A 54,919-nucleotide genomic window follows, 5' to 3' on the forward strand; every position below is an offset into this window, starting at 1 on the left:
CAGCCTTGCCGGAACGTGAATACATCGAGGCCGTGATGTCCCACGTTCTCCTCATGCCGAGACCAGCCAAGCACCTCGTAGAAACGTCGTTTGGCCGGTAGCGCGCAGAGGTAAACCGTATCGGCCCCCGTTGCGAGTGCCGCGTGCGCGGCGTCGCGGACGATTGCGCCACCAATTCCGGGCCGGCGGAACGGCGGGTCGATCCAGACGGCAGCCACCCAGGGCGTGAAATGCGGGCGCTCCTCGAGATCCGAAACGATGGCCGATGCGGTGCCGACAAAGGTCGAGCCGTAATGGGCTACGAGCGCGAATGGCAGCGGCTTGCCGGTGAGATTCTCCCGAACACGCTCGCTGATGTGCTCCAAAGGAAATCCCGCGGGCTTCCACCAGGCCCGCCACACGCGGTCAGCCACGTCCACTGCGAGATGAGGCACCGCGCGCAGGTTGGAAATCGTGATGTTTTCCACCGTCACCGGCCCTCGCGGTACCATGTGGCGGAGATAAGGAAGAGCAGTGCGGCCAGACCGAAAAGGCCTGCGAAAAGCGACAGGGAATCGATGCCTTTAAGGACCGTCTCGTCGGTCATGCGCAATGACAGGCGCTGATCGTCTGCGACGCGGACGGCACCGCGGACCGGAAGGACCGGCGGGAGGTCGACGGGCCCGTCCGCGTCCGCGAGACGACGTACGAGTCCCTTGGTCTTCTCAGCCCATGGCTGGATTTTTTCTTTCGTGGAAATCGCTGCCTTGAACTCGGGCGCATCGACATTGCCGACATGGACGAGCGTGGTCAATTCGTCGTTTGACACTTCGAAAAGGCCGATTTCATCGGTCTCGACCTCAGCCTTGTAGAGGCCGGGATCGCGTTGCGTGAGTGTGACTTCCTGCGTTCGGCCGGAAGGGTAGGTGAGCGTCGCCTGCCCGGGGTCGCCTTCGATCGTCTGGCGCGTGATCTCGAGCGTGCGCCCGATTGCACGGGCCGTCAGCGCCTCCTCTTCAAGCGCGGGTTCCTGCATCAGCCAATGTGCAGTGCGTCGATAGAGCGAGACATGGGGCCCGCCGCCTTCGAAACCGCGTGCCCACAACCAGCCCTGGTCGGACAGCAGCATGGCGACACGTCCTTTGCCGACCCGGTTGAGGACGAGCAGCGGCTTGCCGTCCGCCGCCTCCATCACCGTCTGGCCGAGCGGTCTGTCGACGTCGACGGTACGGAACCAGCGGCCCCAGGCCGGCGGCTCGTCCGCGGCCCCCTCGAGCCCGCGGGTGACCGGGTGCATTTTCCCTTCCTCCGAAAGCCGTGGGAAGAACGCTTTCTCGTTCATGACACCGGTCGGGGTGGCCGGCAACACTGCCGCTAGCGGGGTCGCGGCGATCGAATCGTCGCCGGCATGCTCCGGCCCGGCCGCGATCAGCAATGCGCCGCCGTTCTCGACGTATTGAGCGATATTGTCATAGTAGAGGATCGGCAGCACGCCGCGGTGCTGGTAGCGATCGAAGATGATGAGATCGAACTCGCCGATCTTGTCGACGAAAAGCTCCCGTGTCGGGAAGGCGATGAGCGAGAGTTCGTTGATCGGCGTGCCATCCTGCTTCTCCGGCGGCCGAAGAATGGTGAAATGAACGAGGTCGACGGCTGCATCGGATTTCAGCAGGTTGCGCCAGGCACGCTCACCCGCGTGGGGTTCGCCGGAAACGAGGAGGACGCGGAGATTTTCGCGGATGCCATCGAGCACATGGACGGCGCGGTTGTTCGTCTCCGTCACTTCTCCGGCGACCGGGCCGACGGCGAATTCGAGGATGTTGTTGCCGCCACGCGGGACGGTGAAGCTGAATGGTACGTCCGTGCCTGGTTCCGCCTGTTCGGTGGCGATTTCGTTGCCGTTGAGGCGGATCGTCACCTCGGCGCTGCCGCCCGGCGCTGCGCCGTCATCGACCACCCGGAAGGTCATCTTCTGCTGTTCGCCGACGATTCCAAAGCGGGGGGCACTGACGATTTCGATGCGTCGGTCGAATTCGTCCGGCTCGCCGCTGATCAGTGCGTGGACGGGGGCCTCGAAGCCGAGCTTCTGGTTGACGTCCGGCACGTCGTGGATCTGGCCATCGGTGATGAAGATCGCACCGCCAACGCGGGCGGGAGGCACATCGGCAAGTGCCGTCGCGAGCGCGCCGAAGAGCTTGGTCGAGGGTGCCTCGGTCTCCTCGCCGTCGGCAGCTTCAACGATGCGCGCCTCGATCTGGGGAAAGCGCGCAAGGCGTTCCTTGAGACCCTCGAGCGCCTGGTCCGTCTGTGCGCGGCGATCTCCGTTCTCCTGGCTCTGGCTGCGGTCGACAACGACTGCGACAATGGTTGAGAGCGGCTCGCGCTCCTCCTGGAAGAGGACGGGATTTGCGATGGCAAGGCAGAATGCAGCCAGCGCCGCGGCTCTGAGCCAGGCTCCCCGAACGCCGCGCCAGACGCCGAGCGCTGCGAGAACAGCCGCGGCAAGCGTCAGTGCCGCGAAATAGGGCCAGGCAATAAGTGGCGAGAAATCGACTGTCATGGCCCGGTCCTCATTGTCCGAGCCGCTCGAGCAGCGCGGGCACGTGCACCTGATCGGCCTTGTAGTTGCCGGTCAGCATATACATCATGATGTTGACGCCGGAGCGGAAGGCGTATTCACGCTGCATTTCGTCCGGCGGCACGGTCGGCAGCAGAGCGACTCCGTTCGAGTCGACCGCCCATGCGCCGGCAAGGTCGTTGCCGGTGATCATGATGGGCGTCACACCGTCGCCAGGCCGCGCCGGCCGGTTGCTCGTCTCCTCGCCATTGTCCAGCTGCGCCTCGATCCAGAGTGGGCTGCCTGTATAGCGGCCGGGAAAGTTCGTCAGCAGATAAAAGGCCTTGGTCAGGACATGATCGGCTGGAACCGGCTCCAGCGGCGGTATGTCGAGATTGCCGAGGATAGCCTGGAGGCGTTCGGTGTTCTGGCTGGTGCCGTTCGATGAGGAGCCGAGCGAGGAAAACTGATCTCGCGTGTCGAACAGAACCGTGCCGCCCGCGCGCATATAGGCGTCGACGCGGCTGACGGCTTGCGGGGACGGCATTGGAGCAGTGGCGGAAATCGGCCAATAGATGATCGGGTACAGGCTCAACTCGTCCTTGGTTATATCGAGGCCGACGGGTGCCCCGGGCTCGAGCGTGGTGCGATAGGTCAGGAAATCGGTAAGCCCTCTCAATCCGCTTTCGGAGAGGCGGTCTACGTCCTCTTCGCCGGTGACGACATAAGCGAGATGTGTGGTGTCCAGCCGCTCGAGGATACGTTGATCGTCCGGGCGTGCGTCGTCGGCAAAGGCATGCGGCGGGGCGAGGACGAAGGCCCCGGCGAGAACGACGATGATTGCCGAAGCGGCCCTTGCTATCCGCGCGCGCGAAAAGACTCCGCCCATGAAGAGGACGATCAGTGCGTCCGCAAGCAACAGAAGCAGCGCGATCGTCATCAGGGCCGGCTTCAGCGACCAGCTTTCGACACCAGTCAAGCGCTCGGAGGTGTGAGGGCCGGCGGCGGTCATGTCGATCCGCTTGAGCTCCGCGTCGCGCGGCAGGAGGTTCAGTGCCGTAAAGCCGTCTTCCGAGCCGTAAAGCCCCGGAGGGTTATCGGCTGTTGCGACCGGTGGCTTCCCCGGCACGATCTCAAGCGGCCGGACATTGCCGGTCTCGGCGATGAGCACTCCGTCCGCGTTCAGCAGCCGGTAGGGCGGCAAGGTCTGGGCCTTTACGGCCTTCCCGTCGCTTGCAATGCCGCCGCCCCGCGAAAGCTGGACGCTGCGCCGGAGCATCTCAACGAAATGCCCTGATATCGGCAGGTTCGACCATGTGGCCTCGGCGCTGACGTGAAAGAGCACGATCCGGCCCGTGCCGCGCACCGCCGTCGTGACGAGCGGTGTGCCGTCGGCGAGATTTGCCCATGTGCGCTCGGCCAGATCGGCCGTAGGCTCGGCGAGAACCTGCCGCTTGACGAGAATGTCGGTCGGGCGTGCCATGCCGGCAAACGGGCTGTTGCCCGGATAATCCGCGAGCGGCTGCGGTTCTGACCAGGAGAGCGCGCCGCCGAGCGCACGCTCACCCTGCCGAAGCGTGACCGGGACGAGCGGATCGTCGGCTGGTGCGGCGGCGAGGCGCGGGCCGGCGAAGCGGATCAGCGTGCCGCCGTTTTCGATCCATTTTGCAAGCAGGGGATACGTCTCTTCCGGCAGCCTGCCAATGTCGGCCATGATCAGGACCGACGGGCGCTGCTCCAGGAGTTCCGGGATCGCAACGGCGAGGTCGTTCTGGCGGGGCTCGATCAGGTCCGCATAAGGGGCGAGCGCCCGGTTGATATAGTAAAGCGGCGAGAGCAAGGGCTGCGACAGGTCGCGTGCCTCGCCGCTCAACAGCGCCACGCGCCGGCGTCGGAAGCCGTCATCGAGGAGATGCTGGGCGCCGGCCGTTGCTGCTCCTTCGATGCCGATTCGGGCGAAATCGTTGCGCAGTTCGAACGGGGCTTCGATCGTCCCCCTGGCCGTCGCCGCACCGGGTGCGAAGTCGATCGTTCCGCTGGCAATCGCGCGGCCACGCGTATCGAAGGCGACGATGGGCAGAGATCGGCCGTCGTCTGTCTTCAGCCGGCTCGCCGTCACAGCCATGCCGCCGGACTCGTTGCTCGTCGCGGTAAGCGCCACCGCCTCGCTGCCGTCCGCCTCGATCACCTTGAGATTGGACGCGCCCATCGCCGCCAGCCTCTCCATCGTTTTACCGTCGCCACTTGCGATGCCGTCTGTGATGAAGGCCAGGGTAGCTGGAGGGGCGTCCTCGAAGGCCGTTTGCAAGGCTGCGATCGCGGATGCCCGGTCGGCAGGCAGAGGCTCGGGCCTAGCCGCAGCAAGCCTGTTGCGCGCTGCGCTCGCCGAGCCGGGGGTCGCATCGTGCTGACGCTCTCCGGTGAAGACGACCGAAATCGCGACGTCCCTCGATTCGGCGTCGTCGATCAGCGCCGAGGCCGTTTCGACACGCCGCTTCCAGTCGGGCGCCGTCGCCCAACCGTTGTCGATCAGCAGTGCCAGAGGTCCGGAGGTTGCGAGCGTATTGCTGCGCGGATTGAAAACGGGGTCGGCTATCGCGAAAATGACGGCCGCCGCCATCAGCATTCTGAGAAGCGTCAGCCACCAGGGGCTTTTCGAGGGCGTCTCCTCCCGCTTCATCACCGAAGCAAGGATGCGCAGCGGCGGAAAGATCTCGGCGGCCGGCCGTGGCGGCGTCATGCGCAGCAGCCACCAGATCACCGGCAGTGCGATGAGTGCCGCCAATATTGCCGGGTTCGCAAAGATGAAGGAGAGGCTGCCGATCATGAGACCCCTCCATGTGTAACTCGGCCCGGCATGCCGGAAAGATACATATGCACCGCGACCAAAGCTTCCGATGCCGCCCGATCCGTCCTGTGCGGAATAAAGGTCCAGCCGAGATGGCGCAGGCTCGTGCCGAGACTTTCGCGGCGAGCGCGATAGGCGCGCTGGTAATCCTCGCGCAGGATTTCGGCGCGCCCGGCTGTCAGCTTCTCACCGGTTTCAGGGTCGGTGAACTCGGTCCTGCCGGCATAGGGGAAGACTTCCTCGGCAGGGTCGGCGATTTCCACGACGTGGCCGCGCAGGCCTCTGCGGGCGAGTGGTCCAAGTCGCTCCATTATCGTGTCCGCGGGATCAAGAAAATCGCCGATCAGGACCAGGTCGCTGGCACCGCGTACCATTCCCGTATCGGGCAAACCCTCCGACAGCGGGCTATGCATGATCGCGGTTGCCAGCCGCTCGGCGGCGTTGCGTGCCGAAACCGGCTCCATCACCCCCGGGCAGCCGATCCGTTCGCCGGAGCGGGCGAGAATTTCGGCGAGCGCCAGCATCAGGACCAGGGCGCGGCTCTCCTTCGAAACGGCACCCAGCGTTGACTTGTACATCATCGAGGGCGAGAGATCGGCCCAGAGCCAGATCGTATGCGCTGCCTCCCATTCGCGGTCGCGGACATAGGTGTGGTCGTCCTTGGCGGAACGGCGCCAGTCGATTCGCGACAGGCTCTCCCCATTGCTGTAGGGGCGGAACTGCCAGAAATTCTCGCCGATGCCGCGCTTGCGGCGGCCGTGCCAGCCGGTGATCACCGTATTGGCGATCCTTCGCGCTTCGACGAGACAGTCGGGCACGAGCATTGCGCGCTGCTGCGCGCGCGACAGCACCTCACCGGAAGGGGTACGCGCGACGATGTGCCCGATCGAGGCCATGCGTCAGCCCTTGGCCTGTTTCACGAGGTCGGCGATCACATCGCGCACCGACATGCCCTCCGCCCGGGCGGCGAAGGTCAGCGCCATGCGGTGCTGGAGAACCGGTTCGGCAAGCGCAAGGACATCGTCGATCGACGGAGCAAGCCGGCCATCGTAAAGAGCTCGGGCGCGGGCGCAAAGCATCAGTGCCTGCCCGGCGCGCGGACCCGGCCCCCAGGCGACGTTCTTGTCGGTAGCAGCATTGCCGTTGCCGGGGCGCGCGGAACGGACCAGGGCGAGAATGGCATCGACCACCTTCTCACCGACGGGCATCTGCCGGATCAGGCCTTGGACCTGCTGCAGGCGCCCTGCGTCGATCACGGGCCGCGCCTCGGTTTCGGCAAGGCCCGTCGTCTCCAGCAGGATCTGCCGTTCGGCGGCAAGCTCGGGATAGCCGACATCCACCTGCATCAGGAAGCGGTCGAGCTGGGCTTCCGGCAGCGGATAGGTGCCTTCCTGCTCCAGCGGATTCTGTGTTGCCAGCACGTGAAAGGGCTGCGGCAGGTCCTTGCGGTCGCCGGCGATCGTGATGTGATACTCCTGCATCGCCTGCAGAAGGGCCGACTGGGTGCGCGGCGAGGCGCGGTTGATCTCGTCGGCCATCAGGAGCTGCGTGAAGATCGGGCCTGGAATGAATCGGAAAGAGCGATGGCCGGAGACATCCTGGTCCATCACCTCGGAACCAAGGATATCCGAGGGCATCAGGTCGGGCGTGAATTGAATCCGGCTGTTGTCGAGCCCGAGAACGGTGCCGAGGGTGGCAACGAGCTTGGTCTTGGCAAGCCCCGGTACGCCGACAAGCAGCGCGTGCCCGCCGGAAAGCACCGCAAGCAGCGTCTGTTCCACGACGCTTTCCTGTCCGAAAATGACCTTGCCGATCTCGGCTCGGACGAGCGCGATCTCCCCGAGCGCCGCTTCGGCTGCTGCGACGATCGCCTTTTCGTCGGCAAGTTCGGTCGCGCCTCTCATCACACTCATCAGTCGTCTCCCGATCGTCGGCTTTTGGAGGAACCGCCGTCGCCGGCTGTCCAGTCCTGTTTTCAATTTAGACCCCGCGGGGCGGCTGACAAGCCGCCGCCGTCGCACTATCTCGTGAGCTTGACATCAAACTCCCGAAGCATTGCCTTCGAGGCGTGAATGCGGACATATGCGCCGACGTGCGTTTGTGGTGCATCGTCGACGTTACAGCGCCGCCGCGTCTTTATCAGACGCGCAACGCCCGCTGTAGCAGTTTTAACGGCTGCATATTTTTGTCCTTAATCGGCTGCGATTAAGGAAACATGCAGGAGGTGAAGGCGCCATTCTTCAGATGGAAGATCGAGATCAAACGGGACAGAACAATGGCAGAAGGCAAGATTCAGCAAACGGGCGACGCGGCGGGGCTTGCCGCGCTGATCGCGCGCGCTGCCGGGCAGACGGGCGGTGAGGGGAGAGGATTGCCCCCGGTGGAGCGTTGGAACCCGCCATTCTGCGGCGACATCGATATGGAAATCCGGAGCGACGGGACCTGGTTTTACATGGGTACCCCAATCGGCCGCGAGCCGCTGGTGAGGCTGTTCTCGACCGTGCTCCGCAAGGACGACGACGGAACGACCTACCTCGTCACGCCTGTGGAAAAGGTCGGTATCCGCGTCGCCGACGCGCCGTTCATTGCAGTGGAAATGAGTGCGATGAAGAAAGCTGGTGAGAACGTGCTGACCTTCCGCACCAATGTAGGCGATGTGATAGAGGCGGGGCCGGAGCATCCGTTGCGTTTCGTCACTCATGGCGACAATCGCGAACTCAAACCCTATCTACACGTGCGCGGACGGCTTGAGGCGCTCGTCTCGCGGCCGGTGATGTACGATCTCGTCGAACTCGGCCACACCGTCGCGGTCGGCGGCGTGGACATGTTCTGCATCAAATCGGCTGGAGCGGTCTTCCCGATCATGCCCGCGGCCGAGCTGGAAGCGCTGTCTCGATGAGCAGTCGCCCATATTCCGCCGACGAGTTCCGTCGCCGTGCGCTGCAGCAGGCGGGAGGACCAATCGAAACCGCCTGGCGCGATCACGGCGATTTCCTGCTGAACCCCGGGATCGTTCCCTATGTCGAGTCCCTGCATCTTAAGGATGCCGCGGTCCTCGTTCCTGTTGTCGACGACGGGGACGATGCCAGCGTGATCTTCACGCAACGCACCTCCAATTTGCGCAAACATTCCGGCCAGGTGGCTTTTCCGGGAGGCGCGGTGGATCCAGAGGACCTCTCTATCGAAGTGGCTGCGATCCGCGAGGCGGAGGAGGAGATCGGCCTCGACCCGCGGTTCGTCGAAACGGTCGCGCGGCTGCCGCATTACATGGCGATGTCCGGTTTTCGTATCACGCCGGTGCTTGCGGTGGTCCAGCCGGGTTTCGTGCTCGAACCGAATCCGCAGGAAGTGGAAAGCGTGTTCGACGTGCCGTTGTCCTTCCTCATGAATCCGCAAAATCACGAACGCGGAAGCAGTCACTGGCAGGGCGCGGAGCGCCATTTCTACCGTATGCCCTATGGCGAAAGAAACATCTGGGGGATCACCGCAGGGATCGTCCGCATGCTCTATGAAAGGCTCTATGCATGACTTCCATTGCCGCCGAGCCCTGGTTCCAGGCTCCTCAGCTTCGCCGCATATTCGACCTGTTGAATGCCGATGGCGGCGAGGTTCGGATCGTCGGAGGGGCAATCCGCAACAGTCTGATGGGGTTGCCGGCCGGTGACGTCGACCTGGCAACCACTTGGCATCCCGAGGATGTGATCCAGCGGGCGAGGGGCGCCGGTATCAAATCGGTGCCGACGGGGATCGACCATGGCACGGTGACACTCGTCATCGAAGGTATGCCCTATGAGGTGACGACATTGCGCCGCGATGTCGCAACGGACGGGCGTCGCGCCGAAGTGGCCTTCGGGGCCGACTGGAAGGCGGATGCGCAACGCCGCGACTTCACCATCAATGCTCTTTATGGAAATGCGGAAGGCGAGGTCCTAGACCACGTTGGCGGCCTCGATGACATCGCAACGCGCACGGTGCGTTTCATCGGCAGCGCGGCCGAGCGGGTCGCCGAGGATTATCTCCGCATCCTGCGCTTCTTTCGCTTCTTCGCGCATTACGGCAGCGGCCGTCCCGATGCGGAGGGCCTGAAGGCCTGTGCGCAGGCGCGCACGAAACTGGCGACGCTTTCCGCCGAACGCGTCTGGACGGAGACGAAGAAACTGCTTTCGGCCGTGGATCCGGGCCGTGCGCTTCTATGGATGCGGCAGGCAGGCGTGCTGGGCGAGGTTCTGCCGGAGACGGAGAAATGGGGGATCGACGCGATCCCGGCGTTGATTTCAGCGGAGAAGAGTTTCTCCTGGCATCCGGACCATCTCCTGAGGCTTGCTGCAATGGTCCCGCCCGACGTCGACCGGCTTGAGGCCATGGCGAAACGTCTGCGGTTGTCGAAAGCCGAGAGCGCTTACCTCGACCGTTTCGCCAAGGCGCCGGCAATTGCGCCGGCACTTGCGGATGCGGCGCTCGATCGCCAACTCTATCGCCATGGCTCCGAGGGCATCATCGTCCGGCTGAAGCTGGCGCTTGCTGCTGCGCGCCGGAAGGCCGAGACCGATCCCGCAATGCTAGCCGAGAGCGCTTCCTTTCAGCGGCTCCTTGCGCGGGCGGACAAATGGCAGCGGCCCGTATTTCCGTTGAGCGGGGCCGATGTGCTCGAAGCGGGGATACCCGCCGGTCCGAGAGTGGGAGAAGTGCTGGCCGAACTCGAAAATTTGTGGATCGAGCGCAACTTCAGCGTCGAACGGGCCAAACTCGTCGCCCGACTTGAGACGTTGGCGCGGCCAGGCTGACACGAGGTGCCGAGCCGGCCGCGATCCACCGGTCAGGCGACCTTGGTTTCGTCGACGATGCGAGCCTTGATGTTGTCGACCATGTTTTCGCGAATGATCGTCTCGCCATGGGTTTCGCGCATGTGCTCGATGGCACGGCGGATGACCTCCGCGTCATTGTCTGCGCGGGTGTGCCAGGCGCAACCCGGGACGAGCGAACCGCATTCGAATAGGCGCATGGTGTTCCTCCTTCTTACAATCAGCAAGGCCTCCCCCATGAAAAGCCTAGCATCAACCCGCGCTCGCGCCAAATTGTTCCCCCGGATCCCGTGCGAAGAAAATCCTGTAAACCGGTGCTTTGTTGGTGCTATGCCTGTGGCGATCGAAGATCCAGCAAAGGCCGCATTCAGATATGACCGCTCTTCAATCGGACCTGATTTCCGCCATTCGAAGCATTCCGGACTATCCGAAACCGGGCGTCATGTTCCGCGACATCACGACCCTGCTCGGCAACCCCAGGGCTTTCCGACGTGCCATTGACGAACTCGTCCACCCTTATGCCGGCACCAAGGTCGACAAGGTCGCGGGCATCGAGGCGCGAGGTTTTATCCTGGGCGGTGCGATCGCGCACCAGCTTTCAGCGGGTTTCATACCCATTCGCAAAAGAGGAAAGCTTCCGCACGACACGGTGCGTATCGCCTATAGCCTTGAGTACGGCGTGGACGAAATGGAAATGCACCGGGATGCGGTCGTTCCCGGTGACAAGGTGATCCTCGTCGATGACCTGATTGCCACCGGCGGCACTGCCGAAGGCGCCGCCAAGCTTCTGCAGCAGATGGGCGCGGAGATCGTCGCTGCCTGCTTCATCATCGACCTGCCTGAGCTCGGCGGACGCAGGAAGCTCGAGGCGCTGGGCGTCAATGTGCGTACGCTGATCGAATTCGAAGGGCATTGAACGCCTGCAGCGCCGTGCCTTTCAAGCAAATTCAATGACCTTGCTCTCGAAGCGGATAACCGGCTCGCCATGCTGGTTCTCGCCCTCGCAGAGGATAGTGTTGATCCGCCAGCCGGGGCGAGAGGCGACGATCCGGGCTTCCAGCAAAGTGACCGCGTAAGTGATCGTGTCGCCGGCATAGACCGGCTTCAGCCATCGGAGTTCCTTGAATCCGGGCGAGGGCCCGAGCTTCGGCGCGTGCAGTCCCTCCGCTGCGAGGCGGCGGGCCTCCTCCTTCCAGAACCTCAGGAAGCACTGCATCCAGCCGGCGCTGGTATGCCAGCCGGAGGCGCAAAGACGGCCGAAAAGCGAATGTCTCGCCTGCTCCTCGTCGACGTGGAAGGGCTGCGGGTCGAAATTGCGGGCAAAGCGAATGATGTCCTCGGCGGTGAAGGTCAGGCTGCCGGTGACGACCTTGCGCCCGGTCTGGTAGAGTTCCTCCAGCGTCATCATGAGCGCGCCTCGCCATTGCGGCGCCTGAACATGACGGAACATTCCGAAGCCGCCACGGTCTCGCCGCTCTGGTTCTCGATCTCGTTGCGAAATTTGACGAGGCCGATCGCGGGCTTGGTTTTCGACGGGCGCGCTTCCAGGACCAAGCTGAAACCTGAAAGGATATCTCCGGCAAGAACCGGCTTCTTCCACTCCATGAAGTCGACGCCCGGTGACCCCTGCGAAGATGAATCGCCGAGAAAGGCCTCGATCATCATCCGCATGCCGACGGCGCTCGTGTGCCAGCCGGAAGCGGCGAGGCCGCCGAGAATGCTGCTCCTGCCGACCTCTTCGTCCAGATGCATCGGTTGCGGATCAAACTCGCTGGCAAAGGCGATCATCTCATCGGTCCGCATCCGGACAGGGCTATAGTCGAAGCGCCGGCCCTGAATGAAATCCTCGAAATACAGCATGCCTCTTTCTCTCCCTTACGGCGCCGCGCGTCCTGCCAGAGGCGCGAGGGTCGCCGCAATGCTTCAGCTTGCGCATGTTTCATCCGTCGATCGGTCCATGCAGTCGCTCAGCCCATCCTAACGTGGCTTCGGCCTGTCTGATTTTCCAGAGTTGTGCATGTCGATTGTTCATGCGATCACATTACCGTAAGTTGTGCTAGGCTGCTTTTCCCCAAAGAGGAACCGACCGTGACCGAATTGAAGATGGCCCTGGCGGCCGCCGCCGAAAATGGACTTGTATCCGCCGACCATGTCAATGACCTGGAGGCTTTTCTCGGCGCAAGGTGTCCGGGCGGGGCCGATAAGGGACGCAGCACGCGGCCCTGAGGAAGCGCCGCCGGATGCGCGAGCGGCAGAAGAAAGCGAGCAGCCGCGCTTCCTGCGAGGGTTCCACGACATCCTTATCACAATAGGCGTGGTGGTCGTATTGGTCGGGCTTTGGGGCATCGGCGGGGCTATTGTCGTGCTGCCCGCAATCGTCATTCTCGCGGAGATACTCGTTGGCCGGCAGAGGCTTGCCTTGCCTGCGGTTTCGCTGACCCTTGCACTCGCCCATTGGGTTGCCCAAGGCATGTTCGGAGTCTTTGCGGTCTGGCGGCCCGCGTGGCAATCCGACACTTATGTGCTGGCCTATGTCTGCGCCTTTCCGGCGCCTCTCGGGCTGTTTTATTGGCGCTATAGAGTTCCTTTGTCTTTCGCCCTGTTCCTTCTGTCGATCGCGGCCGTGATGGTGGCCCTCGTTTTCGTGATTCTAGAAAAAGCCTTTGGGGCCAGTTTCATTCTGGAGACCTATCCACATGTGGCTGCGACGATTCTCCTCGTGGCGGCCTTGGCAGTCTTTGCGCTTGCAATGCGCTACGACATCTCCGACCCGCATCGCCTGACGCTGCGCTCCGACATAGCCTTCTGGTTGCATCTCGCAGCGGCGCCGGCCTTGCTCTACGCGATGCTCGGCTTCATCGTCACATTCGGCCAGGGCGGTATTTGGTGGGGCGAGGGGGGCTTGGGTCAGGCCGTCGCCGTCGTTTTCCTCGTGGCGCTCTTCATGACCATCGGTCTGGTGATCGATCGCCGCGCCTTCGTGACCTCGGGCCTTCTGTCGCTTGGTGCAGCCATTTGGACGATACTCCAAAAGAGCGGTGCTTCGTTCGACACATATGTCTTCGTTGTCTTCGCGGCCGTCGGACTGACGGTACTCGTTATCGGCATTTTCTGGCAGCCGCTGCGCCGGGCGGCAATGAGCCTGCTGCCGGAAGCGGTCACAGCGCGGCTGCATGCCGTGCGGTGAGCGCCGCCGGTCTGGAATCCGGATTGTCGCTTACGTGTTGAACCGGAAATGGATGACGTCGCCGTCCTGGACGACGTATTCCTTGCCTTCATCCCGCGCCTTGCCGGCTTCCTTCGCGCCGTTTTCGCCGCCATAGGCGATGTAATCGTCATAGGCGATCGTGTTGGCGCGAATGAAACCACGCTCGAAGTCCGAGTGGATGACACCGGCGGCCTGCGGGGCCTTGGTGCCGCGCGGGATGGTCCAGGCGCGAGTCTCCTTCGGACCGACGGTGAAATAGGTGATGAGATCGAGGAGCTTGTAGCCGGCGCGGATCAGCCTATCGAGGCCCGCTTCTTCGAGGCCGAGCGCCGCGAGAAATTCGTGAGCTTCCTCTTCCGGCAGCTGCGCCACTTCGGACTCGATCGCAGCCGATATGATCACCGTCTCAGCGCCTTGCTCTTGGGCCATCTTTTCGACGGCGCGGGTGTGCTCGTTTCCGGTCGCGGCGTCGCTTTCTGCGACGTTGCAGACGTAAAGAACCGGGTGCGAAGTGAGCAGGTTGAGACTCTGCAGAATACGCAGCTCATCGGCGTCGAGCCTGGAGAGCAGGGTGCGGACGGGCTTGCCTTCCTGCAGCAGCTTCAGGGAAGCTTCCATGATCGGAAGCTGCGCCATCGATTCCTTGTCCTTGCCGGTCGCGCGCTTGCGCGTCTGGTCTGCACGCCGTTCGAGGCTTTCCAGATCGGCGAGCATCAGCTCGGTCTCAATCGTGTCGGCGTCTTCGACCGGATGGATACGGCCCTCGACATGGGTGATGTCTTCGTCCTCGAAGCAGCGCAATACGTGCACGACTGCATCCACCTCGCGTATGTTGGCGAGGAACTGGTTGCCGAGGCCCTCACCCTTGGACGCGCCGCGCACCAGCCCGGCAATATCGACGAAGGAGATGCGGGTTGGAATGATCTCTTTCGATTTGGCAATGTCTGCGAGCCTGCGCATGCGCGGGTCGGGCACGGCGACTTCGCCGGTGTTCGGCTCGATCGTGCAGAAAGGATAATTGGCCGCCTGCGCCGCCGCCGTCTTGGTCAGCGCGTTGAAGAGGGTGGACTTGCCGACATTCGGCAGCCCGACGATACCGCATTTGAAGCCCATGGCTATAATCCGTCGTTCCTGATTGCTTGGGCGTGGCTATGGGATAAAGGAAAGGGGCGGTCAAGCTTTTCGCGTATTCCGCTTGCCCCTTATGGCGAGTTTCACTTGAATGCACGGGATCGGAGCGCGATATTGACGAAAGCGGGACGAAGAAGACTCACGCGGTCTTCCGCCCGCCGTTCGCGTGGTCGCTAAGGCTTTTCTCATGTCATCGACGGCGGATTTCCGATGAGCGAAAACGACGTAGCCGCAAAGCGCCTGACGAGGCTGAAACCGGAGCGGCCAAAGCTATATAAGGTCCTGCTCGTCAATGATGACTACACGCCGCGGGAATTCGTGGTCATGGTGCTCAAGGCCATTTTTCGGATGAGCGAGGAGGCCGGCTACCGCGTAATGATGACGGCTCACAAGCTCGGCACGTCGGTTGTTGTGGTGTGCGAGAAGGATGTGGCGGAGACAAAGGCCAAGGAGGCGACCGACCTTGGCAAGGAGGCAGGCTTTCCGCTGCTGTTCACGGCGGAGCCGGAGGATTGAGGCAGCGGCGGCGGTCCGCTTATCATTCCCCTTTCGTCCCGAACAGCTTCTTCAGCATATCGGCCATGGGCCCCGTAGTTGGCAGCTTCTTCGGTTGAACCGGGGCGCGAGCCTGATGGATATGGGATTGCGCCGTTTGCTTCTTCGGTGTCGGCGGCTTATCCATCTCGGGTTTGCCTCCGGTTGCCAGTGCGATCTTGTTCATGAGCTGTGAATCTTCGCCCTTCACCAGCATTCCGGCATTGTCGGCGATCGCCTCGAGAAGTGGCGAGACCCAGGCCCGGTCCGCTTTGGCAAAATCGCCGAGCACATGCGCGTGGACCAGATCCTTGGCTCCGGGATGGCCGATGCCGAGCCGCAGGCGGCGGTACTCTCTACCGCAATGAGCGTCGATCGACTTGATGCCGTTGTGCCCGCCATGGCCGCCGCCAGTCTTGATCCGCGCCTTGCCGGCGGGCAGGTCCAGCTCGTCATAGATGACGACGATGTCCTTCGGTGCGAGCTTGTAGAAACGCATCGCATCGCCCAAGGCTTCGCCGGACAGGTTCATGAAGGTCTGCGGCTTCATCAGCAGGACGCGCTCGCCGTCGATCTCGCCTTCGGAGATCTCCGACTTGAATTTCTTCGACCACGAAGAAAAGCCCTGGCGTCCCTGAATGGCGTCTACGGCCATGAAGCCGATATTGTGGCGGTTACCGGCGTATTTAGGACCCGGATTGCCAAGTCCTGCGATGATCAGCATGCGGCCAAACTCCTGATGCGTTTGCATGTGCCCTCATCCGCCTGCCGGCACCTTCTCGCCATTTTTGATGGCATCAGGGACTCGCGGCGCGCTCCCCCGCCGGCGGGGAGAGGGTTAGTCCTCGGGTTTAACCCGAGGAGAGGGGCGACCTTTCCCCGTCAAGTCATGCAGGCACCCCAATCACCGACATCGAGGCAAGTCAAGCCCGTCTCGCCGCTAGATGAGGATGCACGCATTTAAACGAAACCCGCCCCACGCAAATGGGACGGGTTCTCTATACGGGGAACGGTCCACCCCGGATCGGGCGGTTGTCTGAATCAGAGATCAAGCCTCTTCTTCGCCGCCCTCGACTTCGGTTACTTCTTCGGTCTCTTCGACTTCCTGCGTGCGGCCGGCGATCGTGGCGACCGTGAAATCGCGATCGGTGATGACCGGGGTCGCGCCTGCGGGCAGTTCGACGTTCGAAATGTGAACGGTATCGCCGATCTTGAGGCCGGTGAGGTCAACGGTCAGGAATTCCGGAATGTTGTCGGCCGAAACGTTGAGTTCGACCTCGTGCCGGACGATGTTCAGCGCGCCGCCCTGCTTGAGGCCCGGGGACTTCTCTTCGTTTTCGAAGCGGACCGGAACCTGTACGGAAACCTGGCTGCCCTTCTTAACACGCAGAAAATCGACGTGCATGGTGAAGTCGCGGACCGGATCAAGCTGATAGTCCTTCGGCAGGACGCGGATCTTCTTGCCGTCGACGTCGATCGTCGCGACGGTGGTCATGAAACCGCCGGCGTGGATCTTCATCGTCACGTCCTTGGTGGAGAGCGCGATGGAAAGCGGGGGCTGCTTGTCACCGTAGATGACAGCCGGGATAAGACCGTTGCGGCGAAGTTCACGGGAGGACCCCTTACCAACCCGTTCGCGCGTCTCGGCCTTGAGCTCGTAAGTTTCGCTCATAGGTAGACCTTTCTATGTTGTTTGGAGAGTTCGTCCGTCAAAGGCGGAAAAACCTGAAGCCGCAGGGCGGCTTCATCCACGTTGCCTCCAAGGGTGTCTGCGCGGACGCGGGGTCCATAGCCGAGAACCGGCGGAAATGCAAGGCATGGCGGGTCAGGCACTTATACGGCGCGTGTCGTCCCGAAACCGCGGCGGTCCCGGGAAATTGCGCATCAGGTCCTGCGTTTGGCGAAGCGCGCGAGTGCCAGGATCAGGCCACCCGCCGCAAGCCCCCAAAAGGCCCCGGACACGCCCGCAAAACCGACGCCCGATGCGGTGACGAGAAAGGTGATGGCGGCAGCTTCGCGCGTCTCCGCTTCCGTGAAGGCGGCCACGGCTGAGCTCGAAAAGGCGCCGATCAGCGCAAGGCCGGCGACCGCCTCGATCAGAACCGAAGGCGCAAGGCTGACAAAGGTCGTGACGGCGCCCGCCAGGAGGCCGAAGACGACGTAGGCAAAGCCGGCAATGATCGCGGACCAGTAGCGGCGGGTGCGGTCGGGATGGGAATCGGAACCGGCGCACATCGCCGCTGTGATCGCCGCAAGATTGACCGCATGCCCGCCGAAAGGTGCGCTCAGCAGCGAAAAGAGCCCGGTCGCGGCAAAGAGGGGTCCCGGATCGGGGTGATAATCATTCACCTTCAGCACTGCGATGCCGGGAATGTTTTGCGACGCCATCGTAACGATGAAAAGCGGAATCGCGATGCTGACCAAGGCGGAAGCGCTGAAGGTAGGCGAAACGACCTCCGGCTTTGGAACAAGCGCGGCGGAGAGCCCGGCCAGGGCGCCGTCCGGCATGTCCACGCCAAACCCGACGACAAGAACGAAGGCGACCAGCGCAGCCGGAACGGCGTAGAGCCTGTTGACGCTGCCGACGACCGCCCAGGCAAGAACGATCGGAAGGCCGAAAAACGGGTTGAAGGCGACCGCCTTAACCGGCGCGAAGCACAGGCTCAGGAGAACGCCGGCAAGCATCGCATTCGCCAGCGCAGCCGGGATTGCGGACACGATCCTGCCGAGCGGCTTCCACAGGCCGGCGATTACGATCAGCAACCCGCAGACGAGGAAGGCGCCGACGGCGGCGTTGAACCCGCCCTCGACCGCGCCGGAACTCGCGAGCAGGGCCGCGCCCGGGGTCGACCAGGCGATGCTGACGGGAAGGCGCGTGACGGCGCTGACGATGACGGCGCAGATGCCCATGGAAATCGACAGCGCCATGAGGCCGGAGGCCGCCTGCGCCTCGCTTGCGCCGACGCCGGTGATCCCGTGCAGGACCACGGCGAAGGAGCTGGCGAAACCCACAAATGCGACCAGCACGCCCATGAACAGGCTTTGGATGGAAAAATCACGAAGCATTGCGGACAACCGGATGTTGCGACGAGTCGAGAATATCGTCTCGAGTAGCACATCCTTCCCCTCTGCCGATACCGCCTGTCGACGCCGTCAGGGATTGACGAAAGACTTTCGTCCGGGTGGACCTCCTGCGGCATCGATGCCTATAGTGGGCGAAGGGGGCAATTGCGCGGCTGGGGAGTTCGGCGCCTGCTTCCGCCGGAGAACGCTGTCCAAGGCGCGGAGCGCGGATTTCAGCCGCATACCGCTTGCGCGCGTTGGCGATGTCGCGGGTCGACAGGCCCGACCACCGCAATCCAGGGAGGGAGCGAATGCCTTCAATAAGGGACCATACCGAACGCGTCTACCGGGTGGCACATCAATCCTCTGCTGCCGTGATTTCGCCGGTGGCCGCATCATGGCGCCGCTGCATGACGCTGCACGGACTGGCGCCGGAGGAAGCGCGCGCGCCCTGGCGGCTTTCGGACGCCGAGTTCCGGCAGGCGCGCGAAAACGCAGGCACATTGATCGCGGAGGCGGCCGGCGAGCTCGACCGGCTGTTCGCCACCGTCGGCAAGGCCGGGTGCTGCCTGCTGCTTACCGACGGGAAGGGCGTTGCGCTGGAACGCCGGGGGGCCGGCGGTGACGATGCCGACTTCCGCGGGATCGGATTATGGTCGGGAACAGTGTGGAGCGAGGCGAGCGTCGGGACGAATGGTATCGGCACGGCGATCGCCGACGAGCGTCCAGTGCTCATCCATCGAGGTCAACACTTCCTCAGCCGCAATATCGGCCTGAGTTGTGCCACGGCCCCGATCCGCGACGAGAGCGGCAGGCTTGCTGCGGCAATCGATATATCCACCTGCCGCGACGACGCTTCCGAGGCGACGCTTTCGATCCTCTCGCAGGCCGTACGAGATGCCGCTGCACGAATCGAGGCCACTCTCTTCCGGCGCGCTTTCGTTGGCGCCCGCATCGTGCTCGTGCCGGTCGACCGTGCCGGACCTGCACTGCTTGCCGTCGACCGTGACGATCTCGTTCTTGGCGCTACGAGGGCCGCCCGGCTGTGGCTCGGGCTCGACGACGAGCGTATCGCCGATGGCGTCCCGGCTTCCGACCTGCTCGAGGGGGAGCTTTCCGCCGAGCGGGAAGAATTGCCCGACGCAGAGAGGGCGGCTCTGCGCCGCGCCCTGTCACGGGCCAAGGGCAACGTATCGATGGCGGCCGATCTCCTTGGCATCAGCCGCGCGACCCTCTACCGCAAGATGAAGCGGCTTTCTCTCAACTGATCGATATGGACGTCGACCTGTCGCAATTCTGAAACAGTCGGCGCCATCAACGGCGGTGCCACCCTATCGGGAACGCGCATTCGGTCGCACTCTCCTCCCACAGCAACCGCATCGCTGTTTTTCCAAGGGAGGAAACCCATGCTGCATCAGAAGATCGTCGAGAACCCGTTCAAACAGAACTACGGAAATTTCATCGGCGGCGAATGGCGCGAGCCTGTGGCCGGCCGCTATTTCGACAACACCACGCCGATTACCGGCGGCACGCTGTGCCAGGTCGCGCGCTCGGACGCTGCCGACATCGAGCTTGCCCTGGACGCGGCGCATGCCGCCAGGGAGAAATGGGGCCGGACCCCGGCGGCCGAGCGGTCCAACATTCTCATGAAGATCGCCACCCGCATGGAGGACAATCTCGAGCTTCTGGCGAGAGCCGAAACATGGGACAACGGCAAGCCGATCCGCGAGACGATGGCTGCCGACATTCCTCTGGCGATCGACCACTTCCGCTATTTCGCGTCCTGCATCCGTGCGCAGGAAGGTTCGATAGGAGAGATCGACCACGATACCGTCGCCTATCATTTTCACGAGCCGCTAGGCGTCGTCGGCCAGATCATCCCCTGGAACTTCCCGATCCTGATGGCCTCCTGGAAGCTGGCGCCGGCGCTTGCCGCCGGAAATTGCGTCGTGCTCAAGCCCGCCGAGCAGACGCCGGGTTCGATCCTCGTCTGGGCTGACCTGGTCGGCGATCTCCTGCCGCCGGGCGTCCTCAACATCGTAAACGGTTTCGGCCTCGAAGCGGGCAAGCCGCTTGCCACAAGCCCGCGTATCGCCAAGATCGCCTTCACCGGCGAGACGACGACCGGGCGGCTGATCATGCAGTATGCCAGCCAGAACCTCATTCCCGTCACGCTGGAGCTTGGCGGAAAGTCGCCGAACATCTTCTTCGCGGACGTCGCCAGCGAAGACGACGACTTCTTCGACAAGGCGCTCGAAGGCTTTGCCATGTTCGCGCTGAACCAGGGTGAGGTCTGCACCTGCCCGAGCCGGGCGCTTGTCCAGGAGAGCATCTACGACCGCTTCATGGAGCGGGCGGTAAAGAGGGTCGAGGCGATCCGCCAGGGTAATCCGCTCGATGCGGCAACCATGATCGGTGCCCAGGCGTCGAGCGAACAGCTCGAGAAAATCCTCGCCTATATCGAGATCGGCAAGGAGGAAGGCGCGGACGTCCTGACAGGCGGAGGACGCAATGTGCTCGAAGGCGATCTTTCCGGCGGCTATTACGTCAAACCGACCGTGTTCCACGGTCACAACAAGATGCGCATCTTCCAGGAGGAGATTTTTGGGCCGGTCGTGTCGGTGACGACCTTCAAGACGGAAGCCGAGGCGCTGGAAATCGCCAACGATACGCTTTACGGCCTCGGCGCCGGTGTGTGGAGCCGCGATGCGAACCGCTGCTACCGCTTCGGCCGCGAGATTCAGGCGGGCCGCGTGTGGACCAATTGCTATCACGCCTATCCGGCCCATGCTGCTTTCGGCGGCTACAAGCAATCCGGCATCGGGCGCGAGACGCATAAGATGATGCTCGACCACTATCAGCAGACGAAGAACATGCTGGTCAGCTACAGCCCGAAGGCGCTCGGCTTCTTCTGATCCGGCTGAAACCTATCGATCCCGCGGGCTCCCGATCGTTCGTCGGGGGCCCTGCGGCATTTGCGAAGGAGGAGATGCAAATTGACGAATGACGCAACGGTGCCGCGCGTGCTAGCGACGGATGCTGCGGTAGATCTCATCCGCGAAATCCGCCGCGATCATCCGGACATACTCTTTCATCAGTCGGGCGGCTGCTGCGACGGCTCATCGCCCATGTGCTACCCGGCCGACGACTACATCGTCGGCGACAACGACGTGAAGCTTGGCGAGATCGACGGCGTGCCGGTCTATATCAGCTCAAGCCAATACGAGGTCTGGAAGCACACGCAGCTGATCATCGATGTCGTACCCGGCCGCGGTGGGATGTTTTCGCTCGAAAACGGCCGGGAGAAGCGCTTTCTCACCCGCTCGCGTCTGCTGGGCGGCGGCGGCGACGCGTGCGCGGTGCAGGCTCGAGGCTGAAGCTCTCGAACTGTTCGCTTTTTGTTCGTTTCATGCTATCGCGTCTCGTCTGCAGCGGCGAGAGTAGAGCACATGGAAAATCAACAAGACAAGCACAGGGCATTCCGCGCCCTGCATGATCGTCAGGGCGCTTTCGTAATTCCCAATCCCTGGGATGCAGGTTCTGCGCGAATCCTCGCGGCGCTCGGCTTCGAGGCGCTGGCGACGACGAGCGCCGGCCTTGCCTTTTCCATTGGCCGAAGGGATTCGTCGGCGGCTCTCTCGCGGGACGTCATATTGCAGAATGCCCGCGACATCGTCGGTGCGACCGATTTGCCCGTGTCCGCCGATCTGGAGGACGGATTTGGTAAAGATCCCCTGTCCTGCGCCGAAACGATTTCGCTGGCGGCAGGCGTCGGGCTCGTCGGCGGCTCGATCGAGGATGCGACCGGCGATGCCGCCGACCGCGTTTTCGAGTTCAGCCTGGCGGTGGAACGCGTTGCCGCGGCCGCGGAGGAGGCGCGCAAACACCCCTTCGTCCTGACGGCCCGGGCGGAGAACTTCCTGTGCGGGCGGTACGACCTCGACGACACCATCCGGCGCCTCGTCGCATTCGAGGAAGCCGGCGCGGATGTGCTCTACGCTCCAGGGCTGCCGGATATCGAAGCCATCCGCACGGTCTGCTCTGCCGTCAAGCGCCCGGTCAACGTCGTCATGGGGCTGGCGGGGCAGGTGTACTCGGTGGAACAGCTGCAAGAGGCAGGTGTGAAGCGCATCAGTGTCGGCGGCTCGTTTGCACGGGCGGCCCTTGCAGGACTCATGAGCGCGGCACGGGAGGTCAAGGAGCGCGGCACGTTCAACTATTCCAAAAGTGCCATGCCAGCCGCCGAAGCGGCATCCTATATGCTCGACGCCAAGAGATGAATGGCGGTCGCGTTCACAGGGATCAGCAGCGCCGCTTCTGCGGCGCAAGCGTCAGTCGAACAGGCTCGAAACCGATTCTTCCTGGCTCGTGCGGCTAATCGCTTCGCCGAGCAGTGCTGCGGTCGAGATGACGCGGACGTTGTGCGCCGACTGGACCGCCGTCGTCGGCTGGATCGAGTCGGTGATCACCAGTTCTTTCAGCATCGAGGACGTGACCCGGGCGACTGCGCCCCCCGAGAGCACGCCATGGGTGATGTAGGCGGTGACACTGGTCGCACCGTTCTTCAGCAAGGCCTCGGCGGCGTTGCAGAGCGTACCGCCGGAATCGACGATATCGTCGATGAGGAGGCAGTCCTTGCCGTTGACTTCGCCGATGACGTTCATGACCTCGGATTCACCGGGCCGGTCGCGGCGCTTGTCGACGATCGCAAGCAGACAGTCCAGTCGTTTGGCAAGCGCCCGGGCACGTACCACGCCGCCCACATCGGGCGAAACGACCATGACATTCTTGAGATTGTAGTTCTCCTTCACGTCGCGCGCGAGGATCGGAATGGCGTAGAGGTTGTCGGTCGGAATATCGAAGAAGCCCTGGATCTGCCCAGCGTGAAGATCGAGGGTCAGAACGCGGTCGGCGCCGGCTTCGGTGATGAGATTGGCGACCAGCTTGGCGGATATGGGTGTGCGGGGGCCGGGTTTGCGGTCCTGCCGGGCATAGCCGAAATAAGGAAGCACGGCAGTGATGCGGCGGGCGGAGGAACGGCGGACCGCGTCGATCATGATGAGGAGTTCCATCAGATGATCGTTCGTTGGGAAGGACGTCGACTGGACGATGAAGACGTCCTCGCCGCGCACGTTCTCGCCGATTTCGACGAAGATTTCCTGATCGGCGAAGCGCCTTACTGTGGCTTTGCCGAGCGGCAGGTTGAGATAGTTGCAGATCGCTTCGGCCAGCAGCCGGTTCGAATTGCCTGCGAAAACCTTCATTGACGGTCCGCCTTGAGCTGGCGCGGCCACGTCCGGTCGTCCGGGGGGTGGGTTCTCCGCGCAGATTCCGTGAGCCATTCCGATTGCGGGCAATCACTTGCGGACGGCCGCCGTCAGAGCTGATCGGCCGCTTTTTAGCGTCCTTGAAGGTGAATGCAAGGGGATTGCTGCGGCGCAGCGCTCAATATGCGAAAAACTTTGCGTCAAGTGGCCAAGTTGACGATGATTCCTGGCCCGTTGACGAGAATCGAGAAACGCAGGTGGGCGATAGCCGGGTGGACGCGCTATCCGCCGATCGACCGGCGCCATTCCAGATAGGCGTCGATCGTCTCGTTGCCGATCGCCTCCATAGTCTCAGCCGGAACGGCGCTCCAGGGGTCGGCAGCGGTGTTTGCAACCGTGTCCTGTCCCTGAATGCGATGGAGGCGATTGCCGCCGCCGTCGAGTATGTCCCAGACATAGACGACGGTGGTCTTGCCTCCGTCGTTCAGCGCCGAAAAATAGCCCTTGAGAATATGGTCGCTGGTCTTGTCGGTGGAGCTCTTGATGGCGATTCCCTGAGCTCGCGCCGACGCGCCGAGCTGTTTTGAAAGTGGCGTGACCGCCTGCACCGGGGCGCCGATGATCGGCAGGAAGCGGATCCCCCCCGAGCCGGTTGCAGCCGTAGCAGGCGACGCGGCGGCCTGTTGCGTTTGCGCGGGAACCTCCGCCGTTTCGGCGGGTGCGGTCTGCTCGCCGCCGCTCTCCTGTGGCGCCTCTTCCACGGGAGGCGCCTGATGCTGAACGATTTGGGAGCGCTCCTCCTGAGGCTGTATTGCCTGCACCGGCGATTCGCCCCCGGCGAGGCGGCTTGCCTGGCCTTCCAGTGTGCCGGCCGGGTCGGTGTAATCGCTATAGCCGACATTGCCGGTCCCGTGCTGCGGGGGCGGGCTCGAAATGTTCGGCTGCGCAGCGAAGGCGGCGGTGCGGCCAGGCGGCACGTCTTCCATCGGCATCACCGCTGTTTGTGCCGACATGGCGTCGAGATCCGACTGGGTCACCGGCGGCGAGCGGAAGCTGCCTTCACCCACATCCACCTGCGGGATCAGGGCGTCCGTCGTGTTGCAGCCGGCCAAAGCTGCGGCAAGGCCAAGGCTTGCGATCGGATTGATCTGCTTGCGCATCGTTCCCACCGTCTCCGCTGGATCACGATGATCTTAGGTCGAATCGACTTAGGATCATGACCGTGATCGCTTCCAAAGAGTTGAGACGCGGGACGCGGGCGGAAAGCCGCCCGCACTCTTCCTCATCCCGCTCCCGAACATCGGGCGCCGGTTGCGGCCGCTGCAGCGTCGCACGTTCCATGAACGCTCAAAGGTTCTGCAGCGGGATCAGCCGCCGACACCGTTTCACTTCAGGCGGAAATCATAGGGCGATTTCCTTACGCAGATATGAAGTCCAGTCCGTAGCGCGAAAGAGGCCGCGGGGTGTCGGCTGTGGTGAGGTAGGTCTGGCCAAGCGTCATCGCGGTGCCGCTGTCCGAATCCATGATGATCATGTGGACGAAGAGCGACATGTCGGGCTCGATCTCCTGGGGGTTGCCGACATGGAACATCTGGTGCTCCATCCAGGAAGGCGAAAAGCGTGCGCCGAGCGAATAGCCGCAGGCGTTCAGGCGGTGACGGGCAAGCCCGCGCTCGTCCATGATCTTGGCATGAACGTCGAAGACGGTGCCGAAGGTGTTTCCGGGCCGAAGCACCATTTCGATCGCCTGGATCGTTTCCCGGCAGGCGCTGTAAAGCTCCCGATGCCGGTTGGTCGGTTCGCCGATAACGATCGTGCGCATCATTGCCGCGTGATAGTGGGCGCTGACGCCCGCCCATTCGAGGGTGAGCTGGTCGCTGGCATCGAGGTTTCTCCGTCCTGCCTTGTAGCGGCAGAGCAATGCGTCGGCCCCGGATCCTATGATGAATTCATTGGCGGGATAGTCGCCGCCGCCGGCGAAAACCGCGCCTTGCATCGCAGCCAGGATATCCGCCTCGCTGCCGCCCGGACGGATCAGCGGCAGCGCAGCGTCGAGCGCGTCGTCGGCAAGGCTCGCCGCCTTCTCGACATGGGCAATTTCCGCCGGACTCTTGATCAGGCGCAGGCGGCTGACAAGCAGCGATGCGTCGACCAGTTCCCCGAAAGTTGAGAGCTGGTGATCCACGAGGCGCGCGGTTTTGCCGGTCATGCCATGGGTATCGTATTCGACTCCGATGCGGCAGCCGAGGAGATCGAGCTCGCTGAGCAGGTTCTTGAGATCCATGGCCGGATCGGCATTGACGCGGTCAACCCAGATCTCGATGCGCTCGATATTCGACGTGTGGCGCGCCTGCCGCAGGTCGGCCGATCGGGTGAGCAGGACCATCGAACCATCCCGCTTGACGACGAGCGTCTGGAAGAAGCAATAGCCGAATGTGTCATAGCCGGTAAGCCAGTACATGCTTTCCTGTGCGAAGAGCAGCACGGCGTCGAGTTTCTCTTCCTGCATCTTGGCCGTGAGCCTCGCCAGGCGGGCCGCATATTCCTCTTCGGCGAAGTGAAGCGCCATCTCAAGCCTCCCGTATGGAAATCGCGGATATCTGCCGTCCATAGTCAGGCTCCTGCCTGTGCGTGGTACGGCGGTAGGAGAAAAAGCGGTCCTCGTCGGCATAGGTGCAGATGCCGAGATTTTCCGCGGTCACGCCGGCTTCCGCCAGACGCCGGACCGTCAGTCCGGGCAGATCGAACATGGCATGGCCGTCGCGGCCGGACGGGGTGAAAAAGGACTTGTAGCTTGCATCTGCGGCGACGAAACGGGCCACGAATTCGGGGCCAACCTCGTAATGCCTCCGGCTGATCGACGGGCCCAGGCAGGCAATGACACGCTCGCGACGGGCACCAAGCGAGATCATCGCTTCGATGGTGCTTTCGAGCACGCCGCCCAGCGCACCCTTCCATCCGGCATGGGCGGCACCGATCACGCCTGCTTCCGGATCGGCAAACAGAACTGGTCCGCAGTCGGCAGAAAGAACGCCGAGAACGATGCCGGGGGTCGCCGTCACCAGTGCATCGGCATCCGGCCGCGTGCCGTCATAGCTGGCGTCGACGATGATCGCATCCGGTGAATGGATCTGGTGCACAGTCGCAAGCCGCCGTGGCTCCGCATTGAACCAGCGGGCGACCCGAGCGCGATTTGTGCCGACTCGTTCCCGGTCGTCGTGAGAGCCGAGACCGACATTCAAGCCGCGATAGATGCCCTCGGACACGCCTCCCTCGCGGGTGAAATAGCCGTGTGCGATTGACGGGCCTGCCTTTGCGCCGAAGAGCGGGCTCTGCACAGGGGATAGCGAGGCATCATCCTGCATTCGGTGTTTTCGCCCTCGTGATTTTCTAAGTTCATTGGAATTGAGGGCGCATTGCGGCCCGTCGACTTGCAGCTGATTTGCCGCCGCGATGTTGACCCGGCGGACCGGCACTGTCAATCGCCCCGCTCTAGGGCGCCTTCTTCTGAAAGGGTGCCAGGGCGACTTCCGGACTGCTGACCACCAGTACCTTGAACAATTCTCCCATCTTGCCCGGGCCGGAGCCCGCAAGCCGTTCGACATCGTCGCGAATGCCTTCCTGCGTCGATTCGCCCTTGTCCCGGCCAAGCGCTGCGGCGCGTTCCAGGAGGCCGAGGCCGACCAGGAAATCGCCCTGACGGACGAGTCCGTTTACCTGTACCCCTTCCGCTTTCGCCCGGCTCGCCAATTGCTCGAAATCGACATGGCTGGTCATGTCGGCGAAACCCGGATTGGCGAGTGGCGGATCGTATTCATGGTTTCGCACGGCCTGCAGAGTGTCGCCGTAGCCGGTCGCCAGATGGCCGTAGTCGATGATGAGCGCCGTGCCGCCGCCGGCGCGAAGGCGCTCGCAGAGCGCGGCCATCACGGCGTCGCGAGCCGGCGCGATTTCGAAGATCGTGCCTTCGGGAACAGAGGCGGCCGGAGTGGGAAGAAGCGTCGGATCAATGCCGCCAGCGCCTGCGGCAAATGTCAGTCGATCCTCCGTATCGAGGCCGATCATGCGTTCGCGGAAGCCCTGCGGGGTCCGCACGAACTGACGGATCGGGATTGCGTCGAAAAGCTCGTTCGCAGCCAGGAGCAGGAATCCCGACGGCAGGCTGTCGAAGCTCTCATGCCAGCGAATCTTGCCTTCGTGCTCGGCCAAACCCTTGGCTTGCACCTCGCGAAGCCGATCGCTGGTCTCGACGAGATGCACCGTCGCCGTCCCGTAAAGCGTCGGCGCCAGCCGGCGGATGACGCGCAACATGTCGGACATCATCGTGCCGCGACCTGGCCCGATCTCGCTTATAATGGCATTTGCGGGTGCTCCGTGCTGCTGCCAGGCATGCACGAGGAATATGCCGATCATCTCGCCGAAAAGCTGACTGATCTCCGGCGCGGTGGTGAAGTCGCCAGCCGCCCCGAAAGGCTCACGGACGCGATAGTAGCCGTGCTGCGGATCAGCAAGGCAGAGGGAGAAATAGTCGGTAACGCTGATCGGTCCATTGGCCCGGATCAGCGCCTTGATCTTGTCGGCGAGAGGATTCGTCATGACCCGTCCAGTCAAGCGGCGGCGGCAGCGCTGCGCGCCCGCGCAATGGCCCAGATTCCTATAAGCGCCATCGGCACTGAAAGCACCATGCCCATAGTGAGCCAGTCCCCGGCAAGATAGCCGATCTGTGCATCCGGTTCGCGGAAGAACTCCACGAAAATGCGGCTTGCGGCATAGCCGCAGACGAATATGCCGGTGACGAGGCCGGGGATTTTCAAAGCTTTGCGGCGATAGACGAACCAGGCGAGGACGGCGAGAAGAACCAGGCCCTCGAGAGCGGCCTCGTAGAGCTGGCTCGGATGGCGTGCAAAGGGCCCTCCCGTCGGGAAGACGACCGCCCAGGGCACAGAAGACAGGCGGCCCCAGAGTTCTCCATTGATGAAATTGGCGATGCGGCCAAAGAAAAGTCCGATAGGCACCACGGCAGCCACCACGTCGAACAGGCTCCAGATGGGGATCGCGTTTCTACGCGCAAAGATGATCATCGCCAGGGTCGTGCCCACAAGACCGCCGTGAAAGGACATGCCGCCGTTCCAGATCTGGATCGCGCGGAGGGGGTCGTCGAGGATGGAGCCGAGATCGTAGAAGAGTATGTAGCCGATGCGTCCCCCGAGCACGATGCCGCCGGCGGCCCAGAGCAGGAAATCGTCAAGTTGCGTCAGGTTGCAGGCGGGGGTTCCGTTGCGCCAGAGGGCGGCGTTCTGGACGATGCGGCGCGCATAGAACCACCCGAGGAGGATACCCACTACATAGGCGAGGCCGTACCAGCGCACCGCGAGCGGCCCGATCGTGAAGATCACGGGGTCGATTTCGGGGAAGGGGAGAATGGCGAGGCGGGTCGCGATGGTTTCCAAGATACTCTCTCGTGCCGGACCGATGGTTTGGGCGGAACATGACGAGCGAATGCGGCGCGGTCAAGCACCCCCTTGCTGCGGCGCAACAAGGGCTCCCGGTCTCTCGACGTACCAGGGCGGCCGAAACACGCTATATTGCTGCATGTCAATTCGAGGGGCCGGGAGATGTCGCGTTTCGTCGCCGGCGTCATTTTCCTTGCATCCTCCCTTCGGGGGCCCTACCTGAATCAGAGACTTCGCCGCATGTGGCGGACTGGAAATGGAGACCAGAAAGATGAGCACAGGCGCCAACCGTATTCTCGATGATCTCGCCCGGCTGATGACGGATGCCGCAGGCGCGGCCCAAGGGGTGCGGCGCGAGGTCGAGGCGGCATTTCGGGCGCAGACCGAAAACTGGCTGAACTCACTTGACGTCGTCAAGCGCGAGGAGTTCGAGGCGGTCAAGGAGATGGCGGCACGGGCTCGGGACGAGAACGATTCTCTGCTGGCTCGCATCGAAGCACTCGAAGCGCGTTTGGCAGTGGCCAGCGGTCCCGCAGCGGGCGACATCACGACCGGCAAGTAAAACCCTATTGACGCAGCTCTCGCTGAGAGACGCTGTGAGCGGCCGTGCCGCCGCCCTCATTGCCCATTCTATCCACGTCGCCAGCTTTCCGCATTGCCGCCTTCGCACATCACGACCATCGCGGCTAACAAAACGAAAAGTTTTCCACCTGTGGACACTGGCAAAAAACCTTTATCGCAGAGTCGTTTAAGCAGCCGCGCTGAATCAAAATCATAGCGGGCACGGCTGCTCATCCCTGCAATTTTTCGGCTCGGGGGCTGGCACGCTGACTCTGCCGTTATACACTGATTTTAAATGATGATTCGACGCGGGCCAAGCAAGCTCCGGGCAGGGTTAGTAAGCCAGGGTAGTCGCGGGTCCAGCAATCATAGTGTTCGTATCCGGTACTGGGTTTGCAGTGTTGCGTCCTGTGAGCGTGACTTTGCGCGCCTCTGCCGCGCCTTTTAGGGTGATGCATGAGCCTTTTGGAAATGGAAGCCGAGCGCCAGTCCAACCCGGTCGATATGATCGAGTTCGTCGCCGCGAACAATGACTGGTCCTTCGAGCGTTCCGGCGAAGACGAGATCGCCATGACCGTCGAGGGCAGGTGGGCGGACTATCATGTTTCCTTTTCCTGGATGGAAGAGTTCGAGGCGCTGCATCTGGCTTGTGCTTTCGACATCAAAGTGCCGGACAGCCGGGCAAACGAAGTGATCCGGCTTCTGTCCCATATCAACGGGCAGGTGCTGATGGGTCATTTCGATCTGTGGCGCCAAGAAGAAGTCATCATCTTCCGGCAATCTCTGTTGCTTGCTGGCGGGGCGGAGCCTACCAACCAGCAAGTCGAAGTGCTCCTGTCGAATGCGCTCGACGCCTGCGAATCCTATTTCCAGGCGTTCCAGTTCGTCGTCTGGTCGGGCATGGATGCGCAGCGCGCGGTGGACGCGGTTCTGTTCGAGACCGTTGGGGAGGCATGAAGTGAGCATCGCCGTTAAGGGTCCGATCGTGCTTGTCGGTGCCGGCAATATGGGCGGCGCCATGCTCGCGGGTTGGCTGAAAAGCGGGATCGCTGGTGGCGATCTTCTCGTAATCGATCCCGGACCGCCGCCTTCCATGGCGAAGCTGTTGGCGGATAACGGTGTCCGACATTCGACGTCAGCTCCGGCGGGGATCAAAGCGCGCGTGGTCTTCCTTGCCGTCAAGCCGCAGGTGATGGAGTCGGCTCTGCCGCCCGTAAAGGGGCTGGTCGGTTCCGAAACCGTGATCGTTTCCGTCGCCGCGGGCAAGACGCTCGGCTTCATCGAGCGCCACCTCGGCGAGGCTGCAACGGTTCGCGCCATGCCGAACACGCCCGCCATGATCGGGCGCGGTGTGACCGGTGCCTTCGCAAATGCCCGCGTCAGCGAAGCGCAGCGCGCGCTGGTGCACGATCTGCTGAAAGTCAGCGGTCCGGTTGAATGGGTCCGGACCGAAGCGGATATAGATGCCGTGACCGCCGTCTCCGGCAGCGGCCCCGCTTACGTCTTCTATCTCGTCGAGTGCATGGCAGAGGCCGGGCGCAAGGCCGGCCTCGAGGCGGACCTAGCCATGCGTCTCGCTCGGGAAACCGTCGCGGGGGCTGGTGAACTCCTCCATCAGTCCCCCGACGATGCAGCGCGCCTGCGCCAGAACGTTACGTCACCCGGCGGCACCACGGCTGCGGCGCTCGACGTTCTGATGGGAGAGGGCGGCATGCAGCCGCTCTTCGATAAGGCCATTGCAACAGCCCGCAAGCGCGCAGAAGAGCTGGCCGGCTCGCGGTAGTCTCGCCGTACAGTGCCGCGTGCGAACAAGATTTGAAGCGCCGTACGCACCACCCGAAGACAGAAGTCGCCGATTGCGTGGCTGCGCTGGCGTCGTGCAAGCGCGTGAAGCTGCTGGCTGTCCGGGATATCAAGCTCTTGTTCGATCATCACATTCACCTTCTGACAATTGCCATCGGATGATAAGGCTTAACTTTCTCGACGATAATCCGTATTGATTTCGTTATATCTGTGACGAAATGGAATAGATGCCATGGATCGACAGGAGGCGATGGCGGTGTTTCTCGCCGTTGTCGAGGAGGGGGACTTCTCGGCGGCTGCCCGGCGGCTGCGAATGACGCCATCCGCCGTCAGCAAAATCGTTGGCCGGCTCGAATCCCGGCTCGGAGTTCGGCTGTTGCAGCGCTCGACCCGCAGTATCAGCCTTACGGCCGAGGGAAATTCCTATTCGGAGTCGGTCCGGCGCATTCTCGGCGATATGGAAGAGGCCGAGCTGGCGATTCAGCCGGGCGCCGAGCCGCGCGGCCGATTACGCGTCAGTCTTCCAAGTGCATTCGGCCATCGTCTGATCGTCCCGATGCTGCCGGCCTTCATCGGACGCCATCCGGCCATCGAACTTGAACTGGATTTCACCGACGCGATCGTCGATCTCGTAAATGGCGATGCGCACGTGGCGGTGCGTGTGGCTGCCCAAGGCGACTCCACGCTCGTCACGCGGCGTCTGGCCCCCAATAGGCGCGTCATCTGCGGTGCTCCTGATTACTTCGAGCGTCATGGTGTCCCCATGAGGCCCGACGACCTCCTGAAGCACATCTGCCTCGGCATTTCGTCGCGTGGTGGGCTCAACCTGTGGGAGTTCGATGAAGCTGGCGGCCGCCGGTCGATGCGCATTCGAAGTTCGATCGAGGCCAACAGCACGGAAGCACTGCGCCGGCTTGCGCTTGCCGGAATGGGGATTGTGCGGCTTTCGGAGATGCTGGTCGGGCAGGACATCAGGGCTGGGCGCCTGAAGCCGGTGCTCACGGACTGCAATCATGCCGAGGCCGAGCCGATCAGCGTCGTCTATCCGCATCGCCGGTTCCTCTCGCCACGGGTGCGCGTATTCGTCGATTTCCTCGCTGAACAATTTGCAAAATCGATCGCAGAAGGAGGCGATGCTGCCCGTGTGATACGAGGTACATCCGGCGGTCTTCCCGAATCCGACGCAATGCGTTAAGCCTGCTCCGAGTTCCTCAGCAGGGAATCGCCATGGCGGAAATCATCGAATTTGCCGATTTTGAACGCGTCGACATTCGTGTCGGGACAATCATCGAGGCAGAAACCTTTCCCGAAGCACGCAAACCGGCTTATAAGCTGAGGATCGATTTCGGCTCTGAGATCGGCATCAGGAAATCGTCGGCGCAAATCACGGCGCACTATCGGCCTGAAGATCTCGTCGGCAGGCAGGTGCTGGGTGTGGTGAATTTTCCCCCGCGCCAGATCGGTCCCTTCCGTTCCGAAGTGCTGACGCTCGGCTTCGAAGACGAGGCGGGTGCCATTGTTCTCGCCTCCACCGGCAAGCCTGTCCCGAACGGCAAGAAACTGATGTGAGCTGCGCTACCGGCCGCTCCAGTCCGGCGGGGGAGGGCTCCCAGATCACGATGTTTCAGGTCGGATCGACCTAAAAACATGAACGTGATCGCTTCCGAATTTCACGTCGGGACGCGCACGGTTGCGCGCAGGCCGCCAAGCGGGCTGTCTGCGAGCGTGACGTTGCCCCCATGGCTGCGGGCGATGTCACGTGCGACTGCAAGGCCGAGGCCGGTGCCGGAGCTGTCGAGATTGCGGGCTTCGTCGAGGCGGAAAAAGGGTTTGAACACGTCTTCGCGCGAGCGTTCCGGAATGCCGGGACCATCGTCATCGACCGTGATGATCAACCATTTCGCGCTCTGGCGCGCTTCGATATGCACGGTGCGCGCATAGCGATACGCATTGGATGCGAGATTGGAGATCAGCCGGGTGAAGGCGTTCGGCCTGACGTGGATTTCGTCCTCGCCCTGAATGGCAGTGGTCAGTATCTTGCCGTACAGCTCCGCCTCCGCCGCAAGCCGGGCCATCAGCTCGCTCAGCTTCAACCGGCCGACGTCCTCTTCCGCCTCTCCTCGAGCGAAGGCGAGATAGCCTTCCAGCATGTTCTGCATGTCCTCCACGTCCTGATTGAGGCTCTCCAGGTCCGGATTGTTGCCGACAAGTGCAAGCTGCAGCTTGAAGCGGGTCAGAATCGTCCTCAAATCGTGGCTGACGCCAGTCAGCATCGCGGTGCGCTGTTCGATCTGGCGTTCAATCCGTTCGCGCATCAGGATGAAGGCGAGACCGGCGCGCCGGATTTCGTCGGCGCCCCGCGGGGCGAAATCGTCGATCTTCTGACCTTTACCGAAGCTCTCGGCAGCGCTTGCCAGCGCAAGGATCGGCCGGATCTGACCGCGCAGGAAGAGGATCGCAATCGTCAGCAAGACGAGCGACGCGCCGACCATCCACACGAGGAAGATGTGCGTGTTGGAAGCATAGGCCTGGTTGCGCCGGGCATAGACCCTGAGAATACGGTCGTCTTCAAGCTTGATGCGGATTTCCACGATCTTCGAATTGCCGACAGTGTCGATCCAGAAGGGGCGCCGGATCTGGCTTGAAATCTCCTCGCTGAGAATCTGGTCAAGGATTTCGAAGAAGGGCTTGGGACGCGGCGGCGGCAGTTCGCCACCCGGTTCGACGGTTATGTTCAGATCGAGTTGATCGCGAGCGATGCGGACGATCTGGTCGATATCGCCCTCCCGCGGAAACGTCGTTATCAGGTCGACGATGGCGGCGATGTCGCTGGTCACCGCGGAAGACAGGCGTTGGGTGACAAGCTGCCAGTGCCGCTCCATAAACACGAAGGCGACCACCGACTGCAGCAGCACCATCGGGATAACGACGATCAGCAGCGAACGCGCGTAAAGGCCCATCGGGAGCCGGCGCCGCAGCCATCGGACGAGGCGCTTCCAGGCACCCTCCGTCGGTGCCGATCCTTCGCGCTTCAAACCGTCAAAGCTTGCCATGCCCCTTGATCCGGTCCTTGATTCTGAGCTCATCATCAGTCAACGCTCAGCCGGTAGCCGATTCCGCGAACGGTCTGCAGCCAGACTGGGTTGGAAGGATCGTCCTCGATCTTGCGCCTCAGGCGGTTTATCTGCACGTCGATCGTCCGCTCGCCGACCTCGGCGTCGTCGCCGATCAATTCGTGGCGCGGGATGGTTTCGCCGGCTCGCTGCGAAAACAGCGTCATGATCTCCTGCTCACGATCGGTGAGGCGGATATGGTCGGCTCCGCGGCGCAGTTCCTTGCGTACGACCGAGAAGGTATACGGCCCGAAAATGACCTGGTCGACTTTGTGCGTCTGTGTCGGCTGATTGCGGCGCAGGATATTGTTTATCCGGAGTACGAGCTCGCGCGGCTCGAAGGGCTTCGGCAGGTAATCGTCGGCGCCCGCTTCCAGCCCTTCGATACGCGAATTCGCTTCTGCCAAAGCCGTCAGCATGATGATCGGGACCGACTTGATCTGTCTGAGGCTCTGGGTCAGGGCGATTCCGCTTTCGCCGGGCATCATCACATCGACGACCAGAAGATCGAAATCAATGCCTATCAACTTGCGCCGGGCCTCGTCGGCATCGGCTGCCGTCGTTACGCGAAACCCCTGCTCGACCAGATAGCGGTTGAGCAGGTCGCGAATGCGCCGGTCGTCGTCGACGACCAGGAGATGTGCCGCATCGTCGGAGACTGTCGCCTTTGCCATCATCGTTCGGTACCCTCATTGCCGGCAAAGCCGGATCCGACCTAAAAACATCGTAATCCAGGCGCCGCTGTCTCCATTCTCTTGATCCAAGCGCTACCTGTTTTGCATCAACGGGAAGCCGACGTCCAACCAGCGGCGCACAGATCGCGTAACATTTTGAATCATTGTGTGACTCTGGAGCCCACCCCCTTACAGCGCCGCGCGTCCAGCGAGGCGCAAACAGCTGCGTGTTTTTCTCCTCTGTTCGGCGAGGATCAAGAGGAGCATGCCGGTTGATCAGCCCACAGTGTCGTTCATCATATTTGCCAGAAAGCGCTTCACCGTTTCCCGTGCGCCCGGTCCCGCCTTTGCCAATGCATCCGCTATGCGGCGGGACTGTGGCTCGGCAAGGGCTCGCGCCAAGGCCCGGCCCTCGGTTGTCGTGTAAAGCATGCGTTGACGCCGGTCTTCGGGACCGGTCACCTGCCGGATATAGCCGGAATCGATCAACTGTTTGAGCACGCGGGCCAGGCTCTGCTTGGTGATCTTCAAAGTGTCGAGGAGGTCAGCGACGGTCATTCCCGGTTCGCGGTTGACGAAATGCACGACGCGATGGTGCGCGCGGCCAAATCCGCTCTTCTCGAGAATGGCGTCCGGATCGCCGGTGAAGTCGCGATAGGCGAAAAAGAGCAGTTCGATGATCTCGAAATCGATCGTGCCCTCATCGTCCTCCGGGTCATTGTTTATGCCCAGGCTCTTGTTCTTGGTCTGGCCGGCCACGCAGTCGTTTCCTTTCGATCGATATGCCGTTCACGAAACATACTGCAATATATGTCAGTTTGGTTGACATATTTCCACGAAGTCTCAGGCTTTCCGGCCGCAGAAGTCCAAATCGCCTGTCGATGCCTTCGATAGCCCACAAAAAAGGCGGCCGCGGCCGCCTTTTGCTTGCATCGAATATCACCCGAAGGGCTTAAGCCCGCTTGCCGACGAACTGACCGACAATGCCGTTGAGCACGCCGCCGCCGACAAGGGCGCCGATTGCCTGCATGGCAAGACCGGTCGCGGCGGCCTCGCCGCCGAGCATCTGGATCAGGAACCCGCCGCCCAACCCGCCAATGGCACCGACGATCGTACGCGCGACCACGCTGAATGCCTGCTGCTTCAGCATGGCGCTGGCCGCGTTGCCGCCTGCTGCCCCCGCAATCAACTGAGTAATGATAGGCACTAATGCTTCCATCGGTCCCTCCGTCCTGCGACCCGCATCCCCGGGGTCACGGCATGCCGGACGATCCGGCACGGGAAGGTTGAAGCCGATGGGAGGAATTGTCAATTTTACCACCATCGGTGTCGCCGCCGGACGACGACCCGGTACCACACCCGAGCGGTAGTCGATTGAGTTGCTTCAGGAATTCGTTCGAGAGGCCCGTGAGAACGACGATGTCGGATCGTATGAGCCTGTTACGGTCGGCGCGCTTTGCCGAGTGATTCGCCGAGGCGCAACGCCTGCTATTGACGGCGTTGCGCCTCGGTCAGATTTTTCGTGCTTCCGCTTTGCAGTCAGCGATAGACGTAGACCACCCGCCTTGTACCCGGGTCGACGAGTACGGGCTGGCCGTTGATGGTCACGTACTGGTACTCATAGTCGGGAATGGGCTGAACGGAGACTGTGTTCGGCAGCGTGGCACCCACCACGGCTTCTCCATCGACGTAAACCGTGTCGACCGGATTCTCGGTGATATAGGTGCGCACCGTCGGAGGCGGCGTTACGGCTTCGACTTCTTCGACCGGGCCGACCAGTTCGAGCGGTTCGGACGTCGCCGCAACCATCTCGCCCTCATAGGTCACGGTGGGCACCGACAATTCGGTGCGGCGCTCCTGTATCACGGCGGTGGTACCGCCCATATCCGTTGCCAGATAGCGGGCATAGGCCCAGCCGCGCAAGCCGTTGACGTCGATGCGGCACCAGTTGCTCCCTTCCATGCAACCGTCGAGCACAGCGGCGCTGCCGCGTGTCGCGACGCCGACCGCCGGGTATTGCGGACCGGGGCCGGCGCGCACGTTGAGGTCCGTCAGCGTCGTCGCACTCATTTCGGCGTAGGCCGAGGGGATGACGGCAAGCAGCGCGCTCGCCGTCAAGGCAGCCCTTAATCGGGCCGCTTTAGAAGGGGTCGGAGAGAGGGTCTTCATCATCTTGCTCCTCTTGCATTTGCAGGCCAGAACGCGCCGCAGCAAAAGGATGTTCCCCCTGTGACATCACGAAATGTCAGGATGAAACATATTGCCATGACAAGCGTTGATCGGACTGGCGCGTGGCCGAGGCCCGGCTTTTCTCATTCGCCGGCGAAACGGGGCGCACTATCAAGGCGGGAGTGAAAGATGCAAGGTGAGATATTGCACGATGACGAACTTGCCGCAAAGCGGCTGCGTCCGCTAGTGGTGGTCGTCGTGGCCGCGAAACTCGGAGTTTCTGCATTGCTCCTTGCGACGGTCCACCTTCCGCCACCCGCTTCGGAAATCGCCGCGCTACGTTGATTTGCGCTGTCATCCCGCTCGCATATCGCTATAGCTGAGAACGGCCGGGTAAGGGTAGGGCTTCTCGTTCCCAGGTCACCTCATGAGCAACAGCGAGGCTTGGGTCCAATGTTACAGGCAGGCATCATTCCGGTGACGCATTTCGAACAGAACTGTACCGTCCTGTTCGATAGCGAAAGCAAGGAGGGGGTGGTGGTCGATCCTGGCGGCGACGTCGACATCATTCTGCAGACGGTCCGCGAGAACGGCATCCTGTTGAAGGCAATCTGGCTCACCCACGGCCATATCGATCACGCCGGTGGCGCCAAGGAGTTGAAAGAAGCGCTAGGCCTGGAGATTGTCGGGCCACACAAGGCCGACCTGCCGCTGCTCGAAAGGCTGGAGGATCAGGCGGAGCGCTTCGGTCTCGCCATGAAGGTCCAGAACGTCGTTCCGGATCGATGGCTGGAAGACGGTGATACCGTCTCCTTCGGCGACCACCTCTTCGAGGTCTTGCACTGCCCGGGACACGCGCCCGGCCACGTGGTCTATTTCAACCGGGCACAGAAATTCGCGCATGTCGGCGACGTGCTCTTTCACGGTTCGATCGGCCGCACCGACCTGCCGGGCGGCAATCATCAGCAGCTTCTGGATTCGATACGCGACAAGATCCTGCCGCTCGGGGATGAAGTGGGCTTCATCTGCGGCCATGGCCCAGGGGGGCAGGTCGGTGAAGAGCGCCGTAGCAATCCCTTTTTGCGCGGTCTCTGATGGTTCGGTGTAAACTCAAATAAAAGGACGCATGACTTCGCGGTCATGCGTCCTTCGGATAATGCCGCCTCGGTATTCAGCCTGCGTTGCAGAAATGGCTGCGGCCGTCATAGCCGACGAAGGTGCCGGTATCGGGGTTGAACGAGCGGTAGCGCTGCGAGCAGTAGCGATACCAGGCAGGGGTCCAGGGCTCGAGGCCGTAGGTCTCGACTACCGGGCGATAGGCCGGCCGATAAACCGGGCGCGGGCGGTAAACGGGGCGGGGCTCGTAATAGTCGGGCTCCGGATCGATATAGACCCGCTCGCCATAGTAGCGCGGCGGCGGCGAGGCGATCGCGCTGCCGATGAGAGCGCCTGCGGCCAGGCCCACTGCGCCTGCTACCCACGCATCGTCGTTATTGCGGTGTCCAGCCTGAGCCGTGCCGAAGGTAGGGATAACGATAGCGGCCGCGGCGAGTGAGAGAACGGCTGCTTTGATGAACTTGTTCATGGGTTTCAATCCTATGCATGCGACCGGACAGTTTCCGGATTTCATGATGAACAAAGTCTATATACGCCAAACTGAATGGAGCCTGAACGAAAAAACCCGGCAAAAATGCCGGGCTCGAGCGTAAGTTTTGATGCAGAGACGGCGTTAGCCGACGATCTGCAGGTTGACCGCCTTCGGTCCTTTGCCGCGGCGATCCGGCTCGGTGTCGAAGGAGACTTTCTGGTTCTCCGTCAGACCGCTCAGGCCGGAAGCCTGCACGGCAGAAATATGTACGAAGATGTCCGCGCCACCGTTCTCAGGCTTGATGAAACCAAAGCCCTTATCGGTATTGAAGAATTTTACAGTGCCAGTCTCGGCCATGCGTCAGGTCCTTTTCACTCACCCGATTTGCGGGCAGCATTGCAGTTTTGCCCAGTTTGGGCGTGGGGGCAGTTCTCGACAATTGAGGAAAGGGTCCTGGTTATCGCGACCAGCCGCAGGAAGGAAAAACAGCCTCCCCCGTTGGCCGCCCGGAGTGGGTTGCGTCTCCGGCCCGCTTTTATTTCAAGATCTTCCCGTGTTCGCAGATTGCCCGAACACAGTAAGAGTGATGGGTTTATTTTGAATTGGCAAGCAAAACTTTTCTGACGAGGTATTGCGTCTTTTCATTGCTCAAAAAGAGGTCAGTTCGGCGATTAGATTCCATTATTCAAAAAGCATCGCAAGCTGTTGAATTCAAAGCTTTTTGGGTAGACGCTCGGGGCAGGGTGGACCATTTGCGCCAAATTCCGTCGCTCATGGGCTTGCCGCAACTTTGTGCAGCCGGGTTTCTCCCTCCAAGCGCCTGATATCGCTGCTGGTTCTCGCAGCATGGCGGCGAGTGCGAGCACAGCGCGCATGTCTACAGAAAAACTAAAGGATATCTTGCCGCCCGAAGGCTTTTCGCTGTTCCAAGCAAAATTGAGGGGTTTGGAGAGTATTAGTAGTATTAACCCTTATTCGGGGCGCGGAGAAATTGCACGGCGCGGCAGGCGCAAGCCGCTGTTCAGACGGCAGCCTTCGCCGCCTCACGGCGCTTCTTGGTCAGTTCCGGGATGAGCTCGACCGCAAGCATCGCCAGGAAAATGACGGCGCAACCGACATAGCCGACGGGAGTGATGGTCTCTCCGAGCAAAAGCACGCCAAAAAGGGCGGCGAAAAGCGCCTCGCTCGAGAGGAAGATGGCGGCCTGCGGTGCGGTCGTATAGCGTTGGCCTACGACCTGGCAGATGAAGGCGATGCCGCTTGAAAAGACCCCGGCATAGAGGATCTGCGGGAGCGCGCCTTTGATCGCGGCAAGGCTCAGCGGTTCGAACAGGCCGGCCAATACGCAGCCTGCGATGGCGCAGACGGCGAACTGCGTCATTGACAGGAGCATCGGCCGGCCCGTGGCCGGAGCGAATATGCCCACCAACATCAGCTGAACCGCCCAGAACAGTGCACAGACGATTGTCAGCATATCTCCGCCGGTCAGTGCCGAGAGCGCGCCGCCGCTCAACAGGAAGATGCCGAAAGTAGCGAGCAGGGCGGCAGGCCAGATGACCCAGTGCGGCCGGCGGCGCAGGAAGACGACCGTGAGTACCGGTACGAAAACGACGTAGAGCCCGGTCAGAAAGCCGGAATTGGTGACGGTGGTGGTGAGTAGGCCGTATTGTTGTGTGACGGCTCCGCCGAAAAGCGCCAGTCCAATAAAGACGAAGTTGGGCATGGCGTGCCGTGGCAAGGGAGTGGCTGCTTGCCTCTTTTCAAGGAGCGCCAAGGGCAGTGCCACGAGCGCCGCAATAGCAAAGCGCAGGCCGATGAACCAGAGCGGCCCGATCGCTTCCATCGCCGTCGACTGGGCCACGAAGCCCGCACCCCAGATCGCGCCGGAGAACAGGAGAAAAAGATTTGCCTGAATGCGTGTCACAGATCGGCTCCGGGGTCGTGGTCCTGCTCGCGGGAGGTGCGCAATTCTCGCCCCATATCCACAATGCGTGATAATCAACTCAAAGCCATACTGCTCCGGTGATTGCAGGTCGCTCTACCAGTTGCGTTTTTTCCGGGCAAGCCGCGCGATGTTGCCTCGGCCGGCAGCCTTCCGGATGCGTGCTACTGTGTCGGGGCTTTGGAGACCCTGAGCACTTCGCCATCTTCCTCATCGGTGACCATGATGAGTGCCCCGTCGGGAGCGACGATGACGTCGCGGATTCGGCCGAATTCGCCGTCGAACAAACGTTCCTCGGCCGTGACCGTGCCGGTCTCGTCGCGGTCGAGGCGGGTAAGCAACTGGTATTTCAGTGCTGCGATCAAGAGATCGCCGTTCCACTCTGGAAACATGCTGCCGCGGTATACGGCAATCGCACCCGGCGCGATCGAGGGGTCCCAGTAAAAGAGCGGCTGCTCCAGGCCTTCCTTCGCCGTGCCTTCGCCGATCTCCACACCGGAATAGTCCTTGCCGAAGGTGATCACCGGCCAGCCGTAATTTCTGCCAGGCTGCGGATTGTTCACTTCGTCGCCGCCGCGCGCGCCGTGCTCGACTGTGAGGAGCTTGCCATCTTCCGGATCAAAGGTAATTCCCTGGGGGTTCCGATGTCCGGTGGACCAGATTTCGGCCAGGCCGCCAGTACCGCCACGAAACGGGTTGGAGGCGGGGATGCTGCCGTCGGCATTGATGTGGAGGACCGAGCCGGCATGGTCGTGCGGGTCCTGGGCGCGTTCACCTTCACCGCGATCGCCAATGCCGAAAAACAGGCTGCCGTCCTTGTCGATGGCAATGCGTGAGCCGAAATGCTGCCCCTTCCGGGTGAACCGGTTCATCCGGAAGATCTCCTTCGCATCCGTCAGGCTCCGACCATCCTGCGAGAGGGCCGCGCGGACAAGGGCCGTGCCGTAGCCGCCTTCGCCGCGCGCGGATAAGGTGAGATAAATAGTCCTGTTCGTCGCGAATTGCCGATCGAGAGCGACATCGAGAAGGCCGCCCTGGCCGTGGGCGGCCACTGTGGGTACGCCCTTGATCGCGTCTGAAAGCTTGCCGTCGCGCAGGATGCGTAGCCGGCCCGGTCGCTCGGTAACGATAAGCGCCCCATCGGGCATGGCCTCAACCGCCCAGGGATGTTCGAGCCCGGAGGCGAGCGTCTCGACGAGAACGGTTCCTGTCTGCGTCGAAAATTCCCGCGCCTCCTGCGCAAGCGCAGCGAATGCGGTGAAGTTCACAAGGAACGGGGCCGCAGCCGCCATACTGGATATTAGGATCGCAGGGATATTGCTTGATCCGAGAGCCGTCCAGCGCCTATGCCGCATTGCTTTTCTCCGGTCTTTGCCTGCGGGAACCGCATCGTTTCGTCTCGGAGGTCCGTAGGCGCGGGCAAACCTGAATGGGTGCAGATCTGAAACTGGAGCGGCATGCACAAGGCTTCAAGTCACATCGGATCAAAACGGCTTTATCGCGTCACCGAACCCGTGGTCAGCGGTGCCGGCATCGCCTCCGAAAGCCCCGACTGTGAATCCTTGCCGGTCACGTCCTGTTCTTCGACATCTCTCAGAAGGAGATACTGGGCCACTTCGTACTTGGCCTTCACATAGAAGCCTTTACCGACAAGCATCAGTCCGGCGAGGACGAATAGGGCGACAATCGCGAAGACGACGGTTTGGATTGCCGAAAGCCGGGCGAAGAGGTCGGCGCCTGGCTTCCGCTCCTTTTCATTATCATCCATGGCGCCAAGTCTCATGTCGAACATGGGCTGTCGTCGGCTGCTCGTCGGAACTTGCCTGCCCGGTGGCCTGTGTCATCAATCCGAGGACCATTACGATGCAGGCGGCAAGTGCGGCCAATGCGATATAGAAACCCCAGCGCGCCTCGTTGCGGCGGGTGCGCGAGGAAGCGACTTCATCATCAAGAAACATAGCCTACCCCCATGGTGCCGATGCATCCGCATCGGGAATTGGCGCTTGGAAATCGGCTCTTGCGGGACGGAATTGCGGCGCGGTCAGACAGTTGTTGTGGCGGAAATAAGGCGAGCCCGGTTTCCGATCCCGATCGGTCCCTTTGATGGCATCCATGAAACTTTGTCATGGTGACGCGTTTTGCGCCGATTCGCGGTCGTTTTTCGCCTGAGGCGCTTGCAAGGACTGGCGTCTTTCGACATAGACCTAACCGCTATGGAGCCTCGTTTTTCCGTTCCGTAGCGTCTCACGCCGTTATCGAAACGATCAGGAAACACACCATGGCCTTCCTTGCCGATGCCCTTTCCCGTGTAAAGCCTTCCGCCACTATCGCCGTTTCGCAGAAAGCCCGCGAGTTGAAAGCGAAAGGCCGCGACGTCATCGGCCTCGGCGCGGGAGAGCCGGATTTCGACACGCCTGATAATATCAAGGCGGCTGCGATCGATGCGATCAATCGCGGCGAGACGAAATACACGCCGGTCTCCGGCATTCCCGAACTGCGCGAAGCCATCGCCAGGAAGTTCAAGCGCGAGAACAATCTCGAATACACGGCGGCGCAGACGATCGTCGGCACCGGCGGAAAGCAGATTCTCTTCAACGCCTTCATGGCCACGCTCAATCCGGGCGATGAAGTCGTGATCCCCGCACCCTACTGGGTGTCCTATCCGGAAATGGTGGCGCTATGCGGCGGTACGCCGGTTTTCGTCTCGACCGAGCAGGAGAACAACTTCAAGCTCAAGGCCGAGGATCTCGACCGGGCGATCACGCCGAAGACCAAGTGGTTCGTCTTCAACTCGCCGTCCAACCCCTCGGGCGCGGCCTATTCGCATGAGGAGCTCAAGGCTCTGACGGACGTGCTCATGAAGCATCCGCATGTCTGGGTGCTGACCGACGACATGTACGAGCACCTGACCTATGGCGACTTCAAATTCGCGACCCCCGTCGAAGTCGAGCCCGGTCTATACGAGCGCACGCTGACGATGAACGGCGTCTCCAAGGCCTATGCCATGACCGGCTGGCGCATCGGTTATGCGGCCGGTCCGCTTCAGCTCATCAAGGCGATGGACATGATCCAGGGCCAGCAGACCTCGGGCGCGGCCTCGATCGCGCAGTGGGCTGCCGTCGAGGCGTTGAACGGTCCGCAGGACTTCATCGGGCGCAACAAGGAGATCTTTCAGGGCCGCCGCGACCTCGTGGTGTCGATGCTGAACCAGGCCAGGGGCATTTCCTGCCCGACTCCGGAAGGCGCCTTCTACGTCTATCCGTCCTGCGCCGGGCTGATCGGCAAGACCGCGCCCTCGGGCAAGGTCCTTGAGACGGACGAGGACTTCGTCTCCGAGCTCCTCGAGACGGAAGGCGTCGCGGTGGTCCACGGCTCTGCCTTCGGCCTCGGCCCGAATTTCCGCATCTCCTACGCGACCTCCGAGGCGCTGCTGGAGGAGGCCTGCCGCCGTATCCAGCGTTTCTGCGCCGCCTGCAGATAGCCTCCTCACGACTTCTGAACATGAAAAAGCCCGCCATCGGCGGGCTTTTTCATGTTCAGAACTTGATTCAGCGATCTCCGGATACGGTTCAATCAGCAATCCTACGCCGTTGAAACGGAATCATTTTCGTTGCCGGATCTCCTCGATGACGGCGGAAATGTCCTCATCATGACCGCCTTTGTCGATGCGCCCGCCGGCCAGCCGCAACATGGGTTCGATGAAATCGGGAGCGACGCCCTGTTCTGCGCTCGCTCTTACGATATTCTCGAGTGCGACTTTCTGCATGGCGATATTGGAGACGACGTTTCGGCCGTGCATATCGCTGTCGACCTTGTCGGCAAGGTCGGGAAGGGTGCCGCTCATCGCCTGGATCCACGGTTGGAGCAGCGGCAGGAAGTCGGCAGCTTTGCCTCCGGCGCTTGTCACCAACGCGCTCGCATGCAGGAAGCCCGAAAAGAGGCCGTACATTCCCGAAAGCAGCGCCAAGTCGTAGAGTGAGGCGAGGCTCACTTCGTCGCCGAGATGGCGGCTTTCGGCAAGCGCATCGAGCGTTTTCCTGTGCCGCTCGAAGAGCGTAGGCGAGCCGCTATAGAGAATCAGGGCGCCAGCCTCGCCGATCATCGGCGGGATCGCCATGATCCCGCCGTCGAGATAGGTCGCCCCCTTGGCCGCCAGCCATGCGCCGAATTCCCTGGCGTCACCCGGTGTGCCGTTGGTGAGGTTGAGAAGGTCGCGGCCGGCGAGGACGCCCTCCGCCTGCGTCAGCACCGCACGTGCGGCGGGATAGTCGACGACGCAGAGAATGGTGAGCTCGCTCGCCGCGATCGCTTCGGCCGGACTTTCCGCGATTTTCGCGCCAGCCTCGGCAAGCGGCTCGGCGCGGCGGCCCGTTCGATTCCAGATCGTGACGGTGTGACCGTTCTTAAGAAGCGTTTGTGCGAGCGCCGTCCCCATGGCGCCCAGGCCGAGAATTGAAATGCTGCTCATGGAAGTTCCTTTCCAAAGAAGGTCGTTCAGGCGGCGGTCGAGAGCTTCTGGCCGAGGCCGCCGTCGACGGCGAGCTTCGCGCCGGTGGTGAAGGTGGCCTCGAAGGCAAGGAAGAGGACGGCGCGCGCCACTTCATCGGCGGTGCCGTTGCGCCTCATCGGCGTGATGGCGTCGCCGAGGGCCTTGAACTCGGCCCGTTGGGCTTCGGTTAGGCCCGCAGCACCTTTGGTCGGGGTGTCGATGAAGCCCGGGCTGACGCTGTTGACGCGGATACCACGCGGCAGCAGTTCTGCCGCGAGCACGGAAGCGAAGGAGACGAGTGCCGCCTTGCTCGCGCTATAGACGCTCATGCCCTGATGCCCGCCTTCGTCGGCAACGGAGGAGGTGAAGACGATAGAGCCGCCTTCGCGGATCAGCGGCGCCAGCCGCTGCACGGTGAAAAAGGCGCCCTTGGTGTTGACCGAGAACTGGCGGTCATAGGAGGCCTCGCTCACCTGATCGAACGGCTCCAGCTCGGAAATGCCGGCATTGATATGCAGGAGATCGATCGCTCCCAACTTCTGACCGGCGGCGGCACCGAGAATGGCGATGTCGTTGAGGTGGGCTATGTCGGAGGATAGCGCATGCACGCGCGGACCAAACTCTTCCCTGATGCGGGCGATATTGCTCTCGCTGCGCCCGGTCAGCAGTACCTCGGCACCCCCTTCCACGAGGCGGCGGACCGTCGCGAGGCCCATGCCATGCGTGCCGCCTACAATGATTGCCTTCTTTCCCTGGTAATTGCCCATGTTCGATTCCCTTTCTGTTCAACAATGGTGATGAACAGATGCACTTGTGGACGAATTTGTGCTAGATGGGCGTCTGTGGACCTATTGTCCATATTTGTGGATGATGAGTGCTCATGGCCAATCTCAACGACTTCACCTTTTTCGTTCATGTGGTGGATCACCATGGCTTTGCGCCGGCGGCGCGCGCGTTGAATGTGCCGAAGTCGACGCTCAGCAAGCGCGTAGCCGAGCTGGAAAGGAACCTCGGCGTCCGGCTGATCAACCGCACGTCCCGTCATTTCGCGGTGACGGAAACCGGCAAGGATTTTTATCGCCATGCGGCGGCGATGATGATCGAGGCGGAAGCGGCGGAGAATGTCGTCAGGGGCAGACTTGCCGAACCGAACGGCACGGTGAGGATCACGGCTTCGGTGCCGACCTCGCAGCTGTCGCTGGCCCCGCTCCTGCCGCAACTCGCACTTGCCTATCCGAAGCTGCGCGTCACGCTGCATGCGACGGACCGCTTTGTCGATATCATTCAGGAAGGCTTCGATCTTGCCGTGCGCGACCATTTCGCGCCGCTGCCCGATTCCGGTCTCGTCCAGCGCCGGGTCGGAACCCAGGCAAAGCTGATCGTCGCTTCACCGCTTTATTTGCACAGGAACGGAACTCCCGAACGCCCGGAGGATCTCGATCGTCATGACGGGCTGCTTACGTCGCTCGCGTCCGAAGGCTGGATGATGGAGCGCGCCGATGGGTCAACGGTATCGGTCTCGCCGAAGCCGCGTTTCGTAGCGGATGAATCCCGCGTGCTGCGAGAAGCTGCGCTCGCCGGTCTCGGCATCACGACCTTGCCCGGTAAGCTCTGTCAGCAGGAGATCGAAAGCGGTACGCTTATCCGCATCCTTCCCGGATGGACCGCCGGCAAGGTGGTGACGACGATCCTGATGCCGCACCGGCGCGGGCAGCTTCCCTCCGTGCGGGCAACAGTCGATTTCATCGCTGAGCGTCTCGTCGACGGCTGAGGCAAGAAGGCCCGCACGAGGCGGGCCCTGAAAACGGCTCAGCGCTCGGCGAGTGCCGGTTCGCCTTTCTTCTCACGAATGAGGTTCAGGAAGCGGCGGAAGAGGTAATGGCTGTCCTGCGGGCCCGGCGAAGCTTCCGGGTGGTGCTGGACCGAGAAGACCGGCCTGCCGTCGACGCGCAGGCCGCAATTGGTGCCGTCGAACAGCGAGATGTGAGTCTGTTCAACCCCTTGCGGGAGCGAGTTCGCATCGACTGCGAAGCCGTGATTCATCGAAACGATCTCGACCTTGCCGGTGGTGTGGTCCTTGACCGGGTGGTTGGCGCCGTGGTGGCCCTGGTGCATCTTCTCGGTCCTGGCACCCAGCGCCAGCGCCAGCATCTGGTGGCCCAGGCATATGCCGAAGACCGGGATATCCGTCTTGAGGAGATCCTTGATGACCGGCACGGCATATTCGCCGGTTGCGGCCGGGTCGCCCGGGCCGTTCGACAGGAAGATGCCATCGGGCCTTAGCGCCAGAACTTCCTCGGCGCTCGTCTGAGCCGGGACGACGGTGACACGGCAATTTAGCCCGGCGAAGAGGCGGAGAATGTTCCGCTTGACGCCGTAGTCGAGGGCGACGACATGATAGGCGGCATCGGTTTCGCCGAGCGTCGAATAGCCCTCGTCCCAGATCCAGGGCTTCTCATCCCAGCGATAGGACTGGCCGGAAGTGGCGACCTTGGCGAGGTCGAGGCCTTCGAGACCGCTCCACGCCTTCGCCTCGGCCTTTAACGCCCCGACATCGAAGACGCCCGCCGGATCGTGTGCGATGACGGCGTTCGGCATGCCGTTTTCGCGGATCCAGGCGGTCAGCGCACGCGTGTCGATGCCGCAGAGGCCGATGATGCCGCGCGCCTTCAGCCAAGTATCGAGATGCCTGGCGGCGCGGTAGTTGGAGGGCTCCGTGATGTCGGCCTTGAAGATCACGCCGACGGCACCGTGGCGCGCGGCGGGTGTCAGATCCTCGATGTCCTCGTCATTGGCGCCGATATTGCCGATATGCGGGAAGGTGAAGGTGACGATCTGACCGAGATAGGAGGGATCGGTCAGGATTTCCTGGTATCCGGTCAGCGCCGTGTTGAAACAGACCTCGGCCTGAACCTTTCCGGTCGCGCCGATGCCCTTGCCTTCGATCACCGTGCCGTCGGCCAGAACGAGCAGGGCAGTGGGTTTCTGGATTGTCCATGCGGGTGTCGCGGTCATCGTCTCTATCCCGTTGCGGCCGAAAGCGAGGCTTGAAAGCCGGTCGGTTCAGGGCCATTTCATATCGCATGCGGCATGGCGCGCGGAGACCCCGCGGGAGAAAGTTCATGCCGATGTACGTGCAGGTGCCGGAAAATAGCCAAAGGCTCCGGCAAGGTCAACCAGCCGCTGTGAATTGTCTGGAAATAAAACACCTTATTATTCAAGCGGTTGTCAAAGACGTTTGATTGTACCTGCCGCACTGGTTTAAGACGATGGCAAAGAACGCATCGAACCGGCCCCGCAGATTGAGCACTGGGGTCGGTTTCGACATGGAGTTAAGACATGCGCGAGCATTTCGCCAATGCACTGAAAGAAGCCCTCAAGGCCAAGGATACCCGGCGCGTCTCGACCGTCCGCCTCATCCAGGCCGCGATCAAGGATCGCGACATCGCCAATCGTGGCCATGGCAAGGACCCGGTCGGCGACGATGAGATCCTGCAGATACTCGTCAAGATGATCAAGCAGCGCGAAGAATCGGCCCGCGTTTACGACGAGGGCGGCCGGCCGGAGCTTGCCCAGCAGGAGCGGCAGGAAATCGCCATCATCAACCAATTCCTGCCCGAGCAGCTTTCCGAAGAAAAGGTCAAGGAAGTCTGCGCCAAGACCGTTGCGGAGATCGGCGCGCACGGGCTGCGCGACATGGGCAAATGTATGAACGCTTTGAAGGAGCGCTATCCGGGCAAGATGGATTTCGGCAAGGCCTCCGGCGTCGTTAAGGACCTCCTGAAGTAAGTCGCGGCGCCCGCTTCCGGCGGGCGTCGCCTCCCTGGCATTTGCATTCCCGGCTTGAGCGCGTGCCTGTGAATAGCGGGCAAGGTCCAGGGCTGCCCGTGGCTTCCTCCGGCGATGCCGCTTATATGGAGGTTCCATGCCTGCCGCCCGAAGTCGTCGCACGGGGTTCGGGCGGCATGCAGCAGAGGTAATCCATGCGCTTTTCACCGTCCTTCCTTGACGAGATACGCGACCGCGTCCCCATTTCGGACGTGGTCGGTAAACGCGTCACCTGGGATCGGCGCAAGACCAATGTTTCGCGCGGCGATTATTGGGCCTGCTGCCCCTTTCACGGCGAAAAATCGCCGAGTTTTCACTGCGAGGACCGCAAAGGCCGCTATCATTGCTTCGGCTGCGGCGTTTCCGGCGACCATTTCCGCTTCCTGACCGAGCTCGAAGGCCTCAGCTTTCCGGAAGCCGTGCAGCAGATCGCCGATATGGCAGGCGTCGCGATGCCGCAGCCCGACCCGCAGGCCGAGCAGCGCGAGCGGGAGCGCACGAGCCTGCTCGACGTCATGGAACTTGCGACGCACTTCTTTCAGGATCAGCTTCAGAGTGCGACCGGGGCGAAGGCGCGCGCCTATCTGCGCGAGCGCGGGCTGACCGGCCGTACGATCGAGACATTCCGCCTCGGCTTTGCACCCGACAGCCGAAACGCGCTGAAGGAGTTCCTGGCGGGCAAGGGGATCGGCAAGGAGCAGATCGAGGCCTGTGGCCTCGTCGTTCACGGACCGGATATTCCTGTTTCCTATGATCGCTTCCGCGACAGGATCATGTTTCCTATCCTTTCCGCGCGCGAGAAGGTGATTGCCTTTGGCGGGCGGGCCATGTCGCCGGATGCGCCGGCAAAATATCTGAATTCCAACGAGACGGAGCTCTTTCACAAGGGCAATGTCCTCTTCAATTTCACGCGGGCACGGCGTGCCTCGCAGGGCGCCGATGGCGCAGGCACGATCATTGCCGTCGAAGGCTATATGGATGTGATCGCGCTTCATCAGGCCGGGATCGAAAATGCCGTCGCGCCGCTCGGGACCGCGCTTACCGAGAACCAGCTCGATCTGTTGTGGAAGCTTACCGCCCAGCCGGTGCTCTGCTTCGATGGCGACGGCGCCGGTATCCGCGCCGCCCACCGGGCTGTCGATCTCGCATTGCCCCATCTGAAACCGGGCCGTTCCGTGCGCTTTGCCATGCTGCCGGAGGGCAAGGACCCCGACGATGTGGTGCGCCAGGATGGACGCGAGCCCTTCGACAGGGTGCTCGCCAATGCCCGCTCGCTCGCCGACATGGTCTGGCTTCGCGAAGTGCAGGGCGGCGATTTCGACACACCGGAAAAGCGCGCCGAGCTCGAAGGGCGGCTGCGGCAGGTGAGCGCGGTCATCGCCGACGAGAGTGTGCGCCGCCACTACGGGCAGGACATGCGCGACCGCCTGAACGCGTTTCTTCAGGGGAGCGCGCCTTTCAGAGGCGAGAGGCGGCCGTTCGATCGGGGCGGAAGGCAGGGCGGAGGCCAGGCCGGACGCCAGGGCGGCAGGGGCTGGTCGCGAGCTGCGAACCCGGTCCTGGGCGCGGCCGTGGAGGCCGGCACTGCCGGCAGTTCCAAACTCAACCAGATGATGAAGGCCGGCGGCTCGCTTCGACCGCCGGTGCTGCGCGAGAGCGTGCTCGCATTGACGATCGTCAATCATCCGCAACTGCTATTCGACGAATATGACGAGATCGCCACGATCGAGTTCGACCACCGTGACCTGCAGCGCTGCTGGGCCGCGGTTCTGAACGCCGCGGCAGCGAACGGGTTGCGGCTGACGCGGGAAACCCTCCTGGAGCAGCTTGAGGCGGAGGGTTTTTCCCAGTTGATCGGCGCTCTCGACCAGCAGATTAGAAATGCGCGGCTTTGGACGGCAACTGAGGCAGCGGCGCCGGAGGATGCACGCGAAGGCTATCTCCAGGCCCTGACCCTTCACCGGCGGACGAAGGCGCTGCTTTGGCAGAAACGGGAACTCGAACGCGAAATCGCAGAAGCCACGGCCTCCGAAGACGCCGATCAAGGGCAGCGGCTCGTGCGCGCCATGGAGGAAGTACAGCTGGAGCTTCACCGGATGGACAAGCTCGAAGCAATCATCGAAGGCTTCGGCGTGCTTTCGGGGAGGGTGAAGGGGCCTGCGGCGCGGTAATCATCTGTCGTGCGGCGAGTCAGCAGGCTAGCGGAATGCTGCCTGTGGTTTACACGCGAGCACCCGCGACGCCATATTGTACGCACCGACGAAAGCGATTCCATGCCCGAAAGCCACAGCACCGCCTGCCTGTTCGAAACGGAAGGCGTCCGCAATCCGCTCGATCTCTTGAAACGCATTTACGGCTATTCCACCTTCCGCGGTCAGCAGCAGGAGGTCATCGAGCATGTGGTTGCCGGCGGCGATGCCGTCGTGCTTTTTCCGACCGGGGCGGGCAAATCGCTCTGCTTCCAGATTCCGGCGCTCTGCCGTGGCGGCGTCGGCGTCGTCGTTTCGCCGCTGATCGCTTTGATGCGCGATCAGGTGGAGGCGCTCAAGCAGCTCGGCGTCCGGGCGGCCGCCCTCAATTCCTCCCTGACGCGGGAGGAGGCGATTGCCGTTCGCCGTTCGCTTTCGACCGGCACTCTGGACCTCATCTATGTGACGCCGGAACGCGCCGTCACCGATGGTTTCGCCGAAATGATCGCCGGTGCCGAAATTGCTCTTTTCGCGATCGACGAGGCCCATTGCGTTTCGCAATGGGGACATGACTTTCGCCCGGAATATCGCGGCCTCGGCTGCCTCGCCGAACGCTTCCCGAACGTACCGCGCATCGCGCTCACGGCCACCGCGGATCCGCACACACGCGCCGACCTGATCGAGCGCCTGGCACTTGGCGCGGCGCGGGTTTTCACCTCCAGTTTCGACCGCCCGAACATCGCCTATGAGATCGTGGAGCGCGATCAGCCGCGCCAGCAATTGCTGCGCTTCCTGTCGCGCTTCAAGGATGCAAGCGGCATCGTTTATTGCCTCTCTCGCGCGAAGGTCGAGGACACGGCGGAATGGCTGAATACGCAGGGGATTCGTGCGCTCCCCTATCACGCCGGCATGGACAGGGCGTTGCGTGACGCGCATCAGGACGCTTTCCTCAAGGAGGAGAATTTGTGCCTCGTCGCAACCGTCGCCTTCGGTATGGGAATCGACAAACCGGATGTGCGCTACGTTGCCCATCTGGATCTGCCAGGTTCGGTGGAGGCTTATTACCAGGAGACGGGGAGGGCCGGGCGCGACGGGCTGCCTTCGGAAGTGTGGATGGCCTATGGCATGGCCGACGTCATCCAGCGCCGGCGAATGATCGACGAGGGCGGTGCGCCCGAGGAGGTCAAGAGAATTGAGCGGGCGAAACTCAATTCGCTGCTTGCAATTTGCGAGACGGCAGGCTGCCGGCGCCAGGCGGTCCTCGCGCATTTCGGCGAAGCGCATCCGGGCGGGTGCGGCCATTGCGACACCTGCCTGAAACCGGTCGAGACCTGGGACGGTACGGAAGCGGCGATCAAGGCGCTCGCGGCCGTTTACAGGACCGGCGAGCGTTTCGGAACCGGCCATCTGATCGATGTACTTATGGGCAGCGTGAACGAAAAGACCGAGCGCTTCGGGCATGTCGACATGCCGGTGTTCGGGGCCGGCAAGGACCTGCCGGCGCGCACCTGGCAATCCATCTTCCGCCAACTGCTCGCCGCGGGGCTCATCTCCGTGGATCACGGCGCCTTCGGGGCATTGAAACTCGAGCCTGAGGCACGCAGCGTCTTCCGCCGCGAGCGGCAGGTGCTCTTCCGCAAGGACCGCCCGAGTTCCGGTAAGGCGGCGCGCGGCCAGAAGGCGACGCGAGAGCGGTCCGACCTCGCGGGCTCCGATCTCGAGTTGTTTGAGCGGCTTCGCTCCGAGCGTCTTACTATCGCCCGCGAGATGGACGTGCCGCCCTATGTCGTCTTCCCGGACGCTACCTTGATTGCGCTTGCCAAGCGCCGACCGCGCGATTTCGACGATCTCCTGGGCGTCCCCGGTATCGGAGAGACCAAGCGGGAGAGGTACGGACAGGCTTTCCTCGCGGTGATCGAGGCTTTCGAGGGCTGACGTCGAGTGATCATCCGCCCTCCATCCGCCTGCCGGCACCTTCTCCCGCAAGCGGGGCGAAGGAGACCAGCGCCAGCGTCGTGCTCGTCCCCGCTCCCTGCACGCGGGGAGAGGGTTAGGGTGAGGGGCATCAGCACGTGGCGTCGGAAACAGATTCCATGAAAAGTGCCACCGTGTTAGTCCTCTAGCTGGTGATTTCCATCGATTGCGAGCACTCAGCCATGACCAAGGCCTTCCTCTCCCATCTCAGCTCGGAACTTGAAGGCCTGAAGCAGGCCGGTCTCTACAAATCCGAGCGTGTCATCACCTCAAAGCAGTCGGGCGAAATCGAAGTCGCTTCCGGTCAGCGTGTCCTGAATTTCTGTGCCAACAACTATCTCGGGCTTGCCGGCAACGAGGAGCTTGCAGACGCGGCGAAGAAGGCCCTCGACCGTTATGGCTACGGCATGGCGTCGGTGCGCTTCATCTGCGGCACGCAGGAGGAGCACAAGGAGCTCGAAGCGCGCATATCCTCCTTCCTCGGCATGGAGGACACGATTCTCTATTCCTCCTGCTTCGATGCCAATGGCGGTCTGTTCGAGACGCTGCTCGGCGAGGACGACGCGATCATCTCCGATGCGCTGAACCATGCTTCGATCATCGATGGCGTGCGTCTCTCCAAGGCCAAGCGCTTCCGCTATGCCAATAACGACATGGCGGCGCTGGAAGAAGAGCTGAAGAAGGCGGAAGGCAGCCGCTTCAAGATGATCGCCACCGACGGCGTCTTCTCGATGGACGGCATCATCGCCAATCTCGCGGGCGTCTGCGATCTCGCCGAGAAATACGGTGCGATGGTCATGGTGGACGACAGCCATGCGGTCGGTTTCGTCGGCAGGCATGGGCGCGGCTCTGCCGAGCATTGCGGGGTGGAGGGCCGGGTCGACATCATTACCGGCACGCTCGGCAAGGCGCTTGGCGGCGCTTCGGGCGGGTATACGTCGGCAAAGGCCGAGCTCGTCGAATGGCTGCGCCAGCGCTCGCGGCCCTATCTCTTCTCCAACACGCTCGCGCCCGTCATCGCCGCCGCTTCCCTCAAGGTCTTCGAGCTGATCGAAAACGGGGATGCGCTGCGCGAACGGCTTTCCGCAAACGCGGCGCTTTTCCGGGCAGAGATGTCCAGGCTCGGCTTCACGCTCGCCGGCGAGGGCCATCCGATTATTCCTGTCATGCTCGGGGATGCGGCGCTCGCGCAGGAGATGGCCGCACGCATGCTTGAGAAGGGCGTATACGTCATCGGCTTCTCCTTCCCGGTCGTGCCGAAAGGACAGGCGCGCATTCGCACGCAGATGTCCGCCGCGCACAGCGAAGCGGATATCCGCCGCGCCATAGCCGTCTTCGAGGAGGTGGGCCGAGAGTTGAACGTGATTTAAGGGGCGAACGGGGGTCCCGCGCAACGCGGAGGAGCGAGCAATGACCAATATGATGAGGGCACTCGTAAAGACCAGGCCCGAGGTGGGGCTCTGGATGGAGCGGGTGCCGGTCCCGGAAGTCGGGCCGAATGATGTTCTGATCCGCGTCAGGAAATCGGCGATCTGCGGCACCGATGTCCATATCTGGAACTGGGATCAATGGGCGCAGAAAACGATTCCCGTGCCGATGGTCGTCGGGCACGAATTCATGGGCGAAATCGTCGAGGTCGGGCCGGCCGTGACGAAGCATCATGTCGGCGAGCGGGTTTCCGGAGAGGGCCACATCGTTTGCGGCAAGTGCCGCAATTGCCGCGCCGGCAGGGGGCATCTCTGCCGCA

Annotated in this window: 56 protein-coding genes (2 of these 56 running past the window's edge); 24 read left to right on the plus strand and 32 right to left on the minus strand. The window is 62.4% G+C overall.

Going from position 1 to position 54,919, the window contains the following annotated elements:
• The 5 genes in view from FB009_RS12810 to FB009_RS12830 are tightly spaced (at most 10 nt apart) and all read right to left on the minus strand, a layout consistent with a single transcriptional unit that may run on beyond the window.
• On the minus strand, positions 1 to 491 hold the 5' portion of the coding sequence (locus FB009_RS12810) for a GNAT family N-acetyltransferase (RefSeq protein ID WP_011976406.1). The gene continues 1 nt to the left of window position 1, outside the view; 491 of the gene's 492 nt are visible here — the first part of the coding sequence; its start codon is at positions 489 to 491; the stop codon is cut by the window's left edge — 2 of its three bases fall inside, at positions 1 to 2.
• Complete coding sequence (locus tag FB009_RS12815; protein WP_018013020.1) at positions 470 to 2,539, minus strand: membrane protein; 2,070 nt, start codon at positions 2,537 to 2,539, stop codon at positions 470 to 472. The genes FB009_RS12810 and FB009_RS12815 overlap by 22 nt, the downstream gene beginning before the upstream one ends.
• A 10-nt stretch (positions 2,540 to 2,549) precedes the next feature.
• On the minus strand, positions 2,550 to 5,363 hold the full coding sequence (locus FB009_RS12820) for a DUF4159 domain-containing protein (RefSeq protein WP_102045246.1): 2,814 nt from the start codon (positions 5,361 to 5,363) through the stop codon (positions 2,550 to 2,552).
• A complete protein-coding gene (locus FB009_RS12825) occupies positions 5,360 to 6,280 on the minus strand; it encodes a DUF58 domain-containing protein (RefSeq protein ID WP_011976403.1) in 921 nt (306 codons plus the stop codon). Before FB009_RS12825 ends, FB009_RS12820 begins: the two co-directional genes overlap by 4 nt.
• Positions 6,281 to 6,283: 3 nt before the next feature.
• Positions 6,284 to 7,297: an AAA family ATPase gene (locus tag FB009_RS12830; protein WP_011976402.1), complete on the minus strand. Its 1,014-nt coding sequence runs from the start codon at positions 7,295 to 7,297 to the stop codon at positions 6,284 to 6,286.
• Between the two features lie 362 nt (positions 7,298 to 7,659).
• On the opposite strand from FB009_RS12830, the gene FB009_RS12835 reads away from it, so the two are divergent.
• From FB009_RS12835 to FB009_RS12845, 3 genes are read left to right on the plus strand one after another with little or no spacing between them, the layout of a single operon-like run.
• Positions 7,660 to 8,283: a DUF1285 domain-containing protein gene (locus FB009_RS12835; RefSeq protein ID WP_011976401.1), complete on the plus strand. Its 624-nt coding sequence runs from the start codon at positions 7,660 to 7,662 to the stop codon at positions 8,281 to 8,283.
• Positions 8,280 to 8,912, plus strand: coding sequence for a CoA pyrophosphatase (locus FB009_RS12840; protein ID WP_011976400.1), 633 nt, complete (start codon positions 8,280 to 8,282; stop codon positions 8,910 to 8,912). The genes FB009_RS12835 and FB009_RS12840 overlap by 4 nt, the downstream gene beginning before the upstream one ends.
• Positions 8,909 to 10,168 (plus strand): CCA tRNA nucleotidyltransferase, encoded by a 1,260-nt coding sequence (locus FB009_RS12845; protein ID WP_011976399.1) that lies wholly within the window; start codon positions 8,909 to 8,911, stop codon positions 10,166 to 10,168. Before FB009_RS12840 ends, FB009_RS12845 begins: the two co-directional genes overlap by 4 nt.
• Before the next feature lie 32 nt (positions 10,169 to 10,200).
• Here the strand turns inward: FB009_RS12845 and FB009_RS12850 are convergent, their stop codons facing one another.
• Complete coding sequence (locus FB009_RS12850) at positions 10,201 to 10,386, minus strand: DUF1059 domain-containing protein (RefSeq protein ID WP_011976398.1); 186 nt, start codon at positions 10,384 to 10,386, stop codon at positions 10,201 to 10,203.
• 173 nt (positions 10,387 to 10,559) lie between these two features.
• On the opposite strand from FB009_RS12850, the gene FB009_RS12855 reads away from it, so the two are divergent.
• Positions 10,560 to 11,102 (plus strand): adenine phosphoribosyltransferase, encoded by a 543-nt coding sequence (locus FB009_RS12855; protein ID WP_011976397.1) that lies wholly within the window; start codon positions 10,560 to 10,562, stop codon positions 11,100 to 11,102.
• Between the two features lie 21 nt (positions 11,103 to 11,123).
• On the opposite strand, the gene FB009_RS12860 is transcribed toward FB009_RS12855, so the two are convergent.
• On the minus strand, positions 11,124 to 11,594 hold the full coding sequence (locus tag FB009_RS12860; RefSeq protein ID WP_011976396.1) for a MaoC family dehydratase: 471 nt from the start codon (positions 11,592 to 11,594) through the stop codon (positions 11,124 to 11,126).
• Positions 11,591 to 12,046 (minus strand): MaoC family dehydratase, encoded by a 456-nt coding sequence (locus FB009_RS12865; protein ID WP_011976395.1) that lies wholly within the window; start codon positions 12,044 to 12,046, stop codon positions 11,591 to 11,593. The genes FB009_RS12860 and FB009_RS12865 overlap by 4 nt, the downstream gene beginning before the upstream one ends.
• Positions 12,047 to 12,341: 295 nt before the next feature.
• Here FB009_RS12865 and FB009_RS12875 point away from each other — a divergent pair, with 295 nt between their 5' ends.
• Positions 12,342 to 13,373, plus strand: coding sequence for a hypothetical protein (locus FB009_RS12875; protein ID WP_162304037.1), 1,032 nt, complete (start codon positions 12,342 to 12,344; stop codon positions 13,371 to 13,373).
• Positions 13,374 to 13,403: 30 nt separating this feature from the next.
• On the opposite strand, the gene ychF is transcribed toward FB009_RS12875, so the two are convergent.
• Positions 13,404 to 14,507, minus strand: a complete 1,104-nt coding sequence (gene ychF / locus FB009_RS12880) for a redox-regulated ATPase YchF (protein ID WP_011976393.1) — start codon at positions 14,505 to 14,507, stop codon at positions 13,404 to 13,406.
• Positions 14,508 to 14,735: 228 nt separating this feature from the next.
• Here ychF and clpS point away from each other — a divergent pair, with 228 nt between their 5' ends.
• Positions 14,736 to 15,041: an ATP-dependent Clp protease adapter ClpS gene (clpS, locus tag FB009_RS12885; RefSeq protein ID WP_011976392.1), complete on the plus strand. Its 306-nt coding sequence runs from the start codon at positions 14,736 to 14,738 to the stop codon at positions 15,039 to 15,041.
• Between the two features lie 22 nt (positions 15,042 to 15,063).
• On the opposite strand, the gene pth is transcribed toward clpS, so the two are convergent.
• The 3 genes from pth to FB009_RS12900 form a co-directional block, all read right to left on the minus strand.
• Positions 15,064 to 15,783, minus strand: a complete 720-nt coding sequence (pth, locus tag FB009_RS12890) for an aminoacyl-tRNA hydrolase (RefSeq protein ID WP_024310747.1) — start codon at positions 15,781 to 15,783, stop codon at positions 15,064 to 15,066.
• A 324-nt stretch (positions 15,784 to 16,107) separates the two neighbouring features.
• Positions 16,108 to 16,731, minus strand: coding sequence for a 50S ribosomal protein L25/general stress protein Ctc (locus FB009_RS12895; RefSeq protein WP_011976390.1), 624 nt, complete (start codon positions 16,729 to 16,731; stop codon positions 16,108 to 16,110).
• 212 nt (positions 16,732 to 16,943) lie between these two features.
• Positions 16,944 to 18,125 carry a benzoate/H(+) symporter BenE family transporter gene (locus tag FB009_RS12900; protein WP_028054209.1) on the minus strand — a complete coding sequence of 394 codons (1,182 nt, stop codon included), beginning with the start codon at positions 18,123 to 18,125 and terminating at the stop codon, positions 16,944 to 16,946.
• A gap of 308 nt (positions 18,126 to 18,433) precedes the next feature.
• On the opposite strand from FB009_RS12900, the gene FB009_RS12905 reads away from it, so the two are divergent.
• From FB009_RS12905 to FB009_RS12920, 4 genes are all read left to right on the plus strand, one after another.
• Positions 18,434 to 19,390: a helix-turn-helix domain-containing protein gene (locus tag FB009_RS12905; RefSeq protein WP_011976388.1), complete on the plus strand. Its 957-nt coding sequence runs from the start codon at positions 18,434 to 18,436 to the stop codon at positions 19,388 to 19,390.
• Positions 19,391 to 19,528: 138 nt separating this feature from the next.
• Entirely contained in the window at positions 19,529 to 21,037 is a 1,509-nt protein-coding gene (gene adh, locus FB009_RS12910) for an aldehyde dehydrogenase (RefSeq protein ID WP_011976387.1), read from the plus strand.
• Between the two features lie 81 nt (positions 21,038 to 21,118).
• Positions 21,119 to 21,499, plus strand: coding sequence for a DUF779 domain-containing protein (locus FB009_RS12915; protein WP_011976386.1), 381 nt, complete (start codon positions 21,119 to 21,121; stop codon positions 21,497 to 21,499).
• A 72-nt stretch (positions 21,500 to 21,571) separates the two neighbouring features.
• Entirely contained in the window at positions 21,572 to 22,402 is an 831-nt protein-coding gene (locus tag FB009_RS12920; RefSeq protein ID WP_011976385.1) for an isocitrate lyase/PEP mutase family protein, read from the plus strand.
• Positions 22,403 to 22,453: 51 nt separating this feature from the next.
• Here the strand turns inward: FB009_RS12920 and FB009_RS12925 are convergent, their stop codons facing one another.
• The 6 genes from FB009_RS12925 to lgt form a co-directional block, all read right to left on the minus strand.
• Positions 22,454 to 23,386 carry a ribose-phosphate pyrophosphokinase gene (locus FB009_RS12925; protein ID WP_011976384.1) on the minus strand — a complete coding sequence of 311 codons (933 nt, stop codon included), beginning with the start codon at positions 23,384 to 23,386 and terminating at the stop codon, positions 22,454 to 22,456.
• A gap of 284 nt (positions 23,387 to 23,670) precedes the next feature.
• Positions 23,671 to 24,549 carry a hypothetical protein gene (locus FB009_RS12930; protein ID WP_011976383.1) on the minus strand — a complete coding sequence of 293 codons (879 nt, stop codon included), beginning with the start codon at positions 24,547 to 24,549 and terminating at the stop codon, positions 23,671 to 23,673.
• Between the two features lie 257 nt (positions 24,550 to 24,806).
• Positions 24,807 to 25,958: a M24 family metallopeptidase gene (locus tag FB009_RS12935; protein WP_011976382.1), complete on the minus strand. Its 1,152-nt coding sequence runs from the start codon at positions 25,956 to 25,958 to the stop codon at positions 24,807 to 24,809.
• Between the two features lies 1 nt (position 25,959).
• Positions 25,960 to 26,754, minus strand: coding sequence for a peptidoglycan editing factor PgeF (gene pgeF / locus FB009_RS12940; protein WP_011976381.1), 795 nt, complete (start codon positions 26,752 to 26,754; stop codon positions 25,960 to 25,962).
• Between the two features lie 127 nt (positions 26,755 to 26,881).
• Complete coding sequence (locus tag FB009_RS12945; protein ID WP_011976380.1) at positions 26,882 to 27,985, minus strand: class I SAM-dependent methyltransferase; 1,104 nt, start codon at positions 27,983 to 27,985, stop codon at positions 26,882 to 26,884.
• Between the two features lie 11 nt (positions 27,986 to 27,996).
• Complete coding sequence (gene lgt, locus FB009_RS12950; protein WP_011976379.1) at positions 27,997 to 28,839, minus strand: prolipoprotein diacylglyceryl transferase; 843 nt, start codon at positions 28,837 to 28,839, stop codon at positions 27,997 to 27,999.
• 274 nt (positions 28,840 to 29,113) lie between these two features.
• Between lgt and FB009_RS12955 the strand changes: the two genes are divergently transcribed.
• From FB009_RS12955 to FB009_RS12975, 5 genes are all read left to right on the plus strand, one after another.
• Positions 29,114 to 29,404, plus strand: a complete 291-nt coding sequence (locus tag FB009_RS12955; RefSeq protein ID WP_011976378.1) for an accessory factor UbiK family protein — start codon at positions 29,114 to 29,116, stop codon at positions 29,402 to 29,404.
• 455 nt (positions 29,405 to 29,859) lie between these two features.
• The gene (locus FB009_RS12960) at positions 29,860 to 30,360 is read left to right on the plus strand and encodes a type III secretion system chaperone family protein (protein WP_003532890.1); all 501 of its coding nucleotides are present in this window, start codon (positions 29,860 to 29,862) and stop codon (positions 30,358 to 30,360) included.
• Between the two features lies 1 nt (position 30,361).
• The gene (proC, locus tag FB009_RS12965; RefSeq protein WP_011976377.1) at positions 30,362 to 31,186 is read left to right on the plus strand and encodes a pyrroline-5-carboxylate reductase; all 825 of its coding nucleotides are present in this window, start codon (positions 30,362 to 30,364) and stop codon (positions 31,184 to 31,186) included.
• 252 nt (positions 31,187 to 31,438) lie between these two features.
• A complete protein-coding gene (locus tag FB009_RS12970) occupies positions 31,439 to 32,401 on the plus strand; it encodes a LysR family transcriptional regulator (protein ID WP_011976376.1) in 963 nt (320 codons plus the stop codon).
• Between the two features lie 32 nt (positions 32,402 to 32,433).
• A complete protein-coding gene (locus FB009_RS12975; protein WP_011976375.1) occupies positions 32,434 to 32,775 on the plus strand; it encodes a tRNA-binding protein in 342 nt (113 codons plus the stop codon).
• A gap of 101 nt (positions 32,776 to 32,876) precedes the next feature.
• Here FB009_RS12975 and FB009_RS12980 read toward each other — a convergent pair whose 3' ends face one another.
• The 5 genes from FB009_RS12980 to FB009_RS13000 form a co-directional block, all read right to left on the minus strand.
• Positions 32,877 to 34,259, minus strand: a complete 1,383-nt coding sequence (locus FB009_RS12980) for an ATP-binding protein (protein ID WP_024310751.1) — start codon at positions 34,257 to 34,259, stop codon at positions 32,877 to 32,879.
• 35 nt (positions 34,260 to 34,294) lie between these two features.
• Positions 34,295 to 34,996 (minus strand): response regulator, encoded by a 702-nt coding sequence (locus FB009_RS12985; protein WP_011976373.1) that lies wholly within the window; start codon positions 34,994 to 34,996, stop codon positions 34,295 to 34,297.
• Positions 34,997 to 35,269: 273 nt separating this feature from the next.
• Entirely contained in the window at positions 35,270 to 35,752 is a 483-nt protein-coding gene (locus FB009_RS12990; RefSeq protein WP_011976372.1) for a MarR family winged helix-turn-helix transcriptional regulator, read from the minus strand.
• A gap of 193 nt (positions 35,753 to 35,945) precedes the next feature.
• Positions 35,946 to 36,212 carry a hypothetical protein gene (locus tag FB009_RS12995; protein WP_011976371.1) on the minus strand — a complete coding sequence of 89 codons (267 nt, stop codon included), beginning with the start codon at positions 36,210 to 36,212 and terminating at the stop codon, positions 35,946 to 35,948.
• A gap of 320 nt (positions 36,213 to 36,532) precedes the next feature.
• Complete coding sequence (locus FB009_RS13000) at positions 36,533 to 37,162, minus strand: DUF1236 domain-containing protein (RefSeq protein WP_024310752.1); 630 nt, start codon at positions 37,160 to 37,162, stop codon at positions 36,533 to 36,535.
• Between the two features lie 189 nt (positions 37,163 to 37,351).
• On the opposite strand from FB009_RS13000, the gene FB009_RS13005 reads away from it, so the two are divergent.
• Both FB009_RS13005 and FB009_RS13010 read left to right on the plus strand, forming a co-directional pair.
• Complete coding sequence (locus tag FB009_RS13005) at positions 37,352 to 37,507, plus strand: hypothetical protein (protein ID WP_011976369.1); 156 nt, start codon at positions 37,352 to 37,354, stop codon at positions 37,505 to 37,507.
• Positions 37,508 to 37,615: 108 nt separating this feature from the next.
• Complete coding sequence (locus tag FB009_RS13010; RefSeq protein WP_011976368.1) at positions 37,616 to 38,257, plus strand: MBL fold metallo-hydrolase; 642 nt, start codon at positions 37,616 to 37,618, stop codon at positions 38,255 to 38,257.
• Between the two features lie 76 nt (positions 38,258 to 38,333).
• Here FB009_RS13010 and FB009_RS13015 read toward each other — a convergent pair whose 3' ends face one another.
• The 6 genes from FB009_RS13015 to FB009_RS13045 all read right to left on the minus strand — a co-directional run bounded on the left by FB009_RS13015 (position 38,334) and on the right by FB009_RS13045 (position 42,650).
• Positions 38,334 to 38,747: a BA14K family protein gene (locus FB009_RS13015; RefSeq protein WP_145161627.1), complete on the minus strand. Its 414-nt coding sequence runs from the start codon at positions 38,745 to 38,747 to the stop codon at positions 38,334 to 38,336.
• A 144-nt stretch (positions 38,748 to 38,891) separates the two neighbouring features.
• Positions 38,892 to 39,107, minus strand: a complete 216-nt coding sequence (locus FB009_RS13020; RefSeq protein WP_003532915.1) for a cold-shock protein — start codon at positions 39,105 to 39,107, stop codon at positions 38,892 to 38,894.
• Between the two features lie 664 nt (positions 39,108 to 39,771).
• Positions 39,772 to 40,674: a DMT family transporter gene (locus tag FB009_RS13030; protein ID WP_011976366.1), complete on the minus strand. Its 903-nt coding sequence runs from the start codon at positions 40,672 to 40,674 to the stop codon at positions 39,772 to 39,774.
• A gap of 182 nt (positions 40,675 to 40,856) precedes the next feature.
• Positions 40,857 to 41,984: a PQQ-dependent sugar dehydrogenase gene (locus tag FB009_RS13035; protein ID WP_234838163.1), complete on the minus strand. Its 1,128-nt coding sequence runs from the start codon at positions 41,982 to 41,984 to the stop codon at positions 40,857 to 40,859.
• A gap of 203 nt (positions 41,985 to 42,187) precedes the next feature.
• Positions 42,188 to 42,484, minus strand: coding sequence for a hypothetical protein (locus FB009_RS13040; protein ID WP_127581631.1), 297 nt, complete (start codon positions 42,482 to 42,484; stop codon positions 42,188 to 42,190).
• Positions 42,453 to 42,650, minus strand: coding sequence for a hypothetical protein (locus FB009_RS13045; RefSeq protein ID WP_011976363.1), 198 nt, complete (start codon positions 42,648 to 42,650; stop codon positions 42,453 to 42,455). The genes FB009_RS13040 and FB009_RS13045 overlap by 32 nt, the downstream gene beginning before the upstream one ends.
• A gap of 320 nt (positions 42,651 to 42,970) precedes the next feature.
• Here FB009_RS13045 and FB009_RS13050 point away from each other — a divergent pair, with 320 nt between their 5' ends.
• Complete coding sequence (locus FB009_RS13050) at positions 42,971 to 44,173, plus strand: pyridoxal phosphate-dependent aminotransferase (RefSeq protein WP_011976362.1); 1,203 nt, start codon at positions 42,971 to 42,973, stop codon at positions 44,171 to 44,173.
• Between the two features lie 120 nt (positions 44,174 to 44,293).
• Here FB009_RS13050 and FB009_RS13055 read toward each other — a convergent pair whose 3' ends face one another.
• The gene (locus FB009_RS13055) at positions 44,294 to 45,160 is read right to left on the minus strand and encodes an NAD(P)-dependent oxidoreductase (protein ID WP_011976361.1); all 867 of its coding nucleotides are present in this window, start codon (positions 45,158 to 45,160) and stop codon (positions 44,294 to 44,296) included.
• A gap of 26 nt (positions 45,161 to 45,186) precedes the next feature.
• Complete coding sequence (locus tag FB009_RS13060) at positions 45,187 to 45,948, minus strand: SDR family oxidoreductase (protein WP_011976360.1); 762 nt, start codon at positions 45,946 to 45,948, stop codon at positions 45,187 to 45,189.
• 113 nt (positions 45,949 to 46,061) lie between these two features.
• Here FB009_RS13060 and FB009_RS13065 point away from each other — a divergent pair, with 113 nt between their 5' ends.
• On the plus strand, positions 46,062 to 46,952 hold the full coding sequence (locus FB009_RS13065; RefSeq protein WP_127581634.1) for a LysR substrate-binding domain-containing protein: 891 nt from the start codon (positions 46,062 to 46,064) through the stop codon (positions 46,950 to 46,952).
• 38 nt (positions 46,953 to 46,990) lie between these two features.
• Here FB009_RS13065 and carA read toward each other — a convergent pair whose 3' ends face one another.
• Positions 46,991 to 48,196, minus strand: coding sequence for a glutamine-hydrolyzing carbamoyl-phosphate synthase small subunit (gene carA, locus FB009_RS13070; RefSeq protein ID WP_011976358.1), 1,206 nt, complete (start codon positions 48,194 to 48,196; stop codon positions 46,991 to 46,993).
• A gap of 324 nt (positions 48,197 to 48,520) precedes the next feature.
• On the opposite strand from carA, the gene FB009_RS13075 reads away from it, so the two are divergent.
• From FB009_RS13075 to tdh, 5 genes are all read left to right on the plus strand, one after another.
• A complete protein-coding gene (locus FB009_RS13075) occupies positions 48,521 to 48,970 on the plus strand; it encodes a GatB/YqeY domain-containing protein (protein WP_011976357.1) in 450 nt (149 codons plus the stop codon).
• Positions 48,971 to 49,164: 194 nt separating this feature from the next.
• Positions 49,165 to 51,180, plus strand: a complete 2,016-nt coding sequence (dnaG, locus tag FB009_RS13080) for a DNA primase (RefSeq protein WP_011976356.1) — start codon at positions 49,165 to 49,167, stop codon at positions 51,178 to 51,180.
• A 102-nt stretch (positions 51,181 to 51,282) separates the two neighbouring features.
• Entirely contained in the window at positions 51,283 to 53,133 is a 1,851-nt protein-coding gene (gene recQ / locus FB009_RS13085; RefSeq protein WP_024324107.1) for a DNA helicase RecQ, read from the plus strand.
• 221 nt (positions 53,134 to 53,354) lie between these two features.
• A complete protein-coding gene (locus tag FB009_RS13090) occupies positions 53,355 to 54,542 on the plus strand; it encodes a glycine C-acetyltransferase (RefSeq protein WP_011976354.1) in 1,188 nt (395 codons plus the stop codon).
• Positions 54,543 to 54,582: 40 nt separating this feature from the next.
• Positions 54,583 to 54,919, plus strand: the 5' end (the start) of a protein-coding gene (tdh, locus tag FB009_RS13095) for an L-threonine 3-dehydrogenase (protein ID WP_011976353.1). 698 nt of this gene lie beyond the right edge of the window; 337 of the gene's 1,035 nt are visible here — the first part of the coding sequence; the start codon lies at positions 54,583 to 54,585; its stop codon lies beyond the right edge, outside the window.

The organism is Sinorhizobium medicae, assembly GCF_007827695.1.
Taxonomy (GTDB): Bacteria; Pseudomonadota; Alphaproteobacteria; order Rhizobiales; family Rhizobiaceae; genus Sinorhizobium; species Sinorhizobium medicae.

What these genes read in the sequence shown, in the direction of transcription:
- FB009_RS12875 (WP_162304037.1), top strand. Translation starts at nt 12,342, where the DNA reads ATGACCTGGAGGCTTTTCTCGGCGCAAGGTGTCCGGGCGGGGCCGATA.
- pgeF (WP_011976381.1), bottom strand. Translation starts at nt 26,754, where the DNA reads ATGCAGGATGATGCCTCGCTATCCCCTGTGCAGAGCCCGCTCTTCGGC.
- FB009_RS13040 (WP_127581631.1), bottom strand. Translation starts at nt 42,484, where the DNA reads ATGTTCGACATGAGACTTGGCGCCATGGATGATAATGAAAAGGAGCGG.
- FB009_RS12820 (WP_102045246.1), bottom strand. Translation starts at nt 5,363, where the DNA reads ATGATCGGCAGCCTCTCCTTCATCTTTGCGAACCCGGCAATATTGGCG.
- FB009_RS13090 (WP_011976354.1), top strand. Translation starts at nt 53,355, where the DNA reads ATGACCAAGGCCTTCCTCTCCCATCTCAGCTCGGAACTTGAAGGCCTG.
- FB009_RS12955 (WP_011976378.1), top strand. Translation starts at nt 29,114, where the DNA reads ATGAGCACAGGCGCCAACCGTATTCTCGATGATCTCGCCCGGCTGATG.
- FB009_RS13045 (WP_011976363.1), bottom strand. Translation starts at nt 42,650, where the DNA reads ATGTTTCTTGATGATGAAGTCGCTTCCTCGCGCACCCGCCGCAACGAG.
- FB009_RS13005 (WP_011976369.1), top strand. Translation starts at nt 37,352, where the DNA reads ATGCAAGGTGAGATATTGCACGATGACGAACTTGCCGCAAAGCGGCTG.
- pth (WP_024310747.1), bottom strand. Translation starts at nt 15,783, where the DNA reads ATGCTGATCATCGCAGGACTTGGCAATCCGGGTCCTAAATACGCCGGT.
- FB009_RS13020 (WP_003532915.1), bottom strand. Translation starts at nt 39,107, where the DNA reads ATGGCCGAGACTGGCACTGTAAAATTCTTCAATACCGATAAGGGCTTT.
- FB009_RS12970 (WP_011976376.1), top strand. Translation starts at nt 31,439, where the DNA reads ATGGATCGACAGGAGGCGATGGCGGTGTTTCTCGCCGTTGTCGAGGAG.
- FB009_RS13015 (WP_145161627.1), bottom strand. Translation starts at nt 38,747, where the DNA reads ATGAACAAGTTCATCAAAGCAGCCGTTCTCTCACTCGCCGCGGCCGCT.
- FB009_RS13010 (WP_011976368.1), top strand. Translation starts at nt 37,616, where the DNA reads ATGTTACAGGCAGGCATCATTCCGGTGACGCATTTCGAACAGAACTGT.
- FB009_RS12960 (WP_003532890.1), top strand. Translation starts at nt 29,860, where the DNA reads ATGAGCCTTTTGGAAATGGAAGCCGAGCGCCAGTCCAACCCGGTCGAT.
- FB009_RS12930 (WP_011976383.1), bottom strand. Translation starts at nt 24,549, where the DNA reads ATGCGCAAGCAGATCAATCCGATCGCAAGCCTTGGCCTTGCCGCAGCT.
- FB009_RS12840 (WP_011976400.1), top strand. Translation starts at nt 8,280, where the DNA reads ATGAGCAGTCGCCCATATTCCGCCGACGAGTTCCGTCGCCGTGCGCTG.
- FB009_RS12980 (WP_024310751.1), bottom strand. Translation starts at nt 34,259, where the DNA reads ATGGCAAGCTTTGACGGTTTGAAGCGCGAAGGATCGGCACCGACGGAG.
- FB009_RS12900 (WP_028054209.1), bottom strand. Translation starts at nt 18,125, where the DNA reads ATGCTTCGTGATTTTTCCATCCAAAGCCTGTTCATGGGCGTGCTGGTC.
- FB009_RS12835 (WP_011976401.1), top strand. Translation starts at nt 7,660, where the DNA reads ATGGCAGAAGGCAAGATTCAGCAAACGGGCGACGCGGCGGGGCTTGCC.
- FB009_RS12830 (WP_011976402.1), bottom strand. Translation starts at nt 7,297, where the DNA reads ATGAGTGTGATGAGAGGCGCGACCGAACTTGCCGACGAAAAGGCGATC.
- FB009_RS12860 (WP_011976396.1), bottom strand. Translation starts at nt 11,594, where the DNA reads ATGATGACGCTGGAGGAACTCTACCAGACCGGGCGCAAGGTCGTCACC.
- FB009_RS12825 (WP_011976403.1), bottom strand. Translation starts at nt 6,280, where the DNA reads ATGGCCTCGATCGGGCACATCGTCGCGCGTACCCCTTCCGGTGAGGTG.
- FB009_RS13075 (WP_011976357.1), top strand. Translation starts at nt 48,521, where the DNA reads ATGCGCGAGCATTTCGCCAATGCACTGAAAGAAGCCCTCAAGGCCAAG.
- FB009_RS13060 (WP_011976360.1), bottom strand. Translation starts at nt 45,948, where the DNA reads ATGGGCAATTACCAGGGAAAGAAGGCAATCATTGTAGGCGGCACGCAT.
- carA (WP_011976358.1), bottom strand. Translation starts at nt 48,196, where the DNA reads ATGACCGCGACACCCGCATGGACAATCCAGAAACCCACTGCCCTGCTC.
- FB009_RS12815 (WP_018013020.1), bottom strand. Translation starts at nt 2,539, where the DNA reads ATGACAGTCGATTTCTCGCCACTTATTGCCTGGCCCTATTTCGCGGCA.
- recQ (WP_024324107.1), top strand. Translation starts at nt 51,283, where the DNA reads ATGCCCGAAAGCCACAGCACCGCCTGCCTGTTCGAAACGGAAGGCGTC.
- FB009_RS12905 (WP_011976388.1), top strand. Translation starts at nt 18,434, where the DNA reads ATGCCTTCAATAAGGGACCATACCGAACGCGTCTACCGGGTGGCACAT.
- FB009_RS13035 (WP_234838163.1), bottom strand. Translation starts at nt 41,984, where the DNA reads ATGGCGGCTGCGGCCCCGTTCCTTGTGAACTTCACCGCATTCGCTGCG.
- ychF (WP_011976393.1), bottom strand. Translation starts at nt 14,507, where the DNA reads ATGGGCTTCAAATGCGGTATCGTCGGGCTGCCGAATGTCGGCAAGTCC.
- FB009_RS12855 (WP_011976397.1), top strand. Translation starts at nt 10,560, where the DNA reads ATGACCGCTCTTCAATCGGACCTGATTTCCGCCATTCGAAGCATTCCG.
- FB009_RS12945 (WP_011976380.1), bottom strand. Translation starts at nt 27,985, where the DNA reads ATGACGAATCCTCTCGCCGACAAGATCAAGGCGCTGATCCGGGCCAAT.
- FB009_RS13050 (WP_011976362.1), top strand. Translation starts at nt 42,971, where the DNA reads ATGGCCTTCCTTGCCGATGCCCTTTCCCGTGTAAAGCCTTCCGCCACT.
- clpS (WP_011976392.1), top strand. Translation starts at nt 14,736, where the DNA reads ATGAGCGAAAACGACGTAGCCGCAAAGCGCCTGACGAGGCTGAAACCG.
- FB009_RS12925 (WP_011976384.1), bottom strand. Translation starts at nt 23,386, where the DNA reads ATGAAGGTTTTCGCAGGCAATTCGAACCGGCTGCTGGCCGAAGCGATC.
- FB009_RS12920 (WP_011976385.1), top strand. Translation starts at nt 21,572, where the DNA reads ATGGAAAATCAACAAGACAAGCACAGGGCATTCCGCGCCCTGCATGAT.
- adh (WP_011976387.1), top strand. Translation starts at nt 19,529, where the DNA reads ATGCTGCATCAGAAGATCGTCGAGAACCCGTTCAAACAGAACTACGGA.
- FB009_RS12845 (WP_011976399.1), top strand. Translation starts at nt 8,909, where the DNA reads ATGACTTCCATTGCCGCCGAGCCCTGGTTCCAGGCTCCTCAGCTTCGC.
- FB009_RS12895 (WP_011976390.1), bottom strand. Translation starts at nt 16,731, where the DNA reads ATGAGCGAAACTTACGAGCTCAAGGCCGAGACGCGCGAACGGGTTGGT.
- FB009_RS13065 (WP_127581634.1), top strand. Translation starts at nt 46,062, where the DNA reads ATGGCCAATCTCAACGACTTCACCTTTTTCGTTCATGTGGTGGATCAC.
- FB009_RS12995 (WP_011976371.1), bottom strand. Translation starts at nt 36,212, where the DNA reads ATGGAAGCATTAGTGCCTATCATTACTCAGTTGATTGCGGGGGCAGCA.
- FB009_RS13055 (WP_011976361.1), bottom strand. Translation starts at nt 45,160, where the DNA reads ATGAGCAGCATTTCAATTCTCGGCCTGGGCGCCATGGGGACGGCGCTC.
- FB009_RS12985 (WP_011976373.1), bottom strand. Translation starts at nt 34,996, where the DNA reads ATGATGGCAAAGGCGACAGTCTCCGACGATGCGGCACATCTCCTGGTC.
- FB009_RS12975 (WP_011976375.1), top strand. Translation starts at nt 32,434, where the DNA reads ATGGCGGAAATCATCGAATTTGCCGATTTTGAACGCGTCGACATTCGT.
- FB009_RS12850 (WP_011976398.1), bottom strand. Translation starts at nt 10,386, where the DNA reads ATGCGCCTATTCGAATGCGGTTCGCTCGTCCCGGGTTGCGCCTGGCAC.
- FB009_RS12865 (WP_011976395.1), bottom strand. Translation starts at nt 12,046, where the DNA reads ATGCTGTATTTCGAGGATTTCATTCAGGGCCGGCGCTTCGACTATAGC.
- dnaG (WP_011976356.1), top strand. Translation starts at nt 49,165, where the DNA reads ATGCGCTTTTCACCGTCCTTCCTTGACGAGATACGCGACCGCGTCCCC.
- FB009_RS12935 (WP_011976382.1), bottom strand. Translation starts at nt 25,958, where the DNA reads ATGGCGCTTCACTTCGCCGAAGAGGAATATGCGGCCCGCCTGGCGAGG.
- FB009_RS13000 (WP_024310752.1), bottom strand. Translation starts at nt 37,162, where the DNA reads ATGAAGACCCTCTCTCCGACCCCTTCTAAAGCGGCCCGATTAAGGGCT.